Annotated in this window: 57 protein-coding genes and 5 pseudogenes (2 of these 62 only partly in view); 22 read left to right on the top strand and 40 right to left on the bottom strand. The window is 62.4% G+C overall.

The window, feature by feature from the left end; translation table 11 throughout:
* From PQR42_RS03755 to PQR42_RS03745, 3 genes are all read left to right on the top strand, one after another.
* A protein-coding gene (locus PQR42_RS03755) for a porin (protein ID WP_408382540.1) crosses the window boundary here: on the top strand, positions 1 to 399 show its 3' portion. Its footprint begins 753 nt before the window's first position; only the last 399 of its 1,152 coding nucleotides appear in the window; its start codon lies beyond the left edge, outside the window; it ends in the stop codon at positions 397 to 399.
* Positions 400 to 713: 314 nt separating this feature from the next.
* On the top strand, positions 714 to 1,067 hold the full coding sequence (locus PQR42_RS03750; RefSeq protein WP_408440013.1) for a sugar ABC transporter ATPase: 354 nt from the start codon (positions 714 to 716) through the stop codon (positions 1,065 to 1,067).
* A 139-nt stretch (positions 1,068 to 1,206) separates the two neighbouring features.
* Positions 1,207 to 1,722: a metal-dependent hydrolase gene (locus tag PQR42_RS03745; RefSeq protein WP_408382536.1), complete on the top strand. Its 516-nt coding sequence runs from the start codon at positions 1,207 to 1,209 to the stop codon at positions 1,720 to 1,722.
* A 3-nt stretch (positions 1,723 to 1,725) separates the two neighbouring features.
* Here PQR42_RS03745 and PQR42_RS03740 read toward each other — a convergent pair whose 3' ends face one another.
* The 3 genes from PQR42_RS03740 to PQR42_RS03730 form a co-directional block, all read right to left on the bottom strand.
* Positions 1,726 to 2,547, bottom strand: a complete 822-nt coding sequence (locus tag PQR42_RS03740; protein WP_408382534.1) for an AraC family transcriptional regulator — start codon at positions 2,545 to 2,547, stop codon at positions 1,726 to 1,728.
* A 71-nt stretch (positions 2,548 to 2,618) separates the two neighbouring features.
* Complete coding sequence (gene epsC, locus PQR42_RS03735; protein WP_408204898.1) at positions 2,619 to 3,545, bottom strand: serine O-acetyltransferase EpsC; 927 nt, start codon at positions 3,543 to 3,545, stop codon at positions 2,619 to 2,621.
* A 126-nt stretch (positions 3,546 to 3,671) separates the two neighbouring features.
* The gene (locus PQR42_RS03730) at positions 3,672 to 3,905 is read right to left on the bottom strand and encodes a hypothetical protein (protein WP_132378249.1); all 234 of its coding nucleotides are present in this window, start codon (positions 3,903 to 3,905) and stop codon (positions 3,672 to 3,674) included.
* A gap of 323 nt (positions 3,906 to 4,228) precedes the next feature.
* Here PQR42_RS03730 and PQR42_RS03725 point away from each other — a divergent pair, with 323 nt between their 5' ends.
* Both PQR42_RS03725 and PQR42_RS03720 read left to right on the top strand, forming a co-directional pair.
* Positions 4,229 to 4,681 carry a DUF3005 domain-containing protein gene (locus PQR42_RS03725; protein WP_408205118.1) on the top strand — a complete coding sequence of 151 codons (453 nt, stop codon included), beginning with the start codon at positions 4,229 to 4,231 and terminating at the stop codon, positions 4,679 to 4,681.
* Positions 4,682 to 4,897: 216 nt separating this feature from the next.
* Complete coding sequence (locus PQR42_RS03720; protein ID WP_408204897.1) at positions 4,898 to 5,503, top strand: short chain dehydrogenase; 606 nt, start codon at positions 4,898 to 4,900, stop codon at positions 5,501 to 5,503.
* 102 nt (positions 5,504 to 5,605) lie between these two features.
* Here PQR42_RS03720 and araD read toward each other — a convergent pair whose 3' ends face one another.
* From araD to PQR42_RS03685, 7 genes and pseudogenes are all read right to left on the bottom strand, one after another.
* Positions 5,606 to 7,366 carry an L-arabinonate dehydratase gene (gene araD, locus PQR42_RS03715; RefSeq protein WP_408204896.1) on the bottom strand — a complete coding sequence of 587 codons (1,761 nt, stop codon included), beginning with the start codon at positions 7,364 to 7,366 and terminating at the stop codon, positions 5,606 to 5,608.
* Between the two features lie 56 nt (positions 7,367 to 7,422).
* Entirely contained in the window at positions 7,423 to 8,352 is a 930-nt protein-coding gene (locus tag PQR42_RS03710; protein ID WP_408382530.1) for an ABC transporter permease, read from the bottom strand.
* Positions 8,352 to 9,230 (bottom strand): ABC transporter permease, encoded by an 879-nt coding sequence (locus PQR42_RS03705; RefSeq protein ID WP_408382528.1) that lies wholly within the window; start codon positions 9,228 to 9,230, stop codon positions 8,352 to 8,354. The genes PQR42_RS03710 and PQR42_RS03705 overlap by 1 nt, the downstream gene beginning before the upstream one ends.
* A complete protein-coding gene (locus PQR42_RS03700; RefSeq protein ID WP_408382526.1) occupies positions 9,227 to 10,306 on the bottom strand; it encodes an ABC transporter ATP-binding protein in 1,080 nt (359 codons plus the stop codon). Before PQR42_RS03700 ends, PQR42_RS03705 begins: the two co-directional genes overlap by 4 nt.
* A 95-nt stretch (positions 10,307 to 10,401) precedes the next feature.
* On the bottom strand, positions 10,402 to 11,571 hold the full coding sequence (locus tag PQR42_RS03695) for an extracellular solute-binding protein (RefSeq protein ID WP_408204892.1): 1,170 nt from the start codon (positions 11,569 to 11,571) through the stop codon (positions 10,402 to 10,404).
* A 239-nt stretch (positions 11,572 to 11,810) separates the two neighbouring features.
* A complete protein-coding gene (locus PQR42_RS03690) occupies positions 11,811 to 12,749 on the bottom strand; it encodes an SMP-30/gluconolactonase/LRE family protein (protein ID WP_408204891.1) in 939 nt (312 codons plus the stop codon).
* A gap of 16 nt (positions 12,750 to 12,765) precedes the next feature.
* A pseudogene (locus PQR42_RS03685) lies at positions 12,766 to 12,945 on the bottom strand (dihydrodipicolinate synthase family protein); the annotation flags it as partial.
* A 600-nt stretch (positions 12,946 to 13,545) separates the two neighbouring features.
* Between PQR42_RS03685 and PQR42_RS03680 the strand changes: the two are divergent.
* Positions 13,546 to 14,250, top strand: a complete 705-nt coding sequence (locus PQR42_RS03680) for a helix-turn-helix transcriptional regulator (RefSeq protein WP_408204890.1) — start codon at positions 13,546 to 13,548, stop codon at positions 14,248 to 14,250.
* On the opposite strand, the gene PQR42_RS03675 is transcribed toward PQR42_RS03680, so the two are convergent.
* Positions 14,234 to 14,551 carry a helix-turn-helix domain-containing protein gene (locus PQR42_RS03675; protein WP_106276804.1) on the bottom strand — a complete coding sequence of 106 codons (318 nt, stop codon included), beginning with the start codon at positions 14,549 to 14,551 and terminating at the stop codon, positions 14,234 to 14,236. The genes PQR42_RS03680 and PQR42_RS03675 overlap by 17 nt on opposite strands.
* Before the next feature lie 153 nt (positions 14,552 to 14,704).
* Here PQR42_RS03675 and PQR42_RS03670 point away from each other — a divergent pair, with 153 nt between their 5' ends.
* The gene (locus PQR42_RS03670; RefSeq protein WP_408382522.1) at positions 14,705 to 15,298 is read left to right on the top strand and encodes an acyl-homoserine-lactone synthase; all 594 of its coding nucleotides are present in this window, start codon (positions 14,705 to 14,707) and stop codon (positions 15,296 to 15,298) included.
* A gap of 123 nt (positions 15,299 to 15,421) precedes the next feature.
* Here the strand turns inward: PQR42_RS03670 and PQR42_RS03665 are convergent, their stop codons facing one another.
* Complete coding sequence (locus PQR42_RS03665) at positions 15,422 to 16,111, bottom strand: FadR/GntR family transcriptional regulator (protein WP_408204888.1); 690 nt, start codon at positions 16,109 to 16,111, stop codon at positions 15,422 to 15,424.
* A 32-nt stretch (positions 16,112 to 16,143) separates the two neighbouring features.
* The gene (locus tag PQR42_RS03660; protein WP_408204887.1) at positions 16,144 to 16,314 is read right to left on the bottom strand and encodes a hypothetical protein; all 171 of its coding nucleotides are present in this window, start codon (positions 16,312 to 16,314) and stop codon (positions 16,144 to 16,146) included.
* 87 nt (positions 16,315 to 16,401) lie between these two features.
* On the opposite strand from PQR42_RS03660, the gene PQR42_RS03655 reads away from it, so the two are divergent.
* The 3 genes from PQR42_RS03655 to PQR42_RS03645 all read left to right on the top strand — a co-directional run bounded on the left by PQR42_RS03655 (position 16,402) and on the right by PQR42_RS03645 (position 19,381).
* Positions 16,402 to 16,869: a universal stress protein gene (locus PQR42_RS03655; protein ID WP_408204886.1), complete on the top strand. Its 468-nt coding sequence runs from the start codon at positions 16,402 to 16,404 to the stop codon at positions 16,867 to 16,869.
* Positions 16,870 to 17,273: 404 nt separating this feature from the next.
* On the top strand, positions 17,274 to 17,930 hold the full coding sequence (locus tag PQR42_RS03650) for a helix-turn-helix domain-containing protein (RefSeq protein ID WP_408382520.1): 657 nt from the start codon (positions 17,274 to 17,276) through the stop codon (positions 17,928 to 17,930).
* A 131-nt stretch (positions 17,931 to 18,061) separates the two neighbouring features.
* Positions 18,062 to 19,381 (top strand): SUMF1/EgtB/PvdO family nonheme iron enzyme, encoded by a 1,320-nt coding sequence (locus tag PQR42_RS03645; protein ID WP_408382518.1) that lies wholly within the window; start codon positions 18,062 to 18,064, stop codon positions 19,379 to 19,381.
* 130 nt (positions 19,382 to 19,511) lie between these two features.
* On the opposite strand, the gene PQR42_RS03640 is transcribed toward PQR42_RS03645, so the two are convergent.
* Positions 19,512 to 20,222, bottom strand: coding sequence for an IS6 family transposase (locus tag PQR42_RS03640; RefSeq protein ID WP_408383013.1), 711 nt, complete (start codon positions 20,220 to 20,222; stop codon positions 19,512 to 19,514).
* Positions 20,223 to 20,301: 79 nt separating this feature from the next.
* On the opposite strand from PQR42_RS03640, the gene PQR42_RS03635 reads away from it, so the two are divergent.
* Together PQR42_RS03635 and PQR42_RS03630 are read left to right on the top strand one after the other, a co-directional pair.
* Positions 20,302 to 20,511: a hypothetical protein gene (locus tag PQR42_RS03635; protein ID WP_408382516.1), complete on the top strand. Its 210-nt coding sequence runs from the start codon at positions 20,302 to 20,304 to the stop codon at positions 20,509 to 20,511.
* 152 nt (positions 20,512 to 20,663) lie between these two features.
* Positions 20,664 to 21,365 (top strand): MOSC domain-containing protein, encoded by a 702-nt coding sequence (locus tag PQR42_RS03630; RefSeq protein ID WP_408204882.1) that lies wholly within the window; start codon positions 20,664 to 20,666, stop codon positions 21,363 to 21,365.
* Between the two features lie 180 nt (positions 21,366 to 21,545).
* Here PQR42_RS03630 and PQR42_RS03625 read toward each other — a convergent pair whose 3' ends face one another.
* From PQR42_RS03625 to PQR42_RS03605, 5 genes are all read right to left on the bottom strand, one after another.
* Complete coding sequence (locus PQR42_RS03625) at positions 21,546 to 21,803, bottom strand: hypothetical protein (protein WP_408204881.1); 258 nt, start codon at positions 21,801 to 21,803, stop codon at positions 21,546 to 21,548.
* A 16-nt stretch (positions 21,804 to 21,819) separates the two neighbouring features.
* Positions 21,820 to 23,757 (bottom strand): AMP-binding protein, encoded by a 1,938-nt coding sequence (locus PQR42_RS03620; protein WP_408382514.1) that lies wholly within the window; start codon positions 23,755 to 23,757, stop codon positions 21,820 to 21,822.
* Positions 23,758 to 23,759: 2 nt separating this feature from the next.
* The gene (locus PQR42_RS03615) at positions 23,760 to 24,551 is read right to left on the bottom strand and encodes an enoyl-CoA hydratase-related protein (protein WP_408204879.1); all 792 of its coding nucleotides are present in this window, start codon (positions 24,549 to 24,551) and stop codon (positions 23,760 to 23,762) included.
* Positions 24,552 to 24,554: 3 nt separating this feature from the next.
* On the bottom strand, positions 24,555 to 24,953 hold the full coding sequence (locus PQR42_RS03610) for an aminoacyl-tRNA deacylase (RefSeq protein WP_408382513.1): 399 nt from the start codon (positions 24,951 to 24,953) through the stop codon (positions 24,555 to 24,557).
* A gap of 131 nt (positions 24,954 to 25,084) precedes the next feature.
* Positions 25,085 to 26,431 carry an aminotransferase class III-fold pyridoxal phosphate-dependent enzyme gene (locus PQR42_RS03605; protein ID WP_408204877.1) on the bottom strand — a complete coding sequence of 449 codons (1,347 nt, stop codon included), beginning with the start codon at positions 26,429 to 26,431 and terminating at the stop codon, positions 25,085 to 25,087.
* Positions 26,432 to 26,544: 113 nt separating this feature from the next.
* Here PQR42_RS03605 and gcvA point away from each other — a divergent pair, with 113 nt between their 5' ends.
* Positions 26,545 to 27,468, top strand: coding sequence for a transcriptional regulator GcvA (gene gcvA, locus PQR42_RS03600; RefSeq protein ID WP_408204876.1), 924 nt, complete (start codon positions 26,545 to 26,547; stop codon positions 27,466 to 27,468).
* Here gcvA and PQR42_RS03595 read toward each other — a convergent pair.
* Positions 27,465 to 27,899 (bottom strand): TetR/AcrR family transcriptional regulator C-terminal ligand-binding domain-containing protein, encoded by a 435-nt coding sequence (locus tag PQR42_RS03595; protein WP_494478181.1) that lies wholly within the window; start codon positions 27,897 to 27,899, stop codon positions 27,465 to 27,467. The two genes, gcvA and PQR42_RS03595, sit on opposite strands and share 4 nt — an antisense overlap.
* Between PQR42_RS03595 and PQR42_RS03590 the strand changes: the two are divergent.
* Positions 27,874 to 28,041 (top strand): annotated as a pseudogene (locus PQR42_RS03590) (alcohol dehydrogenase catalytic domain-containing protein); the annotation flags it as partial. The gene PQR42_RS03595 and the pseudogene PQR42_RS03590 sit on opposite strands and share 26 nt — an antisense overlap.
* Positions 28,031 to 28,378 (top strand): annotated as a pseudogene (locus PQR42_RS03585) (acetate--CoA ligase family protein); the annotation flags it as partial. The pseudogenes PQR42_RS03590 and PQR42_RS03585, both read left to right, overlap by 11 nt.
* Before the next feature lie 576 nt (positions 28,379 to 28,954).
* On the opposite strand, the pseudogene PQR42_RS03580 reads toward PQR42_RS03585, so the two are convergent.
* Positions 28,955 to 29,581: pseudogene (locus PQR42_RS03580) on the bottom strand (thiamine pyrophosphate-dependent enzyme).
* Positions 29,582 to 29,687: 106 nt separating this feature from the next.
* On the opposite strand from PQR42_RS03580, the gene PQR42_RS03575 reads away from it, so the two are divergent.
* Complete coding sequence (locus PQR42_RS03575; protein WP_408382510.1) at positions 29,688 to 30,356, top strand: SDR family NAD(P)-dependent oxidoreductase; 669 nt, start codon at positions 29,688 to 29,690, stop codon at positions 30,354 to 30,356.
* A gap of 273 nt (positions 30,357 to 30,629) precedes the next feature.
* Here the strand turns inward: PQR42_RS03575 and PQR42_RS03570 are convergent, their stop codons facing one another.
* On the bottom strand, positions 30,630 to 31,877 hold the full coding sequence (locus PQR42_RS03570; protein ID WP_408204873.1) for an MFS transporter: 1,248 nt from the start codon (positions 31,875 to 31,877) through the stop codon (positions 30,630 to 30,632).
* Positions 31,878 to 32,511: 634 nt separating this feature from the next.
* Between PQR42_RS03570 and PQR42_RS03565 the strand changes: the two genes are divergently transcribed.
* Positions 32,512 to 33,975, top strand: a complete 1,464-nt coding sequence (locus PQR42_RS03565) for an amidohydrolase (RefSeq protein ID WP_408204871.1) — start codon at positions 32,512 to 32,514, stop codon at positions 33,973 to 33,975.
* 88 nt (positions 33,976 to 34,063) lie between these two features.
* On the opposite strand, the gene PQR42_RS03560 is transcribed toward PQR42_RS03565, so the two are convergent.
* From PQR42_RS03560 to PQR42_RS03480, 17 genes are all read right to left on the bottom strand, one after another.
* Complete coding sequence (locus PQR42_RS03560; RefSeq protein WP_408204870.1) at positions 34,064 to 35,179, bottom strand: porin; 1,116 nt, start codon at positions 35,177 to 35,179, stop codon at positions 34,064 to 34,066.
* A gap of 66 nt (positions 35,180 to 35,245) precedes the next feature.
* Positions 35,246 to 35,938 (bottom strand): EthD family reductase, encoded by a 693-nt coding sequence (locus PQR42_RS03555; protein ID WP_408382508.1) that lies wholly within the window; start codon positions 35,936 to 35,938, stop codon positions 35,246 to 35,248.
* A 7-nt stretch (positions 35,939 to 35,945) separates the two neighbouring features.
* Positions 35,946 to 37,406: a M20 family metallopeptidase gene (locus tag PQR42_RS03550; protein WP_408382506.1), complete on the bottom strand. Its 1,461-nt coding sequence runs from the start codon at positions 37,404 to 37,406 to the stop codon at positions 35,946 to 35,948.
* Positions 37,403 to 38,893 carry an amidohydrolase gene (locus PQR42_RS03545; RefSeq protein ID WP_408382504.1) on the bottom strand — a complete coding sequence of 497 codons (1,491 nt, stop codon included), beginning with the start codon at positions 38,891 to 38,893 and terminating at the stop codon, positions 37,403 to 37,405. The genes PQR42_RS03550 and PQR42_RS03545 overlap by 4 nt, the downstream gene beginning before the upstream one ends.
* Before the next feature lie 289 nt (positions 38,894 to 39,182).
* Positions 39,183 to 40,142 (bottom strand): LysR family transcriptional regulator, encoded by a 960-nt coding sequence (locus PQR42_RS03540; protein ID WP_408204866.1) that lies wholly within the window; start codon positions 40,140 to 40,142, stop codon positions 39,183 to 39,185.
* Positions 40,143 to 40,506: 364 nt separating this feature from the next.
* Positions 40,507 to 41,592 carry a porin gene (locus PQR42_RS03535; protein ID WP_408382502.1) on the bottom strand — a complete coding sequence of 362 codons (1,086 nt, stop codon included), beginning with the start codon at positions 41,590 to 41,592 and terminating at the stop codon, positions 40,507 to 40,509.
* A gap of 66 nt (positions 41,593 to 41,658) precedes the next feature.
* On the bottom strand, positions 41,659 to 42,366 hold the full coding sequence (locus PQR42_RS03530) for a hypothetical protein (protein ID WP_408382500.1): 708 nt from the start codon (positions 42,364 to 42,366) through the stop codon (positions 41,659 to 41,661).
* 55 nt (positions 42,367 to 42,421) lie between these two features.
* A complete protein-coding gene (locus PQR42_RS03525) occupies positions 42,422 to 43,552 on the bottom strand; it encodes an asparaginase (RefSeq protein WP_408382498.1) in 1,131 nt (376 codons plus the stop codon).
* A complete protein-coding gene (locus PQR42_RS03520; protein ID WP_408204862.1) occupies positions 43,549 to 43,920 on the bottom strand; it encodes a non-heme iron oxygenase ferredoxin subunit in 372 nt (123 codons plus the stop codon). The genes PQR42_RS03525 and PQR42_RS03520 overlap by 4 nt, the downstream gene beginning before the upstream one ends.
* Positions 43,917 to 44,855, bottom strand: coding sequence for a dihydroorotate dehydrogenase (locus PQR42_RS03515; RefSeq protein WP_211613966.1), 939 nt, complete (start codon positions 44,853 to 44,855; stop codon positions 43,917 to 43,919). The genes PQR42_RS03520 and PQR42_RS03515 overlap by 4 nt, the downstream gene beginning before the upstream one ends.
* On the bottom strand, positions 44,849 to 45,790 hold the full coding sequence (locus PQR42_RS03510) for a dihydroorotate dehydrogenase electron transfer subunit (RefSeq protein ID WP_408382496.1): 942 nt from the start codon (positions 45,788 to 45,790) through the stop codon (positions 44,849 to 44,851). The genes PQR42_RS03515 and PQR42_RS03510 overlap by 7 nt, the downstream gene beginning before the upstream one ends.
* Positions 45,791 to 45,804: 14 nt before the next feature.
* Positions 45,805 to 46,389: a nuclear transport factor 2 family protein gene (locus PQR42_RS03505; protein ID WP_408382494.1), complete on the bottom strand. Its 585-nt coding sequence runs from the start codon at positions 46,387 to 46,389 to the stop codon at positions 45,805 to 45,807.
* On the bottom strand, positions 46,389 to 47,648 hold the full coding sequence (locus PQR42_RS03500; RefSeq protein ID WP_408382492.1) for an NAD(P)/FAD-dependent oxidoreductase: 1,260 nt from the start codon (positions 47,646 to 47,648) through the stop codon (positions 46,389 to 46,391). The genes PQR42_RS03505 and PQR42_RS03500 overlap by 1 nt, the downstream gene beginning before the upstream one ends.
* Positions 47,645 to 48,019 (bottom strand): cupin domain-containing protein, encoded by a 375-nt coding sequence (locus tag PQR42_RS03495; protein WP_408204858.1) that lies wholly within the window; start codon positions 48,017 to 48,019, stop codon positions 47,645 to 47,647. The genes PQR42_RS03500 and PQR42_RS03495 overlap by 4 nt, the downstream gene beginning before the upstream one ends.
* On the bottom strand, positions 48,016 to 48,432 hold the full coding sequence (locus PQR42_RS03490) for a cupin domain-containing protein (RefSeq protein WP_408382490.1): 417 nt from the start codon (positions 48,430 to 48,432) through the stop codon (positions 48,016 to 48,018). Before PQR42_RS03490 ends, PQR42_RS03495 begins: the two co-directional genes overlap by 4 nt.
* Positions 48,433 to 48,465: 33 nt before the next feature.
* Positions 48,466 to 48,870 carry a hypothetical protein gene (locus PQR42_RS03485; RefSeq protein WP_408382488.1) on the bottom strand — a complete coding sequence of 135 codons (405 nt, stop codon included), beginning with the start codon at positions 48,868 to 48,870 and terminating at the stop codon, positions 48,466 to 48,468.
* 5 nt (positions 48,871 to 48,875) lie between these two features.
* Positions 48,876 to 50,165 carry an aromatic ring-hydroxylating oxygenase subunit alpha gene (locus PQR42_RS03480; protein WP_408204856.1) on the bottom strand — a complete coding sequence of 430 codons (1,290 nt, stop codon included), beginning with the start codon at positions 50,163 to 50,165 and terminating at the stop codon, positions 48,876 to 48,878.
* Positions 50,166 to 50,311: 146 nt separating this feature from the next.
* Here PQR42_RS03480 and PQR42_RS03475 point away from each other — a divergent pair, with 146 nt between their 5' ends.
* From PQR42_RS03475 to PQR42_RS03455, 5 genes and pseudogenes are all read left to right on the top strand, one after another.
* Positions 50,312 to 50,944, top strand: coding sequence for a TetR/AcrR family transcriptional regulator (locus tag PQR42_RS03475; protein WP_408382485.1), 633 nt, complete (start codon positions 50,312 to 50,314; stop codon positions 50,942 to 50,944).
* 234 nt (positions 50,945 to 51,178) lie between these two features.
* Positions 51,179 to 52,528 carry an MFS transporter gene (locus PQR42_RS03470; RefSeq protein WP_408382483.1) on the top strand — a complete coding sequence of 450 codons (1,350 nt, stop codon included), beginning with the start codon at positions 51,179 to 51,181 and terminating at the stop codon, positions 52,526 to 52,528.
* A 68-nt stretch (positions 52,529 to 52,596) separates the two neighbouring features.
* Positions 52,597 to 53,313 (top strand): maleate cis-trans isomerase family protein, encoded by a 717-nt coding sequence (locus PQR42_RS03465; RefSeq protein ID WP_408204853.1) that lies wholly within the window; start codon positions 52,597 to 52,599, stop codon positions 53,311 to 53,313.
* A 295-nt stretch (positions 53,314 to 53,608) separates the two neighbouring features.
* Positions 53,609 to 53,746, top strand: a pseudogene (locus PQR42_RS03460) (polyphosphate kinase 2); the annotation flags it as partial.
* A 46-nt stretch (positions 53,747 to 53,792) separates the two neighbouring features.
* On the top strand, positions 53,793 to 54,161 hold the full coding sequence (locus PQR42_RS03455; RefSeq protein ID WP_408204852.1) for a BON domain-containing protein: 369 nt from the start codon (positions 53,793 to 53,795) through the stop codon (positions 54,159 to 54,161).
* 364 nt (positions 54,162 to 54,525) lie between these two features.
* Here the strand turns inward: PQR42_RS03455 and PQR42_RS03450 are convergent, their stop codons facing one another.
* Positions 54,526 to 55,141, bottom strand: the 3' portion of a protein-coding gene (locus PQR42_RS03450; RefSeq protein ID WP_408493566.1) for an alpha-amylase family glycosyl hydrolase. It continues 863 nt past the right edge of the window; only the last 616 of its 1,479 coding nucleotides appear in the window; the start codon falls outside the window, past its right edge — the gene reads right to left on this strand; the stop codon is at positions 54,526 to 54,528.

The raw sequence follows: 55,141 nt of genomic DNA, 5'->3' as shown, positions 1-55,141 counted from the left end.
TTCGTCTATACGCACACGCAGATGGACGGCATCAGCGGTGTGGACGTCGGCGGCACCACGTTGCCTGGCGTCGCCGGCACCAATCTGCACATGGACAATTACGAGGTGAACGGCCGCTATGCATTGACGCCGGCACTGAGCCTCGCGGCGTCGTACACGTTCACCGACGGCAGGATGTCCGGCTCGAACGGTTCGGGCGATCCGAAGTGGCACACGGTGTCGCTGCAAGGCGACTACTCGCTCAGCAAGCGTACCGACGTGTACGTGGAAGGCGTGTATCAGCATGCATCGGGCGAACTCGGCAACTTCGGCTCGAACGTCGCGGCGATCAATACGCTGGCGCCGTCGTCGACCGGCAATCAGGTCGCAGTGGCGGTCGGTTTGCGTCACCGCTTCTAAGTATTTCAGGTGGTACTGTGGAGCGAATGGTTCGATTCGCTTCGCACAACACCCGCGCGTGACACGATCACGTCGCGGGTTTTTTATGGCCTTTACGTTTGGACACAATGCCGACGACCGCGGATAGTGACGACGCGCACACCCGGTGGGTATACTGGGCGCAGTTGCCTTCCTTGCCGCAACATCGCGATGTCGCGAGGTCGTTGCGGTTGAACGGCGGCTTCGTCGCGAAGCATGACGTTGCGCTGCATCGCGTTGCGCTTCGCCCGCGCCCCAAGTTCCCGCGTACGACCGGGGACGCCGACGATCAGACCATGAAAAGACTTCTCCTGCTTGCTCCCGCTGCTGCCGCGCTCGCTGCGCTTGCCGGTTGCGGTTCTTCCAGCGGCCCGGCCCGCGACGCGTCCCTGCCGATGATGTACGTGTCTTCGCAACGCGCTCCTGCCTATATCGCCGATTGCCTCGAAAGCCGTTTGTCACGCGTGCGGATGTCTCGCGTTGGCGGCGCGACGGAGATCGCCGTCGGCTCGGATTCGAACAACTCGTATTTCGTGACGCTGACGCCGTCGAACGCCGGCTCGATCATCAAGGTGATGCATCCCGCGAACGCGCCGGACGATCCGCCGGAACCGGAAATGCGCTTCGATATTGCACGTTGCGCGACCTGAGCTTCGGTCACACGCTTGCGTTTTGAAGGCCACGCCGACGCGCGATTTTTTTAACTCGCGTGCCGGCTATTTTTTTATCCGCTCATCTGCGAACATAGCCGCCCTTTGTTCCTGATGCGGCGCTCTGCCGCGAGTTTCGATGGCATCCAGCAAAGCACATCACGCTACCGGTTTTGCGGCCGGCGTCATCGCGGCGGCGATTGTCGCGCGCATCGGCGGCGGCGGTTCGTTTCATGTCGGCGTGGTGTTGAGTTTCATCACCGGTCTGATTGGCAGTACGGCGCCGGACTGGCTCGAAGTCGCGTGGTGGTCGCGCGCGCGGCGTCTGTGGATCACGCATCGCACGCTGACGCATTGGGGCGTGGGATGGCTCGCGTTGCTCGCGGTGTCGTATCACTGGCTCGGGCATTCGGTGTATGCCGCGCCCGCGTTCGGATTTGCCTGCGGCGGCCTGATGCATCTGTTCGCCGATTGGCCGAATCCATTAGGCGTACCGTGGATTGCCGGCCGGCATTCATTGAATCTGTGGAATAGCGGGCACTGCGATCTGATCGTGGTGGCGGCTTCGTGGGTGGCGGCGTGGTTTATCGGGCAGCACGTCTGGTTGCATGGCGCGCATGGTGCAGCGCTGCTGCAGCATTTGCGAATAGGCTGAACGTCACCGCAGCGCGGCCGCGTAGTTCGCGGGCGTCACACCGAGTAAGCGCACGAACGCGCGCGTCATGTGACTTTGATCGGCAAAGCCCGCTGCGGCGGCTGCATCGGCAAGCGTCGCGCCCTGCGCGATCCACCGTCTGGCGAGCACCACGCGACGCTGCATTCTGTACGCATGCGGCGGCAGACCCATTTCACGTGCGAAGCCACGCAGCAACTGGAAACGGCTCATGCCGGCATCGGCGGCGAGATCGGCCAGCGTGAGCGAAGAGGATGGATCGTCGTCGATGCGTGCCCTCGCTCGCGCAATCGGCCCCAACGCATCAGTCGACGATGAGCGAATTGGCCGCGTCGCATGAACGCGGACGAGATGCCCGAGCAGTTCGAGCGACGCCTCCTCGCGCGCCAGATCGTCCAGCACCAAAGGCGCTTCCACCGCGACGTTGAAGAGCCGCTCGAACAAACGCTTCAGCAAAGGATCGTACGCCACCGGCTGCGTGAGTTCGATCTCGCGCGCCGCCGCGCCGGTCAGCTCACTCGCGGCGTTGACCACCATCGACGGTTCGAAATACAACATGCGCCACGCGCGCCCGCGCTCATCGAGCGGACTGCCGTCGTGGACTTCGCCGGGATTGACCATGATGGCGTCGTTGGCGCGTGCTTCGACAAGCCCGCGTCCGCTCGCCGACCGATGCCCGCCGCTGACGATCACACCGACGCCGAAGCGATCGTGCGAATGACGCGGAAACGCATGCGCCGTTTCGGCCACCGTCGCTTCGACGCCGGCAAGCGCGCAGCGAGGCATGTGAACGCGGCCGCGCGGCATGGTCATCGCTCAGCAGTGAAAAAGAAGTGCGCGCATCAGGACACGCGACGATGCGCGAACGAAGCCGCGTATCACTGCCGCCCCTCGTCGGACCGCTCGCCTTCGCGGATCTTGCCTTGCGACACGCTGCTGCCCGGCGGCACGCTGTGCGTGAGCCATACGTTGCCGCCGATCACCGAGCCGCGCCCGATCGTCACGCGCCCGAGAATCGTCGCGCCGGCATAGATCACCACATCGTCCTCGACGATCGGATGGCGTGCGTTGCCCTTGACCAGCGTACCGTCGAGATCCGCGGCGAAACTCTTCGCGCCGAGCGTCACGGCCTGATACACGCGCACGCGTTCGCCAATGATCGCGGTCTCGCCGATCACGACACCCGTGCCGTGGTCGATAAAGAAGCTCGGGCCAATCGTCGCGCCGGGGTGAATGTCGATGCCGGTTGCCGAGTGCGCGATCTCGTTGATGAAACGCGCCAGCAACGGCACGCCCAGGAGATGCAGCGCGTGCGCGAGCCGATGATGTGTCATCGCCCACACGCCAGGATAGCAAAGCAGAATTTCGGTGATGTGCTGCGCGGCCGGATCGCCGGTGAAAGCCGCCTGAATGTCGCTGACCAGCAGCGCGCGAATGCCCGGCAATTGCGTGCCGAATTCACGCGCGACGTCGAACGCGCGCGCCTGCAGATCCGCATCGGGTGTTTCGCCGAATTCCGGCAAAAAACGCAAGGCGCGGCGAATCTGTTCCGCCAGCAGCCGCAACGTGCTTTCAAGCGTATGGCCGACGTAGTAGTCGACGGTTTCGTCAGTCAGATCGGGCGCGCCGTAGTGCGTGGGAAACAGCGCCGCGCGCAGGCCGGCGACGATGTTGATCACCGCTTCGCGCGACGGCAGTTCGCGAATGCCGAGCGGATGCCGCGTGCGATGCAATTCTTCACGCGACGCCCGCAAGTCGGCGACGATCTGTTCGAGGCCCCAGTTCTGGGAAGGCACGTTAGGCATAAAAGGACAGCGCCGTGCAGCGAGCACGGTTCGAAGTGAATATGCCGAGAGATTACCGCGTTTTGCCGCGGCTCGCGCAGCACCGCGCGACGGCGGGGCATACGCGGCATGGCACGCCGGAGGCGCTCAGATGGTCACGCTGCTCGCATCGATCCAGCGCACCGCCCAATCGCGCGCATGGGCAATGGCGGCCGCTTCGTCACGAAAGCGCAAGTCGGTGGGAAAAAAACGGTTGGCGACCAGTTCGCCGTCGCTCGAGCGGGAGATGACTACGTAAGGTTGCCAAGTGCCATCGACCGCGCGCGCGGGCGCGCAATTTAACAAATAGCCGCGATGTGTGAATGCAGCATCGAAGTGCATGTGTCACCCGCCCTGACGGCCCCGTAAAATGTTTTGAGTGGCGCGCAGACGGTGCTGCCGGCCATCAAGAAATAGCCGGGCCGAATGTCTTTCAATTTAACCGCGCTTCGCTCGTCGGAGTAAGATCATACTCTGTAGAAAATACGCGTCCATTAAAAAAATCGAAAAGAATCGCGGACGCAATCGCCAGCCGAATACCTCACTTGCAACTGTGCATGCAACTGCGGACAAAGCGCAGTCAAAACAGGTGAATCAGGGTTTGTGCGAGGCGGAACGGGTTTTGCTGCACGTCACACCATGTCCTCTTCAAAGGAGAACGCATGATGAACAGCGATATCAACAAATCGGCAGACGCGAATCAACCAGCGGCCACTCACGGCCCGAGTTCGACGGAACTGCACAACGACCGCACCCACGACAGTACCGTCGACACCGACGGCAAGAATCTCGAAGCCGCGCGCATAGCGGGCCACAGCCCGATCTCGCCCGACGAAATCACCACGAGCAATGCGACCCTCACGAACAGCGTGCCCGAGGCGCTCGACGGCATGGCCGGCTTCGACAGCCGGGTTGGCGGCAATCATCTGCTGCTGGCGCTCGAGCCTGGCTGCACGGTGATCGACAAAGGCATGGTCGCGCCGCAGGGCGCGTATTCGGCGGATCATCTGTACGACGATCCGCGACCGGTCGGCAGCCGTCAGGAGCGCGGCCGCATCCATTACGCCCTTAATCATTTGCGCCCTACCCGGCTGATCGAATTACATCGGGTGAAATAAATATTTGCGCTGCGTCTGCATTTGCGTCTGTGTTTGAATTCACGCGCGGGCCCCAATTAATCCGTGTATTGCGAAGCGTGCACCGTTTGATTCGCGGTGCGCGCTTTTACTTCGATTAGAAACTCAGGGTTGCAGGACCTGCACGTCGAAGAGACTTTTTCCCCTTGACGAACACCGGCAGAATCGACTGCACGTCAACCCTCAACGGAGCAGTAGATGAAAAAGATCGTCGTGATCGGCGCCACCGGCACGCTGGGCCAGGCGGTGAGCGCGGAACTGAAGGCGCGCCATGAAGTGATCGAAGTGGGCGCGACGCGTGGGCAGTATCACGTCGACAGCACCGATCCGGCGAGCGTCGAGCGGCTCTTTCGCGAGATCGGCAAAGTGGACGGCGTCGTCACCGCGACCGGCAAGGTGCATTTCGGTCCGCTGCCCGATATGAGCATCGAACAATTCTGGGTCGGCCTGCGCGACAAGCTGATGGGCCAGATCAACGTGGTGCTCGCGGGTCAGCAATACGTGAACGACGGCGGCTCGTTCACGCTGACGAGCGGCATCATCGGCGATGAGCCGATTCTGCAAGGCGCGAGCGCGACCACTGTCAATCTGGCACTCGAAGGTTTCGTGCGCGGCGCGGCGATCGAATTGCCGCGCGGCATTCGCATCAACGTGGTGAGCCCGACCGTGCTCACCGAAGCAATGGACGCTTATGCGCCCTACTTCCGTGGCTTCGAGCCGGTGACAGGGCAGCGCGCGGCGATGGCCTATCTGCGCAGCGTGGAAGGCGCGCAGACCGGCCGCGTGTATCGCGTGGGATATTGAGGTGAAGGACTCACGCGATGCGGTTGAGCCGCATCGCGCGCCGTCCCAGGGTTATCGCCGCTCTGCGGCGGCTGCGTCACGCTCTCGACGGCCCTCATTGACTCAGTGAATCTCCGGCTCGCCCGTAGTGCTCGCGGCGTCCGCAACCGGGGCCGCATGCGCGCCGCCGCGTTGCAGGAAGTCGAAGTCGCAGCCTTGATTCGCCTGCATCACATGCACCTGATGCATCGCGCCGTAGCCGCGCGTGAAACGCGGCGCCGGCTTGACCCACGCAGCCTTGCGCCGCGCGAGTTCCTCGTCGCTCACCAGCAGGTTGAGTTTGCGTCGCGGCACGTCGAGTTCGATTATGTCGCCGCTCTCCACCAGCGCAAACGGTCCGCCGATGAACGACTCGGGCGCGACATGCAGCACGCACGCGCCGTAACTCGTCCCGCTCATGCGCGCATCCGATATACGCACCATATCGCGTACCCCTTTTTGCAGCAACTTCCGCGGTATGGGTAATTGGCCCCATTCAGGCATGCCCGGAGCACCGACCGGCCCGGCATGCTGAAGCACGATCACACAGTGTTCGTCGATGTCGAGCGCCTCGTCGTCGATGCGCGCGGCCATGTCGTTGTAATCCTTGAACACCACAGCGCGACCCGTGTGCACGAGCAGGTGGGGCTCGGCGGCGCCGGGTTTGATCACGGCGCCGTCGGGCGCAATATTGCCGCGTAGCACCGCGAGTCCGCTATTGGGCAGCAGCGGCTTGTCACGCCGGCGGATCACGTCGTCGTTGAAAATTTCCGCGCCTTCGAGATTCTCGCCGAGCGTGCGGCCGTTGACGGTTTTCTGCGAGCGGTCGATCAGCTCACCCAGTTCGGCGAGCAAGGCCCGCAAACCGCCCGCATAGAAAAAGTCCTCCATCAAATACGCGCCAGTCGGACGAACGTTCGCCAGCACCGGCGTGTGGCGCGAGATGTCGTCGTAGCGATCAAGCGTCAGTTCAATGCCCGCGCGACGAGCGAGCGCGATCATGTGCACGATCGCGTTGGTCGAACCAGACAGCGCGAGGCACGTGGTCACGGCGTTATCGACGGAGCCGGCGGTGAGCAGGTCGGACGGTTTGAGATCCTCCCACACCATCTCGACGATGCGCATGCCGGTTTTCGCCGCCATTTGCGCATGACGGGAATCCGCTGCGGGAATCGACGCGAAACCGGGCAGCGTGAAGCCGAGCGCCTCGGCCGCGCTCGTCATGGTCGAGGCGGTGCCCATCGTCATGCAGTGCCCCGGCGAGCGCGCAATGCCGCCTTCGATGCCTTGCCAGTCGTCTTGCGTGATCGTGCCCGCGCGCAATTCGGCCCAGTACTTCCAGACATCGGAACCGGAGCCGAGCGTCGCGCCGTTCCAGTTTCCGCGCAGCATTGGGCCGGCGGGCAGGAAGATCGCCGGCAGATCCATCGAGATCGCGCCCATCAGCAAAGCGGGCGTGGTCTTGTCGCAACCGCCCATCAGCACGACGCCGTCGGCGGGATAGGAGCGCAGCGTTTCTTCTGCTTCCATGGCGAGGAAGTTGCGATACAGCATCGTGGTCGGCTTCTGGAACGGCTCGGAGAGCGTCTGCACCGGCAGCTCGACCGGAAAGCCGCCGGCCTGCCAGATGCCGCGTTTCACTTCCTCGACACGCTGCTTGAAGTGCGTGTGACACGCGTTGATCTCGCTCCACGTGTTGAGAATCGCGATGACCGGTTTGCCGGCGTATTCCTCGCGGTCGTAGCCCATTTGCGCGGTGCGCGAACGGTGGCCGAACGAGCGCAGATCGTTCACGCCGTACCAGCGGTGGCTGCGCAATTCCTCGGGTTTCTTTCGCTTCGTCAACGTCTGCTCCACGATGTCTTTCGCCGTTGTCCAAGGGGACTTCCTTCGGGCGCGCTTCAGCGTTTCTGTTCCTTCACGCGCGACACGATCTGCGTCGGGCTCACGAATTGCAGTGCGATCAGCACCCAGATTAGTGTGATCGCCATGTAGATCATCGCCATTGCATCGATCGACTGCGGCGCGCGCACGCCGGTTGAAAATACAGCGTAGTACAGGGCGACCACGAGCGTTTGCGTCGCGGGGCCCGCGGTGAAAAAAGTCAGCTCGAACATGCCGATGGTGCGCACGAGCACCAGCAAGCCCGCCGCCAGCATGCCGGGCACGAGCAGCGGCAGCAGCACGTAGCGGAAATAGCGGAACGTATTCGCGCCGAAAATGCGCGCCGCCGCTTCGAGATTGGGATCGATCTGTTCGATGAACGGCGTCATGACGAGAATCACGAACGGCAGTGCCGGCACGAGGTTTGCCAGGATCACGCCGCTCAGCGTGCCGGCGAGACCGACCTTGTACATGACCGTCGCCATGGGAATGCCGTAGGTGACGGGCGGCACCATCAGCGGCAACAGGAAGATCAGCATCGCGACGCGCTTGCCTGGAAATTGCACACGGGCGAGCGCGTACGCCGCCGGCACGCCGAGCAGGACCGACAGCAGCACGACTGCGCCGACCACTTCGACCGTCACCCACAACACACTCGCCAACTGGAAGTCGCTCCACGCCTGCGCATACCAATGCAGCGTGAAGCCCTGCGGCAACAAGGTGCCGAACCAGCGCGTCGCCACCGAATTGACCGCGACGGTCGCAATCAGCAACACCACGTTGACGAGGAAGAACACCATCGCGCCCCACACCAGCACGCGCCAGACGCGACCTGGCAAGCCGGCGCGCTGTCTCACGCGCTTGTCTGGCTCGCGCGCGCCGTCGTCGTGATCTTTCGATGCGGACGCGGACCACGAAGGCTGCGCCGCGCGATGCTCGGTCGTCATCAGCCTTTACCTCCGGTTGCCGGACCGCTGTAGAAGAAGCGGCGCGCGCCGAGCAGCGCGGCGACCACCAGCAACTGCACAAAGCCCATCACCATCGCGATCGCGGACGCCAGCGAATAGTCGTAGCTTTCGAACGCGGCCTCGGCGGCGGCGATCGACATCACGCGTGTCGGGCCAGCGGGCGCACCGAGCAGCACCGCCGACGGAAATACCGAAAACGCCTGCACGAACGACAGACACGCCGCCATCGTCAAGCCCGGCACGAGCAGCGGCAGATAGATGCGGCGAAACTGCTGCCACGGACTCGCGCCGAGCGTCGCTGCCGCGGCCGCGAGCGTCGGGTCGATGCCGGTCACATACGACAGCGTCAACAGAAACGCAAACGGAAAACCCGACACGATCAGCGAAATCAGCACGCCCCAGAAGTTATGCGTGAGGCGCACTTCACGCGTATAGAGATGCAAGCCCTGCAGCGCTTGCGGAAACCAGCCGTTCGGGCCGAAGTACGTGAGCATGCCGTCGGCGATCAACACGGTGCCGAGCGTCACGGGAATCACCAGCAGCGTCGTGACGAACTTCTGATAGCGCGAGTAGCGGCGCAGTGCGAACGCCACCGGCACCGAGACGCCCACGTTGATCAGCGTGGCGGGCACCGCGAGCTTGAGCGTGACGAGAATCGTCGGCCACATCGACGTGTCGGTGAAGAACGCCAGATAGTTGGCCCAGAGGCCGCCGCCGTTCATCGGCCGGAACGACAGCACCAGACCGTACGCGAACGGATAGATGAACAACGCGACAATGAAGAGCAACGCCGGCGCGACGAGCCACGCCTTGGCGTCGCGCGGCACGAGCGGCGGCGACAGCGTGGGCGTGTTCATGCCGCCTCTGCGTCGTAGACAAGCGTGCGCGACGGCGGCACGCGCAAGCTGATTTTCTCGCCCTCTTCGAATTCTCCGCCGACGCGCGCCCAGATATCGCCGAACGCGGTGTTGACACGCAGCAACGAATCGCGGCCACCGTATTCGACGGTCGTCACCAACGCGTCGAAAGCATTCTCCGCACCGGGCGCGGCGCGCTCCATATCCTCGGGACGCAGCGCGACGCTCACGCGCTTGCTGTTGAAGCCGGCCATCGGCGTGCCGAGCAGACGCACACCGTTTGCGCTCACCAGCACGCCTTCGCCCTGCGTGCCTTCGAGTTCGAACTCGGCCACGTTGCGATACCCCATGAAGCGCGCGACATGCAGATTCTGCGGCCGCGTATAGACCTCTTTCGGCGTGGCGACCTGCTGCACCACGCCCTCCCTCATCACGACGATGCGGTCGGCCATGGAAAGCGCTTCGTCCTGATCGTGCGTTACATAGAGCGTCGCGCGCTCGAGCTGGCTGTGGATGCGGCGAATCTCCGCGCGCATTTCGATCCGCAGCTTGGTATCGAGATTCGACAGCGGTTCGTCCATCAGAATCAGCGGCGGCTCGATCACGATCGCGCGCGCAATCGCCACGCGCTGTTGCTGGCCGCCGGACAGTTGTCCGGGCAGCTTGCGTTCATGTCCGACCAGTTGCACGAGCTGCAGCGCTTCACGCACCCGGCGTACGGCTTCGCTCTTACCGACGCCGCGCATCTTCAAACCGAAGCCGACATTGTCGAGCACGCTCATATGGGGAAACAGCGCGTAGTTCTGAAACACCATGCCGAAGCCGCGCTTCTCCGGCGGCAGCACGTCGATGCGTTTGTCGTCGAGCCAGATGCCGCCCGCGCTCAACGGCTGCAATCCGGCGATGCAGTTGAGCGCCGTCGATTTACCGCAACCGGAAGGCCCCAGCAACGCGATGAACTCGCCACGCTGGATGGTCAGATCGAGGCCGCGGAGCGCCGCGATCGCCTGGCCTTCCGCATTCGTGAAACTGCGGCTCACCGAGTCGAGCCGCAACTGCTCAAAGTGATGCTTCATGGCGGTTTCCTGATACGCGTGATGCGTGTCACGTGCGTCGTGTCACGTATCACGCGTGGATCGCAACATCATGCATGCACGGCCAGACGCGGAAACTATTTGGTCTTCTGCGCGCCGACCTCGGTGTCCCATTTCTTGAAAGCCGCGACCATCGCCGCGGCATTCAGCGGCAATACGTGCGGGCGCTCGGCCAGCAGCTTCGCGTACTCCGGCCGGCCATATTTCTTCAGCACGTCCTGGCTGTGCGCGGGCGCCTGCTCGACGCTCACGCCCTTGATCGCCGGACCGGGATAGAAATAACCGTCGTCATAGGTCATGGCCTGTTGCGCCGGCTCGAGCATGAAGTTCATCAGCTTATAGAGCACGTCGAGCTTTTCCTTCGGCACGCCTTTCGGAATCACCATGTAGTGCGCGTCGTTCACCCACGTCATGTTGTCGAACGCCTGCACGCGGAATTCGGCCGGCACGATACCGAGCGCGCGTGGATTGATGTCCCAGCCCGTCACGGTCACGGTCATGTCGCGCGTGCCCTCGCCAAGCTCCTTCATCACCGCCGAGGTGCCGCCCGGATAGTAAGGAATGCAATCGTTCAGCTGTTTGAGAAAGGCCCACGTCTTGTCCCAACCGTGAATCGGATCCTGCGGGTCCTTGTCGCCGAGCACGTAGGGCAAGCCCATCAGGAACGTGCGGCCCGGACCTGAATTCGCAGGACGTGCGTAGATCAGCTTGTCCGGATGCGCCTTGCACCACTGCAGCAATTGCTCGGGCGTCTTCGGAGGGTCGCTGACTTTGGCGGGGTTGTATTCGAGCAGCGGGCCGGCCGGCATATACGCCACTTCGAGACCGTACCCTTGGGCGAGATCCTGCATCTTGCGCGGACCCGGCGCGTATTTGTCGAGCACGCCGGGGAATGCCGCCGCGTTCTCGGGCAGCAGCTTCATCCAGAGACTCTGTTCGATGCCGGCGGCAAGCGCGTCGGTGCCGGTCAGCACGAGATCGATATCGGAGCGGCCCGCGGCCTGCATCGCCTTGATCTTGCCGGGCAACTGCGGCGCCGGCGCATTCGTGAAGGTGAGATTGGCGACGAGGTTCGGGTACTTCGCCTTGAAGGCCTCAAAGCCCTTTTGCGTGAGTTGAAGGTCGCCGGCCACGTCGACGATATTGAGGGTCACCGGATCGGCCGCGTGCGCGGCGGATGCGAAAGCGGCGCTCGCCGCGAGACATACGGACACCAGCCTGAGCGCCAACCTGTCTGAAACAGTCATTGCGTCTCCTCGCTTCTTGGTATGGAAATCCGCCGGTCGAATGCGCTGCGGGCGGTGTCTTTCTACCAATGGAACATAGCGAAGCGGAACAGCTGATGTCAAGCAAATACTCGTCGCGGCTCCGGGCCCGTGAAAGCCGCCGTTTTTACGGTGAATGCTTGCCGTTCAATGGTTTGCCCGCTGCATCCAAGGGCAAACCCGGAGCCACTCATGACCTCTGATGACGACTTGTCAGGCAACTAGCCGCCTTGCACGCCTTGCGTATTTACGTAGAGCGAATAGAGCCCGTGGCTTGCCGCCATGAACAACCGGTTGCGATGCCGCCCGCCGAAGCACACGTTCGCGCAGCGTTCCGGCAACGCAATGTGGCCGAGCGGTTCGCCTTGCGGCGTGAAAACGCGCACGCCGTCGAGTTCGTCCGTGCCCATGCCCCAGCCGCACCACAGATTGCCGTGAACGTCGACGCGAAAGCCGTCCGGCGTGCCCGGACCCGCGTCGATCAGCACGCGGTTGTTCGACAGCGCGCCGCCGCCCTCGACGTCGAATGCACGGATCTTGCGGCGCGGTTCGCCGCGCGATTCGACGATATACAGCACTGACTCATCCGGCGAAAACGCCAGGCCGTTCGGGCCGAGCACGTCGTCGGCGACGACAGTGACTTCGCCGGATTGGCCGTCGACGCGGTACACGCACGCCGGCAGTTCCGACTCCTGCCGCTCGCCCTCATAGAAGCCGTCGATGCCGAAGGTCGGATCGCTGAACCAGATCGAGCCGTCCGATTTCACGATCACGTCGTTCGGCGAGTTGAAGCGCTTGCCACGATAGCGGTCGGCGAGCACGGTGATCGAGCCATCGTATTCGGTGCGCGTGACGCGGCGCGTCAGATGCTCGCAGCTGACGAGGCGTCCCTGACGGTCGCGCGTATGGCCGTTGGCATTGTTCGACGACTGGCGAAACGTCGACACCGTGCCGCTCGGTTCGTCCCAGCGCAGGATGCGGTCGTTCGGAATGTCGCTCCACAGCAGATAGCGGCCGTCGCCGAACCAGACCGGCCCCTCGGACCAGCGCGCGCCCTGATAAAGGCACTCGACGGACGCGGACGCCAGGATCAACGGTTTGAAGCGCGGATCGAACACGCGAATGGAGGGATCGGGATAGCGTCGGCTGTTGTCGGTCATGCTGGCTGTTTGAGGTTCACGGGTGTGGGTTGGCTTGCGCGAATTCGTGCTCCAACGCGAGCAGCGCCCGCGCGGCGTGCTCGATCTTCGCATGATGCTCGGGCGGCGTCGAACTGAGCAGCGGCAAAATCGGCCCCATGTCGGCGAGCTTCGAAAACGTCACGGCGTCGTGAAGCACGCGGATTAGCGAGATGTCCCTCGCGGAGCGGGGATTCCGTTCATGATGCCTCACACCAGGAGCGGGACAGAATGGAGCGCTCAAGGTAGCACCGGGCTCGAAATGTTGTCAAACAACTTGGTGGCAAGCCCGGCTTCGCGAATTCTTTGAGTGGATCGCGAACGTCGCAAACTACGCGGCGTCGCTTTTGTATGACAATAGAGCTTGGGGCGTGACGTTTATGTCGCGGCAAACCGTGCAGCCCGCAAACATTCAATATCGGCAATCAGTGCGATTTTGACTGAAATTTTGGCAGCGACCGCTAATTAGAATGCTTTCACAATAATGTTGCCAATGAATGGCATCAAAACGACTACTACGAGAAAATTACCCACATTAACCATCGGTGAATGTTAATTCGGTCAGAAAATCGGATACAAAGAGCGATTCATTCGCATTCTCCCAAAACCGCCGTCGTCGCCATTTTGTTAGAAATCACTTCTGGCTTTGCGAAATAATTTTTGGTGATAGATTGTGAAGATAAAAAACCACCGGACGGAATGCCGTACCGCAATTTACCGCAACGGGATGTTTGCGAGCCTGAGAGAGTAAAAATTGTCGCTACATTTTATCGAGCAGATGGCACCGCTACTGAACGCCGCCGACGAAGCGGAATGGTTCGGTGCAATCGCGGGCCTCGCCGAGACGTGGGGCTTCGACAGGCTTTTGATCGCCATGCTGCCTCGGCCGACCATTCGCCTGGAAGACGCTTATGTGCGCAGCACGTACGCGCCCACCTGGCGGCGTACTTATGACGAGCAGGGACTGGTTCACATCGATCCGACTGTCGCGCATTGCGCGACGCGCGCCACGCCGCTGATCTGGTCGCCGGACATTTTCACGACCGCGCCACAGCTTTCCATGTACGAAGAAGCCCGCGCGCACGGGTTGCGCTCCGGCGTGACATTGCCGATTCATGGACCGAACCAGGAAGCCGGCATGATGTGCTTCGTCAATGACAACAATCCCAACGATGAATTCTGGCGTCACATCAACGTGGCATTGCCGAATCTGGTGTTATTGCGCGATCTCGTAATCGATACCAGCCAGCGGCATTTGAATACGCACGCTCAGACCTTACTGCCCAAGCTGACGCCGCGTGAACGCGAATGCCTGAAATGGACCGCACGCGGCAAATCCACCTGGGAAATCTCCCACATCCTGAACTGTTCGGAAGCCGTGGTGAACTTCCACATGAAGAACATCAGGACGAAATTCGGTGTGAATTCGCGGCGTGCGGCGGCCGTGATTGCAGCCCAGCTCGGGCTTATTGACCCGGGTTGAGCAAGGCGGCGGCGTCGCGGCTGTAGAGGACGCGCTCGGCGCGGCCCAGATCGGCGTCGGACACGGTTTTGGTGAAGTACAGGCCCAGCAGGATCGACACCGGCGCCGGGATTTCGGCACCCGACTCGAACCGGCTGCCGCGCGACTGCGTCACGCCGAAGCGGGCCCAGAAACGGCGCTGGCTCTCTTTTTTCTTTTTGCGGTAAGCAATGATCAGAACGCGGTCCACCGCCGTGGAAGGCTCCGCCGGGCGGGTTTGAAGGCCGGTTTGCGGTTGCCAATGATTTTCGAGGAGTTCCATTTTTCGGTCCTGTCGGTTGAGTGCAGTGCTTGTCTCGAATTTTGCGTTACCCGATAAGCATGCACACCTATCCAGGTAGGTAGGTGGCAGAAACATTCAAAATGCATAAGTTTTCTTGCGTATTGGGTACCCCAACACGTTCAGGAGAACGTCATGCAAACAGCAATCCGGATTGGAATGCGTCAGGAATTCGACAACGCGGACATTAACGAGATGTACCGCCTGCGGGCGCGGGTGTTTCACGGTCGGCTCGGGTGGGATATCCCGACCATCGCGGGCATGGAGATCGACGGCTACGACGCGCTCGGGCCGCATTACATGCTGATCCAGGCCGACGACGGACAGGTGCGCGGCTGTTGGCGCCTGATGCCGACCGAGGGCCCCAACATGCTGAAGGACACTTTCCCGCAGTTGCTGCATGGCGCGGCGGCGCCGGTTGGGCGGCACATCTGGGAATTGAGCCGGTTCGCGATCGAAACCGGCGGTGAAGAACAATCGTTCGGCTTTGCCGACGTCACCATGCAGGCGATTCACGAACTCGTGACGTTCGCCGACCAGATGGGCATCACGCGTTATGTCACCGTGACCACCACGCCGATCGAGCGGCTGCTGCGCAAGACCGGGATCGAGATCAGCCGGCTCGGGTCGCCGTTGCAGATCGGCGTGGAGCGGGCGGTGGCGCTGGATATCGCCGTGAGTCCCAAGACTCGTACCGCGCTGTTCGGGCCGATAGCCGCCGCTGCTTAGCTGTTTTACTGCGCTGCCGCGAGAGCGGCAGGTTCTACGCCCTGTCGTATCGTGCGGAAATCACCGCGGCATAGTGACCCGATGGCGCTGCGACCCCGCCGCGCGGCGACAGCGCGCGGAAACTCAGGAGCCGAACATCCGCTCGAGCGCGTTCTCGAGATGCGCTCGCATGGCGCTCGCAGCACCCGGCGCGTCCTTGCGGCGGATCGCCTCGAGCACGGCCAGATGCTCCGTCTGCACGAGCCGTTGCCGCGCCACCGTCTTCACCAGCGAAAGATTGCGCGACAGATTCATGCTGAACAGAATCTGTTCCTCGATGAACGACATGACTGTGATGAAAAACGGGTTCTTCGACGCCCGCGCCACCGCCAGGTGAAACATGAAGTCGTCTTTCGCGCCGATACCCTGCGTCTCGATGATCCGCTCCAACTGATCCCATGCGTGCTGGATGGCGGCGATATCGTCGGCGTCGGCTTTGAGCGCCGCCTGCTCCGCCGCGCCTGCTTCTGTCACGATGCGAAATTCATAGCAGCGGCGGATGTCGGACAGCGTTTCGAGCGGCGCGAAGCGGCGCACGTCCGGGTCCGGCCGCCGCGCGACCGTCGTGCCCGATCCGTGCCGCGTCATGATGATGCCGTCCGCCCGCAAGCGCGCCAGGGCTTCACGCACCGTCGGCCTGGACGTCGCGAAACGCTCGGCCAGCGCATGCTCGGTCGGCAAGCGCTCACCTTCCTTGTACTCGCCTTCGACAATGCGGTTGAGAATGTCGCCGTAGATCTTGTCGGGCAAGCCCGTCGTTTTGCGCTCGTTCATCAGCGGACTGAAGCAGCTTGTCTGAATAGGCTTTAATTGTAAGGCAACTCGGCCTTATCCAGGCCACGGATATGCATTGCAAATTGGAGCGAAGTCCCGCCGACGCTTGCTGACCGGCGCTTGCCGAACAGGACGGCGGCGTCGCAAAATTTGGCAAGAGTTTGATTTACATCCAGGTCGAATGCATGTTTTTCAGCGATCATTTAAGCTCGCATCAGCAATGAATCTTCATTGCGCCCAGCCGGTTGGAAACAGCTGCGGCATCCGGATCCTTCAGACGCGGAGTCGATATGTACACACGCATTCTCGTAGCGGTCGACGGCAGCAACACCTCCCGCCGTGCATTCGAGGCAGCGCTCGCGCTCGCCAAATCCAGCGGCGCGGTCTTGCAGCCGTTCTATGTCGTCGAAAACACGCCGATGTATTTCGAAGCGCCCGGGTATGACCCATCCGTCTTGCGTAACCGGCTCGTCGAAGAGGGCAAGGAACTCGGCGCCGAGTTCGCCAACGCCATGACCGAGCAAGGCGTCAAGGGCGAGCTCGTGGTGGGCGAGGCATCCACGATCGACGATGTTTCGGTGGTCGTGCTCAAGGCCGCGGCCGATTTCAACGCCGACCTGCTGGTCATGGGCACGCACGGACGACGCGGTTTTCAGCGCCTGATTCTCGGCAGTGTCGCGGAGCGGTGCGTGCGGCAAGCGAGCTTGCCTGTACTGTTGATCCCATCCGCCGCGGGCAAGTCCGGCGACGCGGATTGATGAGCGCGGCGCGGGTGCCCAATGTGATTGCCTAGCCCGTCGGCTGTGCGTGCGCCCGATCTGCAACAAGCAATCTCCTTTCTGCCAAAGTGTGAGCACGGTCTGCCTGTCTGCCTGCTCACACTCCATAGCAGTCCACAAACAAATTCACCGACGCAGGTGTGACATTGCTCAACACGCCTGATCGCCCGAACGCGTCATTTTGCCGCGAAGCGGGCAACCTGGCCGGTGGGACAATCAGTCGTTACCCTGACCACTGGCTGCAGAACATGCTCACTCCTATCGCTGTTTCGCGCTCCACCGGTACTGCGGATTCCGCAGCCTCTGCCGTACCACGCGGCAGCCGCCGCGCGGCGCCGTCACGGGCAAGCGCGCGCTCCGCCGCGCGCTGTTCAAGTTGCGCGATGCGTCAGCTCTGCATGCCCCAAGGCTTGTCGCCCGACGAACTGACGAAACTCGAAACGCTCATCTGTTCCGCGCGCTCCGTCCAGCGCGGCGAAGCGCTCTATCGCAGCGGCGACCGCTTCGACAGTATTTACGCCGTGCGCTCCGGTTCGATGAAAACCGTCATGGCGCACCGCGACGGCCGCGCGCAGGTCACCGGTTTGCGGCTCGCCGGCGAAGCACTTGGCCTCGACGGCATCAGCAACGACGTGCACGCCTGCAGCGCGTTGGCCCTCGAAGACAGCACGGTTTGCATCGTCCCCTACACCGCGCTCAAGTCGCTGTGCCGCGAAATCAGTTCGATGCAGGAACGCATGCACAAACTGCTGGGCGAGCAGATCGTCCGCGAAGCCGCGCAGATGATGGTGCTCGGCTCGCTCTCGGCGGACGAACGGGTCGCGGCATTCCTGCTCGACGTCTCCGAGCGCAACGCGCGGCGAGGGTATTCGTCGGCGGAATTCAATCTGCGCATGACGCGCGAGGACATGGGCAGCTACCTCGGCATGACGCTCGAAACCGTGAGCCGCACCCTGTCAAGATTTCAAAAGCGCGGCCTGATCGACACACAAGGCAAGCACATCCGGATCGTCGATCTGGACGGCCTGCGGCAAGTCTAGGCCGCTGCCGGGAGCCCGGCCCGCGCCGCCGCGTCGCCCGCCCACCTTCTTTTTCACGCGCTTTCGTCTTGGCATGGCTCCTGCGAGCGGGTACAGTCTTTAGTCCGTCCCCCGCAAGGAGACCCGGCGAAATGAATCGCGACCCCGCCCCGCATCACCCGCTCGTCCAGCGGCTGATCGAAGCGCGTCAAGTGACTGACGCACTGTTTTCCATCGTCAAACCCGAGTTTCTGTATGAGCGGCCGATCCGTGAACGCCACCGGATCGTGTTTTACATCGGCCATCTGGAAGCTTTCGATCGTAATCTTTTCGATCAACGCATATGCGACCTGCCGGCGTTCGATCCGCACCTCGACCAGCTCTTTGCCTTCGGCATCGATCCCGTCGACGGTGGTTTTCCGACTGATCAACCCAGTGACTGGCCGTCGCTCGACGTCGTTCGCGGCTACGGCTCGCGTGCCCGCGAGCAGATCGACCGCGAGCTCGATGCGCTGACGCACACCGCGCGACTCGGTCGCAACGGCGCGCAAGCCGAGGCCTCCGAGCAACTGCTGAACGTCGCGATCGAACATCGGTTGATGCATGCTGAAACGCTGGCATACATGCTTCATCAACTGCCGCTTGCGCAGAAGGTCACCGAATTGCGCGAGCCAGTCGTGACACGTGCGGAACCGCGGGACGCGTTGACGTCGATGGTCAGCATACCGGCCGGCACTGCCGTGCTCGGCATGCCGCGCGACGGCGGCCGCTTCGGTTGGGACAACGAGTTCGGCGAAGTGCGTGTCGATGTGCCCGCCTTCGAGATCGATCGCCATATGGTGACGAACGGTGCATTCCGCGAGTTCATCGAGGCAGGCGGCTATCGCGAACCGAAGTGGTGGTCGGAGAAGGATTGGGCGTGGAAGAAAGCCGAGCATATCGAGCATCCCGCATGCTGGTCGCGACACGTTGCACGCGGCGACGATGGCGCATGGACGTTGCGCACCATGTTCGACGAAGTGCCGTTGCCGCTCGACTGGCCCGCGTACGTGAGTCACGCCGAAGCCAGCGCCTACGCGCGCTGGGCAGGCAAAGCGTTACCCACCGAGGCGCAATGGCAGCGTGCGGCACACGGCGCGCCGCACGCCGCGTCGGGTAATTTCGATTTTCGTAGCTGGGATCCACAGCCGGTCGACGCATATCCGGATAACGTCAGCACGTTCGGCGTGGAAGGACAATTCGGCAATGGCTGGGAGTGGACTTCGACGGTGTTTGATGCGCTGCCCGGCTTCGAAGCCTTTCCGTTTTATCTCGGCTATTCAGCCAACTTCTTCGATGGCCAGCACTACGTGATCAAGGGCGGTTCGGCACGCACCGCGCAGTGCATGCTGCGGCCGGCTTTCCGGAATTGGTTTCAGCCGCATTATCAGTATGTGTATGCGGGGTTTCGGTGTGTGAGGTGTGACAAGTAAAGCAAAAAATGACTCAAAGCGTCATCTTTTGCTCTAGCGAAAGAAACGATCAACAATTGCTTTAACGGCTAGGGTCACCTGGGTTGGTTCTGGTGCAAATAGTCGAGGACGTTTATTTTGATAGGATGACTTATTGCGCAGAAATGACCGCATTCCAAACGATCGGCATAGCGGTGTCTTTGAGATCGAGCGTCGCGAGATCGAACTGCCCCTTGCGAATGCGATGCATCAACTCGATGCCTGAAATTGCGATAGCGGCACTCTTAAACCGCTTGAGGCCAAGCATAACCTTCGTCCGGGACTTGATGTTTCGATGGTCCTGCTCGATCAGGTTATTCAGATATTTCGAAGATCTGACCGCGGTCTCGACAGGAACCAGGCCGTCAGCCTTCATCTCGCGCACGGCCCGGTGCGAGGCCGCGTAACTATCCAGTGTGATGGTTTTCGGTGACTGCCCCTGATGCTTGATGGCCTTCCTGAAAAATGCTTTAGCTGCTGCCACGTCGCGTTTGGCGCGTAGCATGAAGTCTACCGTCTGGCCGGCCCGATCCACCGCCCGATAGAGGTAGACCCGCTTACCCCGGATCTTGACGTACGTTTCGTCGACACGCCACGACTGTCCGGTGGGTGTGCCAAACCGGTTCCAGCGTTTGACGAACTCGGGCGTATAACGCTGCACCCAACTCAGAATCGTCGTGTGCGCGAGTGACACACCGCGCTCAGCCATCATCTCGGCAAGATCGCGCAGGCTAAGCTTGTAGCGCAGGTACCAGCGAACACACAGAAGGATGATCTCGCGATCAAAATGTCGCCTATCAACCAGCTTGTCCAGGCTCTTCAGCTTAGTCATCATCGATCACCAATTCGTGTAGTCCGACGACTCTAACCCATTCACCGTCTTCGTTTGCACCAGAGCCGTCATGGCCAAGATGAAGTCGCCCCCCATCAACGACTTCTTCTCGCATGACGGTCGTATCCGCGCGGACGGTTTGGATGTTCACGACATGTATCTGATGCAGGTGAAGACGCAGAACGAGTCGAAACGCCCATGGGATTATCATAAGAAGATCTCCACCATCCCTGCAGCCGAGGCGTTCTCTCCGGAGACGCCAGGCGCCTGCAAAATTTAAGATCCCACTATCTAAATCGCCCCACAGACGTGTACGCATGACCCGGTCCATGCGTACACGAACTCACTCAGCCCGAGCCCGCCATGTTCGTAGATTGTCTAAAACGGTACCCAGTCAAAGGACTATCCCCAGAGCCTCTGCAATCCGTGCTTTTGCAAGAGGCACAAGGGTTTCCGCTTGACCGCGCATATGCCATTACTGACGGTTCATTTGCGTTCGACCCGGGCAATCCCGCCCCCGAGCCGAAGACGAAATTTTTGATGCTGGCCAAATACGAACGGCTGGCTCAGTTGAAAACCCGGCTGATTGCAGAGACCAGCGAATTCGAAGTCGAGCACCATGGGTCAACCGCCCGTTTCGATCTCGCCACAGACGCCGGGAAGGCGACGGCTGCGTCTTTTATGAGAGATTTCCTTGGGGTGCCACTTCCTGGAACTCCGATGGTCGTTCACGCGCCCGGGCACCAGTTCACTGACGTCAGCGTCCACTCTGTTGCCTTGATGCGCAGCATCTCCTTCATCAATCTTGCGACCGTCCGCGATTTGGGTGAGCGAGTTGGCATGGAACTTGATCCCGTGCGTTTTCGCGCGAACGTCTATTTCGACGGGCTTCCTGCGTGGGCCGAGATGGAGTGGCTCGACCGCCACTTCTGCATCGGTGACGCACGTCTCAAAGTGGTGAGACGCACCAAGCGCTGCGCAGCAACGAGTGTGAACCCCGCGACTGGCGAGCGCGATATCAACCTTCCGCTCCAGATCAAGGACTACGTCAACCATGGAGATCTCGGAATCTATGCAGAGGTGTTGACTGGCGGGACCATCAAGCCGGGCGACAAAATGGTCCTGGAGAATTAGTGATGAAAGCCAATCGACACAGTCATCCGACTACGCGCTCGAAACGCGCGGCTTCTGCGAGGAGTTCCTCGGCTTTCGAGTTATCTGTGACGTCAAACTGAAAATCCGGCGCGATGATATCTGCATATCGATTTCCAAGGGAAGACCAATATCGTACCGCGTCGCCTGAGAACATCCCGCTCACCCCAACGCCATCCCCTGCCGATCACACGAAGATTTCGCCATCCTCAGTGCCAGATCGAAGAGGAACACCGTCGCCACATGCTTGTGGTCGACGGTCACCAGCCAGTTGTCCCCCGCGCGGCACCACCGGATGCGCGAGTCCTGAACGAGCGCAGCGAACCAGCGCCACAAACCGGCGTCTTCCTCGTTCGCCGATGCCGCGCCTCTCAGGCGGTCGAGTTCCATGTCGAAAGTCAATCGCGTGATGGTCTTCATGCGTTCTCCGTGCCGCTCACAGCGATGCCGCGATTCGACCGCGCAACGCATGCAGTGCCGTCACCGCGCCCGGATTTTCCAGCGAGGACAGATCGCCCGTCGGCAGACCGCCGAGAATCTGCCGGATCACGCGACGCATCACCTTGGCGTTGCGCGTCCTCGGCAGCGCGTCGACAAACAGCACGTGCTGTGGGCGAAACGCCTTGCCGAGCGCATTGGCCACGTGGTCCGCGATGTCGTTGGCCAGCGTCTCGATCGCGTGTCCCGCGAGAGGCACGACGCACAGCACCAGCTGCTGACCCTTGACCGGGTCGGGCACGCCGACGGCGGCGACCTCCTTGACCGCCACACCGCGATCGAGCACGGCGGCTTCGACCTCGGCCGGTCCGAGCCGCTTGCCCGCGATCTTCAACGTATCGTCGGATCGACCGAGCAGATACATCTGGCCATCGTGATCGTGGATCGCGAGATCGCCGTGCGTCCAGAGACCGGCATGCTGGCGCCAGTAGCTCTCCAGATATCGTTCGTCGTCACGCCAGAAGCTGCGCGTCATGCCGATGAACGGCGCGCGCAGCGCCAGTTCGCCGACTTGCCCGGCGATCGGTTCGCCCTTCTCGTCGATCACCGCCGCCTCGATCCCTGGTGACACAGCGTTGAATCCGGATGGTGTGATCGGCCGCAGCACGACATTGCTCAGAAGTGCGCCGGACGCTTCCGTGCCGCCCGTGTAATTGATGATCGGCAGCCGGGCGTGTCCGAATGTCCGGAAGAACCAGTCGAAATGCTCGGCGTCGAGCACCTCGCCGGCGGAAATCAGGATGCGTAGGCTGGCAGCGTCGACGGGTCGAACGGACGCGGCGGCCATCGCACGAATCAGCGTCGGACTCGCGCCGAAGTGCGTGACCGCGAGACGCGCGAGCAGATCGGGAATGCGTCGCCAGTCGGGCACGTCGGGCGCGCCGTCATAGCACACGAGCGTCGCGCCGAGACTCAGCGCGGCGATCGTCGTCAGCGGGCCGACGACCCAGCCCATGTCGCTGGGCCAGAACCAGCGCTCGCCTTCACGCAGATCGAATAGATAAGCTGCGTCGTGCACCACCTTAAGCGGAAAGCCGGCGTGCGTGTGTACGGTGCCTTTTGGCTTGCCCGTCGTGCCCGACGTGAACAGCACCATGAACGGATGGTTTGCGGCGACCGACACCGGCGCGTCGAGCGGCTCGGCATCGAGCAGCGTTCCCCATGCGCAGGCCTCTTGCCGCGTTTGATCGCCTCCATTGCCGACGACGACCACGGCGTCCAGCGTCGGAACTCTCGACCGGCAAGCTGCCACCAGGCCAGCCGTGTCCATCTTGCGTCCGCGCCGCGAAAACGCGCCGGCGACGATCAACCCCTTCGCGTCGCACGCCGCGAGCCGGTCCGACACGGCGTCGGCGCCGAATCCGCTGAAGAGCGGCACGACGATCGCGCCGAGCGCCGACAACGCCATCAGCGCGACCGCTGCCTCGATGCCCTGCGGCAACATCAGGCCGACGCGATCGCCCACGCCGATGCCGCATGCGCGCAGCCCGCCGGCCGCACGCATCGTCATCTGCGTCAACGCGCCGTAGGTGACGTCGCGGATCTCGCCGTCCTCGTTCTCGCCGACGATGGCGATCGAATCGCGGCGCAGGTTCGAACGCGCCTGGGCGAGCACGTTGTCGACCCAGTTCAGCTCGGCGCCGACGAAGAACTCCGCGAACTGCGCGCCGCGCGGATCGCGACGAAACTCGCGCCAAGGGGTTCGCCAATGCCAGCCGAGATCGTCGGCGACGGCGGACCAGTACGACGCGGCGTCGCCGATCGATACATCGTAGAGCGCATCGAAGTCCGCGACGGCGAGCCTGCGCATCATCGAACCGAGACGCGCGGACGCGATGACCGAATCGTCCGGATACCAGCATGCGGAAGCAGCCATGTTCACCTCGCGCCTTTCGGCGCGCGAAACGCCGGTGTACGCTTTTCGAGGAACGCGTTGACACCTTCCTTCGACTCCGCCGTGTCGTAGAACAACGCGAGCGACTGAAAGCCCAGCGCACCGATCGCGCGAATGGATTCGGAATCGGCATTGAACGACTGCTTGGCGATCGCGAGTGTTGTCGGACTCATTTCGACGATCTCCGCGCACAGACGATCGATTTCGTTATCGAGCATTTCATGGCCGACGACCGTGTTGATGAGCCCCATCGACAGCGCCTGCTCGGCCGTATAGCGTCGGCAGGTGAACCACATCTCACGGGCGCGCTTCTCGCCGACGACCCGCGCGAGCAGCGCGGTCCCGAAGCCCGGATCGACCGATCCGACTTTCGGCCCGACCTGACCGAAGATCGCCCTCTCGCTCGCGACAGCCAGATCACAGACGGTCACGAGGACGTTGCCGCCACCAATCGCGTAGCCCTGCACGCGCGCGATCACCACCTTCGGCACGTCACGGATTGTCGTTTGCAACTGCTCGATCGCCAGTCCGATCGTGCCGCGACCGCCGTAGCCGCCGTCGGTGTGGCCGGTCTGATCGCCGCCGGTGCAGAACGCGCGATCGCCCGCGCCGCCAAGGACGATCGCTCCGATTTCGCGATTCCATCCGGCCTCGCCGATCGCGTGAATCAGTTCGTCGACAGTCTGCGCGCGGAAGGCGTTCATCACGTCCGGCCGGTTGATGCGGATATGCGCGACCCGATCGCGCACTTCGAAGAGGATGTCTTCGTATTTCATCGGTCATGTCTCCATTTTTTGGGTGATCGGGGCGATGACGGCACGGTTGCACGCGACGATGTCGTTCACCGCGATGTCGAGCAGCAGGTCGTACTCGCCCGCGCCCGCCAGCACGCGCTGATGCGCAAGCAGCGCACGGTCGACCACCACGTGCACCGCGTGCAGGAACGCGACCGGCGCGACCGCGCCGGCCAAATAGCCGGTGCGACACAGCACGTCGTCGCGACGTGCCATGTGCAGCGCGTCCATACCAACGCTCGCGGCGAGCCGCTGCGGCAGCACGCGCCGGTCGCCTGGCGCGACGGCGACGACGATCGCGTCGCCATCGGTGAATACGAGCGTCTTCGCGATCGATGCGGGTGCCACCTGCATCTGCCGCGCAGCGGCGGCAACGCTCGGCATCGGCGCGGGCAGCTGCAGGATCCGCGCAGGAAGACGCCGCTTGCCGATGTAGTCTTCGAGTCGCGCAGTGGCTCCGGAAGCGCGAGACTCGCGATCGGCTACACGTCGTGCAAGCGGCTCTGCAGTGTTGCTCACAGGCTCGCCTCCATGACCGTCAGCGCTGCGTCGAGCGCGTCAAAACCTTCCTGCAATTCGCCGCGCGAGATCGTCAGAGGAGGCGTGACGATCACGACGTTGTAGCGTCCGTACGCATGCACGCCGCGCCGCAGCAGCTCGCCATAGAACGCTTTCATCGGAACGGAGCCGCCAGGGTGATGCCACTCGACGAGCGGCTCGCGCGATGTGGCGTCGCGGACCAGTTCGATGCCGAATTGCGCGCCGATCCCGCGCACATCGCCGATCACCGGATGCCGGCGTTTGAGTTCGCCCAACCCCTCGCGCAACCATTGCTCGATTTCCAGGCCTCGCTCGAACAGGCCTTCCTCGAGATAGACCTTAAGCGCCGCGAGACCGCCCGCGACCGCGAGGACATGGCCCGCATGCGTGTGCCCGACGTCGAACAGGCGATCGTCGAAGTGACTCGCGACCGTCTCGCGCACCAGTACGCCGCCAAGCGGCGTGTAAGACGAACTCGCGCCCTTTGCGAACGACATCATGTCCGGCGCGACGCCTAGGCGCGTCGCCGCGAACGGCGCCCCGGTGCGGCCGAAGCCCGTCATAATCTCGTCGAAGATCAGCAGAATGTCATGCTGGTCGCACAGCTCCCGCACGCGTTGCAAATAACCGTCTGGATAGACGACGATCCCGCTTGAGCCCGTCACGGCCTCCATCAGGATTGCGGCCACGTTCTGCGCGCCTTCGTGCGATAGCACCTGCTTCAGATGCTCGATCGCGCGGTCGGTCTCCTCGCGGGGATCGCGCGTGAAAAACGGACTGCGATACGGATTCGGTGTGAAGAACTTCACGCTGCCCGGCATGGCCGGCGTCGGATCGCGCCAGCGGTCGACGCCCGTCAGCGAGCTTGCGCCGAGCGTGCCGCCGTGATACGAGCGGTAAGCCGTGAGGATTTTCGATCGCTGGGTGACGAGCCGCGCGATCTTGACGGCATCGTCGTTGGCCTCCGCGCCGCCGCACGCATAGTGAACGCGCAAGCCTTCGCGCCACGGCGAGATCGTGTTGAGCAGTTCCGCATATTCGGCGCGCACGTCGTTGAAGTAACTCGACGCGACCCAGCACAGCCGTTCCGCCTGGTCCTGAATCGCTTTCACGACTTTCGGATGACCGTGCCCAAGCGACACGGCAACGTAGCCGCTCGTCAGATCCAGATAGCGTTTTCCATCACGATCGAAAAAATACGAGCCTTTGGCGTGCGTGATGATCGGCGGCTGGAGTTGGCCCTGAACGGACCATGGCACCAATATTTTTCTGAATGCGGGCGGCACACTCGTCGTGGCCGAAGCGTGAATCTGCAGGTCCATGTGGCCTCTGGAATGGTTGAGTCGGGTAGCGAAGGTCTGCACAATATAAAAAAGCCCGTAAGAGACGACAAACCAAAGCTTTTGCGCCCGACACCCAACCAGATTCACGCTCGATGCCCCGACATCTCCCTCCTTTGCTTTCGATCCGCGCCTTCGAGGCCGCCGCGCGTCTGGGCGGATTCGCACGAGCGGCCGACGAACTGTGCGTGACGCCTGGCGCCGTCGCACATCAGATCAAGCTACTCGAGGAATGGCTCGGCGCGGCGCTATTCGTGCGGCGCGCGCGTCACGTCGAACTGACGGATGTGGGGCGCGCCTACTGCGCGCAGGTGGGAACGCTGCTCGACGAACTCGAGCGCGCATCGACGGAAGTGCGCCGCTGGTCCGACGACGAAGGCGTGACGATCAGCGCGCTGCCGTCGTTCGTGACGCGATGGCTGATGCCGCGTCTGGCGGAATTTCGCCGCGACCATCCGAACGTCGACGTGCGTGTGCTGGCGTCCGTGCCGCCAGTCGATTTCGCGCGCGATCACGTCGATCTCGCGATCCGGCTCGGCGGTGGGCCGTATGCCGAGCTGGTTTCCACACCGCTGTTCGCGGAGCAGTTCGTCGCGGTTGCGAGTCCCGCTCTGCTAGATAGCGTCGGCCGCCCCGTCGCGCCGGACGATGTGCTCAGGATGTCGCTGCTGCACGACGAATACGAGGCGCGCATTCCCGAGCAGATGAGCTGGGCGCGCTGGTTCGCGCTGCGCGGCATCAGCGTGCCGAGCCAGAAAGTGCTGGCGGGCCTGCACTTTTCCCATTCGTATCTGACGGTCGAGGCGGCCGTCGCCGGTCAGGGCGTGGCTCTGCAGTCGGACGTGCTAATCCAGGATCTTGTTATGCAAGGCCGGCTCGAAATGGTCTGCGCGCCACCGGTCCAAGGCGCGTATCGCTACACACTGCTCAGCAGCAACCGATCGAGCGAGCGGCCGCGCGTCCAAAAGCTCGCCGCGTGGCTCATCGAGCAGGCGGAGGCGTTCGAAGGCCGCCGCTAGCGGGTCTTCGGCTCCCTGATTGCCACCTTGGCCTTCGCAAAACCTTTCGGAAAGAGCATGCCGTCGACCTGCTTGAGCAGGCGGTCGGCGAACGCTTCGTCGAGCGGAGCGTGCTCGAACAGCAGGCGATACCACACCGGCCCGAACAGCACGTCGAGGACGATCTCGTGATCGAGACCCGCCGGTATTTCTCCGAGCGCCTCCGCATGCCGAAGCAGCGCGAGACCCGACGCGCGGCGCGGCACCACCACCTGCTCCCGCAATAGCTGCGCCGTCGTCGCGTCGTACTGACCTTCCGCGGCCAGCGAACGCAGGATGCTGCGCCACAGCGGATCCTGCAGACGCCGCACCGTCGCACGCAAATAACGCTTCAACTCGACGCGCAGCGACCGCGCATTTTCGACGATCCGCGTGCGCGCGTCGTCTTTCAACTATCACGACGTCTTTACGGTGAAGGGCATGCCGGGCATCAAGGTGCCGCTGCCTGTGGTCATCGGTCTGGATATGGCGGGAGAGATCACGGAGGTTGGCGACAACGTCGAAGACTGGTCGGTCGGTGCGCGACGATTCGACTTCTGTTATCGCGCTCTACATGGAAGGGCTGCGTCAGCCCGATCGATTCCGTCGCGCAGCGTTACGGGCGGCGGCGACAGGCAAGCCGGTCGTGGTGTTCAAGATTGGGCGTTCCGAATCAGGTGCACGTTCGGCGGTCTCGCATACGGGCGCACTGGCAGGCTCCGACCGCATGTATGACGCGCTCTTCAGCCAGGTTGGCGTCATTTGTGCCCAGACGTTTTCCGATTTGCTCGATATTCCTCATGCGCTCGCTACGCGCCGCAAGCTCTCCGGGCGACGGGTGGCGATTCTGACATCGACTGGCGGAGCGGGCACGCTCGTCACCGATTCGGTCAAGAATTCAAATCTGCTACAAGCAAGGCAGTGCCGCCGAGGACGATCGGCTCAAGCCGCCCACTAGGCGGCGTCCGGCCACAAACGGCCGGTCGACCATGCGGTGGAAATCGTGGACAATCAAACATCCTGTCCAGACGCAAAACGGGTCTCCGCGTAGATCGAATCTCGTAAGAGGAAAATGATGGAACTAGCGTGGGGGCCGTGCTGTTTCTGTGGGCAGACTATCGAAACGAGCGCGACTGATCCGTGCGAGGTTCGCGTTACAACTTCGGCGGGCTCGATGTCCCGTCTTACTTCCCGCCCGGCAGCGTGGCATTGCACAATCCGATTATCCGAGTTCTCGTCAAACCCTTCTTCAGTTCCGTTTAGCGCACCGTTCGTCCAATCTGCTACAGGCGGCCGCGGATGGCGGGGCATCGGTCATGTCAGAGTCCTCCGGCCATCCTGCCGATATTGCGAATGCGAATTGCCAGTCGCCTGCCTTACACGTGTCGAACCCGGCGGGTGAGGTCAACGGCTATTGAGTTGGCCTCTAACCAGTACGCCCTATCACAGCAGAGTCCGGCGCACGTTTTCACGGACAAGCCGCGCATTCCGCGTAGTACCGGTTCGGTGCCGGAAAGACTCCGGTCAATACTTCGATCAGGAATGGACCGTTAAGTCGGGACGCCTCGCTCAGCGCATCTGCCAGGTCATCGAGGCGCCCGACCCTGCGCGCCGCGACACCGAGCGAAGCGGCCAAGGCAGCCCAATCATGGCTCGGGAGCTTGCTGAACTGCTCCGGAATGGAGCCATTACTGATCGCGTCGATATGGACCGCGCCATGTGCAGAATTATTCAACACGACATAAAGCATCTTTACCCCGTATCGGGCTGCGGTCTGGATCTACATTCCGTGCATCAGCATGCACCCGTCTCCGGTCACTACGACACATGGTTGCTCCGGGGCCGCAAGCTTGATACCAATCCCGGCGGCGACTGCCCAACCCATGGGTGCAAGGGAGCTGGATGAAAAGTAGTTGCCAATGCCCGACGAGAGCCAGTAATGAGCCATGAATATCCGGTGGGCGCCGGAATCCACGACAACGTTTGCGTCCTTCGGCAGGAGTTGACACAGTTGCTTGACGACGTCTCCTGTATAGAGCGATTGATCGCCATCTGAACGCCCCACGCCGGGTTGCTCGAACTTATAGTCGTACATCGGGGTCTGGTTGACCTCGGTGACCCATGCTTTTCTCCGTTCCAGGACCGTGTGAAAGTCGGCGCTCCGGTTCACGTCCATCTGTGACAACAAGCGGAATGTAGCCATGATTTCCGGCGCGAGTCGCGGCATTGGGCTGGCAATCGCGACCGAGTTGTCGCGACGCGGCTATATGCTGTCGCTGGGCGTGCGCGATCCGTCGACGCTCATCGGTCGCTTCGATGCGTTCGCGTTTCCATACGAAGCGCGCGACACGAACGCCGGCCGCCGCTGGGTCGAGGCGACGGTCGAACGCTTCGACCGTATCGACGTGCTGGTCAGCAATGCGGGCATCTGCAAGCACATCGGCCTGGAAGACGGCACAGACGAACTGCTCGAAGAAACGCTCGACATCAACGTGAAAGCGCCGTTCCGGCTGATTCAGGCTGCGCTGCCGCATTTGCGCCGTGCGGGCGGTGCTCGTGTCGTGCAGATTGCGTCGCTATCCGGCAAGCGCGTGGAGAACCTCAACGCGGGCTATCAGATGTCGAAGTATGCCGCGGTAGCACTGACTCATGCCGTACGGCGTGCTGGCTGGGACGATGGCTTGCGTGCGACGGCGATATGCCCCGGATTCGTCAACACGGAAATGCCCGCCGGCATCGCGGATCTCGAGCCGGAAGCGATGACACAGCCCGAGGACATCGCACGGTTGGTCGCCAATACAATCGAGATGCCGAACTCCGCGAGCGTCGCGGAAATTCTCGTCAATTGCCGGCATGAGGATCTGTTTTAGTGCACCCCGGCCGATTATTGCTTCATGCGCACATCGAGTCAGAGCCAAAATCGAAAACAGGATTGCGTGTCGATATGAACACAGACACGCGATTCGGCTGCGCTTGTCGAGCAATCGGACCTCGATACTTTCGAAACAGAACCGGATGCACCGGTGTTTCGCCAGATCGTGCGGTGTCTTCGGCGCCTCATGGCGCGCAAAGTAGTCGGGTGAGCCCACCGCGGCAAAGCGCATATCGGCGCTGCCCGACCCCCGCTCCCATCCAACCTGCGACTACTGCGAAGCGCCGTCAGCGAGCCGCGCGCGGCGACGCCGATCGAGCACGAACACGGCGGCGAACGAGATGACGTTGGCCCCTAGCAAGTACCACGCAGGCGCCATCGGGTTGGGCGTGATCGTCGCCAGCCACGCCACCACCAATTGCGCCGTGCCGCCGAAAATCGTCGTCGGCACGCTGTAGCAGATCGACACGCAGGTGCTGCGCACCGCCTGCGGAAAAATTTCAGGAATGACGCACAGGTGGAACGGCGACATCAGCACGCGCAGCAAGGTCAGAAACGCGACCATCCCGAGAAAGACGCTGCCAGTGCCCGCGTGCAGCACCCATGCGAACATGGGCAGCACCGCGAGAATCGACAGGAACTGCGGCACGACCAGCAAACGGCTGCGCGGAAAGCGGTCGAAATACATCCCCGCGCTCAGGGACGCGAAGATACCGACGCCGCCCGTGACAAAGCCGACGAGCATCGACGTCGAAGTCGGCAGATGCAGCACGCGGATGCCATACGTGGTCATGTAGTGGCCCACCACATACACGGTGATGGTCGGGCCGATCAGCACGCAACAGGCGAGCACCAGTTCGGACAGGTGCGCATCGACGATGCCGCGCAGCAGCTCGCGATTGCTCTTCACCGCGTGTTCGGCGCTAAGCGTCTCACGCAGCCGGCTGCGGATGTAGATGCCGAGTGGCGCGATCAGCAGCCCGAGCATGAACGGAATGCGCCAACCCCATGCACTCAGCGCTTCGGCAGACAACACCGACGACACGGTATAGCCGACCAGTCCGCCCATCAGCGCGGCGATGCCCTGCGTCGCCAGTTGCCAACTCGTATAGAGACCGCGGCGCCCCGCCGCCGCGGTCTCGAGCAGATAGGACGTGGCGGGTCCGGCTTCGCCCCCGGCCGAAAGTCCTTGCAGCAGACGCCCGACGACAACGAGCAGGGGCGCGAAGACGCCGATGTGCGCATAGGTCGGCGTGAACGCGATGATCGCGGTGCCCAGGCCCATCAGGCCAAACGTCAGCGTCAGCGCCGCTTTGCGCCCGCGCCGGTCGGCATATGCGCCGATAACCACTCCGCCGAGCGGACGCGCGACGAAGCCGACGCCGAACACGGCCACGGACGCGATAACTTGTGTCGCCGGCGAGAACGACGGAAAGAACGCACGGCCGATGAATACCGAGAAAAATGCGTAGACAGTGAAATCGTAGAACTCCAGCGCGTTGCCGGCGACAACTGCCACGACGTCGCGCATGGAGGGCGAAGCGTGAACCTCGGATCGCCTCACGGACGCGGCCTGGGTACCAGCGGAAAGTTGCGACACAAACTGTCTCCCGTTTATTCGAAATGCCGACGGCCCCTGCCGTCCGCGTAAAAAATAGTGATATTCGGCATGAATACTGTCAAACCAGCGCCAAAATTCCTGATGAAAAGTAAGCGATGGCGCAACTCTTGCATAGCGAGGCGAAGGCCGCTGCCAGCGTACATCGGCGAAGCGCCTCGCGGTCCGTGTGACCGGCCTGCATCGCACGGCGCCGGTTGGAGCGGACGTCCTTCATCGTGTGATCGTGGGCGATCACGTTCGATTCGGCGATCCTCACGCGCCATCGCGCGGCTGAAGTCGAAGTTCACTGCGCGCCGTCACGCACGCGATACATCACATCGTGAGCAACACTCCTCTGTGCCCTGCCGATACGCCACGCCAGTCATGTCACGAGCCGATCGCTCGATGCGCAACCAAAAGTGAACAGCGCCACCGGAATCGTCCTTCCGCTTGTCACCATCACGCAATACGCTAGAAAAAAGGCGGCGTCGACAACCCGTCTTTTCCTTCATCGCATGTGCTGTGGGCGCGTGCAACAACGCCAGGAGCCGTAGTGAAACATATTGCAAAGGTGGTGGAACTCGTCGAGTCGAAGAAGGACGACTACATCGCGCTGGCCAACGACATCTGGTCACTTGCCGAAATGCGCTATGCCGAATTCGAATCGGCCGAACGACACGCGTCAGCGATCGAGGCGGCCGGCTTCATCGTCACGCGTGGCGTCGCCGGCATGCCGACGGCGTTCATGGCGCAAGCCGGCAGCGGCGGCCCCGTGATCGGCTTTCTCGGCGAATACGACGCGCTCGCGGGCCTGAACCAGGAGAGCGGCGCCACGGCGTGCCGGCCCGCCGCGGACGCGGCGAACGGCAACGGCCACGGCTGCGGCCACCATTTGCTCGGCACCGCATCGCATCTGGCCGCCGTCGTGGCGCGCGACTACTTCGCGGCGCATGGCATCGAGGCCACCGTTCGCTTCTACGGCTGCCCCGCGGAAGAAGCTGCGGCGGGCAAGACCTTCATGGCCCGCGCCGGTCTCTTCGACGATCTGGATGTCGCGTTGTGCTGGCATCCGTCGGTGGCCAACTCCGTCTTCATGAACGCGACGCTGGCCAACGTTCAGGCGTATTTCCGCTTTCATGGCAAGGCATCCCATGCCGCTCTCGCGCCGCACCTGGGCCGCAGTGCACTCGATGCAGCGGAGCTGATGAATATCGGCGTCAACTATCTGCGCGAGCACATGCCCGATCAGGCTCGCGTCCATTTCGCCTACATCAACTCCGGCGGCATATCGACGAATGTCGTGCCGGCCCTTGCCGAGACGCTTTATACGATCCGCGCGCGAACGAGCCCCGAAGCGATCGAACTGTTCGAGCGCGTGAAGCAGATCGCCGAGGGCGCCGCACTGATGACCGGCACGCGCGTCGAGATGGCGTTCGACAAGGCCTGCTCCAACGTGCTGCACAACGACACGCTCGACACGGTGCTGGACCGGAACATGCAAGCCATCGGCAGCATGAACGTGACGGCGGACGAAGTCGCTTTCGCGGCGGAGATTCAGAAGACCATCAACCCGGACGATCTTGCGAATGCGTCGCGGCATTTCGCGGCGGCGCTGCGCGATCCTCGCCCGATCATTCCCGAGATCCTGCCGTATCGCCCGGACGCAGAGCGCCCCGTGACGGGCTCGACGGACGTCGGCGACGTGAGCTGGGCGGCGCCGACGACGCAATGCCTGACAGCCTGCTATGCATGGGGTACGGGCTTTCATTCATGGCAGATGGTTTCGCAAGGCAAGCTTTCGCTGGCTCACAAGGGCATGCTGCTCGCCGCCAAGACGCTTGCCGCCACCGGCATCGACCTCGCGGGACAACCCGGGACCTTGCGCGCCGCCCGTGAAGAACTGCATCGCAAACGTGGCATGAAGCCGTACCAATGTCCGATACCCGGCGACGTCACTCCGCCGCCGGCACGCGCCGCGGGCGCACCCGCACCCGCCTCGCAAGCCGTGGTTGCCTGACGTCGCTTTGCGTTCAATCGCTCGATTGCATGGCTCGCCTCACGCCAACGCGTGAGGCGAGCCGCTGTTCAGAACGCTCGCGGCTCGCTCAGAAGCGCTTGCGGATACCGATCGCCACCACGCTTTGATCGTCGCCCGGTTGGCTCAACGAGCCATTCGCCAACGTGGCGATCGCATTCTTCTGGTTGACGACATAGCCAAGGCGCACATAGAGCGCCGTCACTTTCGACAGGTTGTAGTCGTAACCGAGCCCAAGTGCCAATGAATTCGATGCAGGCCTGCCCGAGACATTGCGATAGACGGCGGAGAACTTGACGTCGTTGGTTCCCTGGCGCGCATTCACGCCGATCATGTGCGTCGTGGCAACGCAATAGTGCGCGTAATCCGGGACCGTCATATTGAACTCATACGACAGTTTAACGCCGCCGAAGTCGTACATCGCGCCGGCACCCAGCCACTTGTTCTTCACCGAAGGCAATGCCGCCGTCGGGTCCGTGCGGATGACATCGTAGAACACGCCAAGATACAGCGGCCCGTTCAGGTATTCCAGTTGGGCGCCCTGAAAGTAGCTTTCCGGATAGCCCGGCGTCGTGACGCCGCGCGGCGCGCCCATCACTTCGAACTGAAAGCCGCCGATGACCGGCGTCATATACGCGACCGCATTGCTGATCCGGGAGTCACCGATCGTCGCGGCCGCGCCGAGGTCCAGACTGAGCGCCGCCAACGAGCCATACGGAGAAAACGCGCCGACGCCATAGAACGGGTCGAGCGAGAGCGAGAGCTCGGTCGGATACTGACGGCCCATCTTGAGACGCCCCCAGTCGTTCGAAATGAGCGAGATATTCGCTTCCCGGCTGAAGAACGTACTCTCGTTCTGCGCCGTGGTGCTGCCCGCCGTGCCGTTCGTCAGCTTGATGGCCGACTCCAGGTTAAAGCGCACGTAAAAGCCGCCGCCCAGTTGCTCGACACCGAGAAAGCCGAATCGCGATGTCGCCCCCGCTCCGCTTTCCATCCCTAGAACTTCCTTGCTGCCGGCGTGGCTGTATTGCAGGCCGGCATCGGCGACGCCATACAGAATCGTGCCACTCGTCCCCACGAACGCATCCGGCACCAGAATCTGAAACGACTCACCGGCCCATGCATGTGACACGTAAAGCAGTTCCGCGACGGCTAAAGCGATAATGGTCTTCCCACACTTTTTCATCTTATACGCACTCCAAACCAATTAAGAGATTAATAGTTATTTGAAACCGGGCCTGCCTGGGTCGGGTCAGATTCCGTCCACGAAGGACGTGCGCATCGCAAAGTGCTTTGCACTACCCGAGAACGCGGGAAAGTTCTGGTTATCCGCCCGCATCCGCGTGCGCACGGGCGATTCGAGCGCGCGCATCAACGCGTCGATCGAAGGGAACGTCAACTGGTTGCGCTGCATGTAAGAGACCCGCTCGAAAGGCATCGCGTCGCACCAGTCAATGCGGGTGAAGACCTGCACCTGCATCACACCGGGATAGTCGAGCATGATCTGCGGATGGTGGCTGACGTAGTAGCGTAGCCATGCGTTGAAGTCCTCCGCCTGTCCGGGGTAGTGCACGAGGTAGCTGCATGTTTGCTCGCTATCCGCGCCTTGCGGCAAGCGGCCGAGCGGCAGGAAAGTCCGCGTGAGCATGGCCTGCTGCGTCATCTGCTCTCCGGCAACATGCCGCCACAACGCGGAACCGGCGAATTCGCGCAGTTGGCCTCCGGGCATCAATTGCGACTCCAGCGCCTCGATCGAATCGAATACGAGTCTCATCGCGGCGCGCGGCGCGGCGCCGTCGCGATGATAAGTTTCGACGGCCGCCGGTCTGTGCAATTCGGCGGAGCGCAGAAGGGGAATCCGCGCGAGCTTCGCGCGGAACTCGGCAAACGCATCGGCCTCCGCGGGCGACGTGTGTTCCCGGGCAGTCAGGAAGTAGGAAATCATGGTTACGTCAGACCTTCTCTTGTTCGGTTGGGGGATGCTTCGCCGTTCGCGAGGGCGGCGCCTGCACGTCGGGCGGAATCGGGCTGACGTAGGGACGCCCGTCCGTGTGAAGTGCGAGCTCGGCCTTCGCGGCCTCGAGATGCGCGGGGTCGAGACACAACTGGACCGCCGTGCCGGCCATGACCTTCGCGGCGTGCACCATCCCCTTGTGCGCAGCCGGCAGCTTGCCCTGCGCGACGAGCTGCCACGTGTGCATGTTCGTGCCGATCGCGTAACACGCCCCGAGATACTGCGCGGTCGGCACGATCCGGCTCACGTCGCCGACGTCGCTCGAGCCCGTTAGCGTGCCGGGCTCATCGCGCAGTCCAAGTGCGCGCACGCTCAGGCCACGCTCATGCGGATCGCCGCGATACGACTCGATGCATTCGCGCAGGTCGGCGTCGGTGAGCCGCTGCGTCAGTTCGCTTGCGAATGCCTGGTCGGTTTCGTCGAAAGGCGGTGCGCCGAGCGTCACGAGCGTGTCCATCAGCAATTGCTCGATCGTGCCGTTGCGCAACACGTTCGAGCATGCGCGATCGAATTCGATGCTGACCCGCGTATCGGTCATCAGCGCCGCGGCGCGTCCAATCTGCTCAACGCGGGCCACCAGCTGACGGGCGTCGTCGAGATCGGGAGACCGCACGACGTACAACACTTCAGCATTGGCCTGCACCACGTTCGGCGCGTAACCGCCGGCATCGGTGATCGCGTAATGCACCCGCGCATCCGATGGCATGTGCTCGCGCATGAAGTTCACGCCGACGTTCATGAGTTCGACGGCGTCCAGCGCGCTGCGGCCGAGATGCGGCGAGGCGGCCGCATGAGATGCGATCCCCACGAACCGGAATGCCATCTGAATGACGGCGAGGGACTTGTACTTGAACACGCCCGAATAGGGACCGGGATGCCAGGCGAGCGCCGCGTCGAGATGATCGAATGCGTTTGCGCGCGCCATGTAGGTCTTGCCCGCGCCGCCCTCTTCCGCGGGGCAACCGTAATAGCGCACGATGCCTGGAAGCTGGTGGCGCGCGAGATAGTCGCGCGTTGCGATTGCCGCCAGCATCGCGCCCGCGCCGAGCAGATGGTGGCCACACCCGTGGCCATTCGCGCCTTCGCAAGCCGGCTTCGGCTCGACCGCTCCCGCGACCTGGCTCATCTCCGAAAGCGCGTCGTACTCGCCGAGAAAGCCGATGACGGGACCACCCTCTCCGCACTGCGCGCTGAACGCCGTCGGCATGCCGCCGACGTTGCGCGTCACGCGGAATCCTTCGCGCTCGAGCACGGCGAGCTGCGCTTCAACGGATTGAAACTCCTGCCAGCGTGTTTCGGCGAATCCCCATATCTCGTCGGAGAGCCGGATCAAGCCATCCTTCTTCGCATCGACGAGAGCCGCGACTTCGGCCACGCGCGCATTCGACAACTGACTCACGATTGCACTCCTGCATACTGCGACGGAAACGCGCCACGCCGGCGCGAATCACCGGTGGCAGCGGCGGCAGCGGCGACGGGCGGCTCGACGCCGGACGGAATGGGACACTGGTACGCCGCGTCGGCCGACTGCTCCTGCAGCGCCCGTTTCGCGGCGGCAAGCGTGGCCGGATCGTGATACAGCGCTGCCGCCGTGATGGCCAGCAACTTGGCGGTATGCGTCATCCCCTTGTGTGCAAGCGACGACTTGCCTTGCGCAACCAGTTGCCAAGAATGGAACGGCGTGCCGAGCGCGAAGCACGGCACGAGGCAGCGGGCCGTCGGCACCACCCAACTGACGTCGCCCACATCGGTCGACGCGGCCAGCACGGGCGGCATCCGCTCCGCCGGCAAGATGGCGTCGTGGAGTTCGCCCTTCAGATGCGCGGCGCCGAATATGGCGAGACTCGCGCGCGCCTCTTCCTTTGAAATGGCTTGCTGCATCCGGTGCGCGAAAGCCCGGTCGTCGTCGTCGAACGGGACGGGGCCGAGTGCCTGCATGCACGCATACATCAGCTCCGAGAGCGCGGGATTCGGGCGCATATTCGACATCGCCTTCTCGACGCGCGCGTGCATCGTCGTCTCGGTCATCATCGCGGCGCCCTCGGCGATCCGTAGCAGACGCGCATGGATCGACTGCACAACCTCGAGCTTGGGCGCCCGTATCTGGTAGACCACCTCCGCGCGCGCCTGCACGACGTTCGGTGCGCGGCCGCCTGTATCGTGAATCGCATAGTGCAGACGCGCGTCGGACGGAATGTGCTCGCGCAAGTAATTGGCCGCCACGTTCATCAAAGCGACCGCGTCGAGTGCGCTGCGTCCGAGATGCGGCGCGGCGGCTGCATGCGCAGCCCGCCCGGAAAACGTGAAGCGCGCGTGCAGCGTGGCGAGTGTCGACATCGCGTCGATCGCGTAGATGCTGGACGGGTGCCACGTCAATGCGGCATCGACGTCGTCGAACACACCGGCACGCGTCATGAACGTCTTGCCCGCGCCGCCTTCCTCCGCGGGGCAACCGTAATAGCGGATGCGGCCGGCGACGCCTGTGTCGCGCAAATGATCGCGAACCGCCAGCGCGGCGAGCAACGCGGCGCCGCCCAGCAGATTGTGGCCGCAGCCATGACCGTTGCCGGCAGTCACGACCGGCGCGCGCGTCGTGGAGCCCGCGACCTGACTCAACTGGGGCAATGCGTCGTACTCGCCCAACAGGCCGATCACCGGTCCGCCCTCGCCCCACTCCCCAACGAACGCGGTCGGAATGCCCGCAAGGCCTTGCATTACCCGAAAGCCTTCACGCGTCAGTTCCCTTATCTGTAGATCGGCGGATACGTGTTCCGAGTATGCGGTCTCCGCAAGGTCCCAGAGCCTGTCGCTCAGGTGCGTGCACAGCGCGCGATGAAGCTCGATGCGAGCGACTACGTCCCGTTCTGCTTCGTTGAGCTTCAACATAATGTGACTGATCGAAAGGTGGTTCAGTGCAGCGCGAGATTGCTCTGCAAGAGCGAAGATCGATGACTTGCGCGGTATGAAGATGCAGCGTGGTGGACACTTCGCCTTGGGGCGAGGAAAAGATCGCGGCGCGCCCTCCCTTCATCACAAACGCCGGGCACTATCATCGGCGTGAGAAATGGTTATGTTTATTCGTTGACGGGTCAAACCGCGAAAAAAAAGACGCGCATGAAATGCGCGTCAAATTGCTGTGGTCCAGGTCTTGCTTTGTGCCGCGGTCAGTGCATGGCTAGCGTTCGCTCAGCACGCATTCGACCGCATGAAAGACACGTCTGCTCAGCGGGTCGGACGTATTGGCATCGTCGATAATGGTGTCCTTCAGGCTTTGAATGAAGACCTTCGCCGCCGCGCTTAACGGAGTTCCGCGCCGATACATCAGGTTCACTTCCACTTCCGGGATGGTCTCCGTCACGGGCAGCACGCACAGCCCTTCTTTCGCGACGAGCAGTTCCGCGAGCGGCCAGGGCATGATCGAGAGGACGTCGGTGTTACAGATCAGGCCAATCATCATCGACGAGGAATGTGCGACGTGCACGCGCGGCTTGTAGCGGCGAAAGTACTCTCCGAACGGGCCGTCGCCTTCGGCGTCGTTTTCCGTGAAGTCGCGGTTCAACACCCAGCTCGCGCCCTTCAGTTGCGACAGCGTGCGGCATTTCGCGAGCGGATGCCCCGCGCGTCCCACCACCGCGTAACTCGAGAGGAAGAGCGGCACCTGCTGGAATTCGTCGCGGCATGAAGGCGGGCAGGCGCGATTGACCGAGAGGTCGAGCGTGCCGTCACGCAGTTTCGGCACGGCGACGCTCAGCAGGCTTTCATAGAAGACGATCCGCGTATCGGGCATTTCCTGCTCGAAGCGCTTCATGATGCCGCCAAGCAGCGCGATGGCGATCCACGTCGGCAGCGCAACCGTCAGCCGCTCCCGGCCCGCTCCGGAGAAGCGGTCCATCTCGTCCTGCGCACGTCGCAACTGCTGGATCATCAGACGCGCGTGCGCCAGCAAGGCCAGCCCGGCATCGGTCAGAATGATCCCGGAGGCCTCGCGGACGATCAATGCCACGCCAACCTGGGCTTCGAGTTCGCGCATCGCCTTGGTGACCGCCGCCGGCGAAAGGTCGAGCGCCTTCGCTGCGTTGCGAATGCTTCCGGTATCGGAAATCGCAACGAGCGTGCGCAGTTGATGAATCTTCATGAGGGGGGCGTCTCCACATCCAGTTCGCAACCAAAAGTGAACGGGCTTACTTCCATTGATGCCCGCCGCAGCCCTTCTCGCCTGGTGCGCATGCGAACGGGTGCAGGTCCCTCGCGTGCCGATGGGCGGTATCGTCCTCGAGTATCGGAGCACGTGACGGAACATGGTGCAAAGGTAATGCAGTCTGCCGCGTCAATAAAGCGAAAAGCGCGGCGTTGCCGAATCGACAGGCCGCGCGAACGCGTGGAGTGAATGACAGGAGCACAGACAGGCGGGCCAACGCACGAGGCGCTGATGAATGCCGGCGAGAAGGCGCCGCGAGCAGCGCGACCCGGTCCTGCAGGGCCGACGTGCTCGCGCCGTATCAAAAGTAGTGTTGCACGCCGAAGCGCAGCGAGGCTTGCGAACTCGTCGACGAAGGAGCGAGCGACGGCAGGGCCGCCTTGGCGCCACCGCTCGCGTGCTGATACGTCGCTTCGGCGTAGAGCATGGTGCGCACCGAAAGATGGTACAGGTCCGACAGCGCGACCGTGGTGTAGGCGTGGCCGTTGAACCAGGTCGTCGAACCACCCGCGACGACCGCGTTGAATGGCGTCATGCTCCAGTTGACGCCCAACTCCGCAGTCGTGGCATGCGCCGCGTCGGCCGCATCCGCGATTCGCACCGTGTTCAATATGCCATGCACGGCCCACGTGCGATTCGGGGTCCACGAGCCAGCCATGCCCGCGATTCGCGTACTGCTCGCACGAAACGCGCCGCCGCCCGCGAGATTCTGACCCAGAAACGACGCATAACCGAGTGCCGTGTTGAACGCATAGGCCTTGTTGCGTGTGTCGCTGTACACGGCGGACAATTTCAACGGTCCCGATGCGTAGAAAACATCGGTGCCGAAGTAGCGTCCCTGCCCCGTCGACGAATCCGCGAAGCCGTACATCACGTGCGCGGACATGCCGTACCAGACGGGGCTCGCGTACCTGATCGTATTGCTGAGCGGGGTGACCGCGGCATTGTCGATATTTCCGGGATGATAGGCGAGATAGTTGTACTGAACCGCTCCATTCGCGTTCGGCGTAAACACCTCGTTGGTCAGGTCCCACTGCCGCCCCATGGTAACGGACCCGTAGCGCTCATTCGACAAGCCAATCCACGCCATTCGACTGAACAGCACGCCCGCCGTTGCGAAACTGCCGGTATTCGAAAAATAGCCGTTTTCGAGCCGGAAAATCGCGCTGGTACCGCCTCCCAGGTCTTCGCTTCCCTTGAAACCGAACTGGTCCGGGACGGCTATCGGCCCCATCACCACTGCATGGCCGCCCTTCGTGTTGGTCACATACCCGATGCTTTCGTCGATGCTGCCGTAAAGCGTATAGCTCGATTGTGCATTTGCATCCGCGCATGCGGACGCCAGCACGCTCGCAATCACGAGCGTGCCTGCTTTATGTAGGCTCATTGTTGTGTGGTATGGAAGAGGCCGTCGCTTCTTGACCCCGTGTCACGACGGCCGTGAAAGGGCCAACTAGGGCTTCAGTGCAAGGAGCGTTTCTGCCCACATCGGGTGATGAATGTTGCTGCCTTCAAACGGTGGGAATTTTTCGAAATCCGCGCGCATCTCGTGTCTGACTGGCGAATTCATCGCGCGCGTGATCGCTTCGGCGCTGTCGAACATCAGCTTGTTGCGCTGCATGTAGTGCACCCGCTTCCACGGCATCGCATCGACCCAATCGACCCGCGTGAAGATCTCGATTTCGCGCACGCCGTCAAAGAATTTCATGATCTGCGGATGATGCGACAGATAGTACGCAAGCCATTCGTCGAAATTCTCGGCACGGCCTGGATAGTGAACGAGAAACTGGCAAGGCGACGCCCCTTGCGGCACCTGCGCTTGCGAATCCAGCACCGGAAAAGGCCGCCGCGCCATGACCTGCTGCTCGACCACACATGTCGCGAGGCTCGGGTAATCGTCCCTCGCGAGTTGCTGCAGATGTCCGTCGGCGGCAATCGCCGATTCCAGATCCGCAAGCCGTTCGAAGTCGAGCTGCATGGCGAAGATCGGCGATGGACCGTCGTCCGTGTAATAGTCATTCGCCACGGATGGCGTGTACAGGCGCGCGCGGCTCAATGCAGGCGTATTTTCCACGCACGCGCGGATATGGCGCCGATCCTCGTCGCTGATACGCGCGCTCGGGTCGGGATGCTGGAAGGTGACGAGATAGGAGAATTGCATGTTCAGTCCGAGTGGTTCGATCGAATGAGGTGGCGGCGCGGGCGGGCAATTCACTTCACAGTTCGAGCAAAATCCTTTGCACGGTGTCGCGATCCACCTCGGCGCGATCACGCGGGGCCGCATCGCTCACGCCGAAGCTCGCGAGTATCAGCATGAGTGCGATGCGCAACTTCTGCGCGGAGAGATCGCCACCCGCGACTATTCCGTCGGCGGCGAGGAAACGCTGCTTCGGCACCGTGCCGCGCGGCGCGCGCGTGGCCTGCACCACCACCACACCGGCCGCGACGGCGTTGCACAACGCCTCCCGCTCTCCGGACGCGGGACGCCCAGGCGCAAGCCCCGCGGAGACGATACCGCACGCACCCGCCGCGACAAACGCTTCGATTGCCGCGCCGTCGGCACCCGCATACGACATGGCAATGTCGACCCGCGGCAATGCGGTCGACGCAGTTGCATCCAGTATCGATGCAAAACGCGGACCCTGCCGCGACGACCCCGCATCGCGAAACACGCGACGCCGCCAGACCACGCCGGCGTCCGCATCGATCCTGCCGAGCGGTCCATACGGCGCGGCCTCGAATGCCGCGAGTTCGAAGCTCGCCGCCTTGGTCACGTCACGCGCGGCGAAGAAAAGGCCGCCCATGGCAACGAGCACGCCCGCACCGCGCGACTCCGGCGCGGCGGCCACGGCAACCGCGCCGCGCAGATTCGCCGCGGCGTCGCTGCCATCCGTGTTTGCCGGGCGCTGAGCGCCCGTCAGCACCACGGGCTGATCGAGCTCCAGCACAAGGTCGAGAAACCACGCGGTTTCCTCGAGCGTCGCCGTGCCGTGCGTGATCACGAAACCCGTCAACGCGGGATCGCTTGCAGCGGTGTCGCGGATCAGCGTGGCGAGCTCCATCCAATCGCGCGGACCGATGGACACGCTCCCCAAGCTGCGAAACGGCACGGGCACGATCTCGACATGCGGGACCAGCTCGCCCAGCCGTTGCAGCAGATCGTCGATCGGATGGATGACGCCGCTGTCGGCGTATTCGATCCAGTCGAAGCGATGACGGCCATGCATTGCAAACGTCCCGCCGGTGCCGATCACGGCGATGCGGGGACGCTTTGCAGAAGCAGCTTGCTCGCCGACGAGCGTGGACACCGTGGGAGCAATCGGCTCTTTCACGTGAGCGCCGTTCATGCCTGCACTCTCACGAACAGCACGTTGGCCTCGACCCTGGTCTCGTGATGCCGGGTGTCGCGCGACACAGGCGCGGCAAGCGCACGGCCCGTTCGCACATCGACCAGACCGGCATGCAGCGGGCATTCCACTTCATGCCCCTCGAAATCGCCTTCGCTGAGCAAAGCCGCGCCGTGCGTGCAGATGTCGTCAAGCGCGTGAATCTCATGGTCGACACGGAACAGTCCGATCTTGACGCCCTCGATCTCGATGCCACGGCACGCGCGCGCGCCGAACACCTCGTCAAGCGATCCGATTGCAAACCAACCGTCGTCGCCGCGCACGTACTCGCGTGCGTCGGCGGAATTTATCTGGATCACTGCGTTCATAGCGCCACCCGTTGCTGGAGACTGACAGGTTCGTGCATCTTCACCGCGCCGATCAGGTCGGTGAGTTTCGCCACGCCGTGCCGCTTGCACCACTCAGTCAGATCGTCGATCAAGCGCGGCATCGCCGTGGGCGAAACGAAGTTCGCGGTGCCGACCTGCACCGCGCTGCAACCCGCGAGAAGAAACTCGAGCGCGTCCGCGGCCGTGGCAATGCCGCCGCATCCGATGACGGGAATCTTGACGGCCTGCACGCATTGATAGGCGATCCGCAGCATGATCGGTTTCGTGGCGGCGCCCGTGAGGCCGCCCATGACGTTCGCCACACGCGGGCGGAATGTCTCGACATCGATCGCCATTGCAAGAATCGCGTTGCTCACCACGAGCGCATCCGCACCCGCGTCTTCAGCAGCCAGCGCGACCTCGACGACGTTGCCCGCATTGGGCGTCATCTTGGGCCAGACAGGCAGCGAGGTCGCGGACTTCATCGCCTTGACCACTTGCCAGGTGGCTTCCGGATCCATGCCGAACGCCTGACCGTTCTTCTTCAGGTTGGGACAGGAGACATTCGCTTCGATCGCCGCGACGCCTGGCACGCTGATTTTTTCCGCGAGCCTGCCAAACTCCTCGATCGTGTTGGCCGAAATGCTCGCGACGAGCGGCGGACTATAGCGCCGGTAGTAGGGCACGGTCTGTTCGACATAGTAGTCGCTGCCCTTGCTCGGGATGCCGATCGAAAAGAGCGTGGCGTCGCGAAACTCGGCGACACGCGGAGGCGGCACGCCTTCGCGCACGTCATGAGTAATCGTCTTCGTGACGATTGCGCCGAGACAGTTGAGATCGAATATCTGCGACGTGCCTTCGGCGAAAGTACCCGAGGCCGGCATCACCGGATTCGCGAGCTTGAGCGAACCAATATTGACGCTGAGATCTACCATGATGTCGTTTCCTGAAGATCGAAGACCGGGCCTTCCCAGCACACACGGCGGTAACTGAGCTCTTGTGAACCCGCCTCTTTCCGAAAAGGCCGCACGCATGCGTAGCACGCTCCGTAACCGCAGCCCATGCGCTGTTCGAGCGCGACCTGGCCGCGGATGCCTAACTGCGCGGCCACGCGTTGCAACATGACGAGCAGGCGGTTCGACCCGCACGTGCTGACGAATGTGATGCGCCGTTGCTCGTGCACTTCCCGGATCAGGCTCTCGACCTGGACCACGTCGCTGGTCTGCTCGTCATCGGTGACAGTGATCACATCGGCGCCCACGGCTTTCAGATAATCGGCCGACATCATCAACGCCTCGCTGCGCGCGCTGAGGATTGCGGTGACATGCGCACCCGCCGCGATCGCCTGCTGCGCGAGCGGCGCCATCGTCGCGAGGCCGACGCCGCGGCCAAGCAGCAGGACATGTGCCGGTTCCGTCGATGTGGGCAGCGCAAAGCCGTTTCCGAGCGGGCCCAGCGCGTCGAGCGTATCGCCCGGCCGAAGTTGGGCCAGGCCACGTGTTCCCGCACCCTGTACCTTGTAGAGAAATTCAATGCGGCTGTCTTCCGCGGCCACGCAGTAGATGCTCATCGGCCGGCGAAGATAAGGCGTGTCGTCGTTTGAAGCCGGACACGCGAGATGAAAGAACTGCCCGGCGCGTGCCGTCAGCGCGAGCTCAGGAGCCGTCAGTACGAGATGCTTGTACTCCGCGTTGAGCCATGCGTTCGAGCGCACGTGGCACTGGTTCTCCGCGATCGTCGGCGTACTCTGGCAGGTGTGGGCGACATCCGCGTGCGCGCGATCCGGACACAATGCAATCACGCGCGCGGTGGCGGGATCGGTGGCCGTGTCGCTTCGCGCCGCATTCGGCTCTGCAGAAAATGTGTTCATAAGAATTCCATCCATCAAACGGTTCGGGTCGTTTCGCTGAGTCCGGACTTGCGCAATGCGGTCAACGAAGCGAAATCGCTTGCCAGCGGCGACATCCGGTCGTCGGGCTCCATCATATGAAGCTGCGTGAAGCGCATTTCACTGATCAGCCACGTGCCGGAGGGCGTACGCTCATACTTCTCCTCGGTGACCGCCCCAAGCAGTACCGCGCGCGCATCGTCATCACGCAGCGCGAATTGCCAGAGCCGCCAGCTGCCAGTCGCGTGCATGGCGTCGGTCACTTCGAGTGCTTCGCTCACGTAGTAATGCATCGCGAAGCGCCACGGCGAACGCTGAAACCATTCGCACAGAGCGGCGCGTCCGACGAGGTCGTTGCCGAAACCCGCGCCACCGGTCCACACCGCGCGCTCCGTGAAGCACATGGCCTGCTGCAACGCGATTTCGTGCATCACGGGTTGCGGCTGCCGTTGATAGTCGCTCGTGTATTTCTGATCGGCGAGCGCGGCGTAGCGTGCCTTCAGCGAGCGGATCGCGTCGATCGCTTCGAGCCGGGCGACGCGCGCCTCCAGCGACTGTATCGGCGAGTTGCGTTCCGTCATCACGCCAGCTCCTTCAAGGGAACCGACGTGTCGGCCAATCGGCCTGTATCGATGCGCCTGCGCGCGCTGACGAGACGTTCCAGATGCCGCCGTTCGCGGCTCTGGTTGACCGTCACGCCCGCGGCCACGCAACCGTCGCGCAGCGAAATCACCGTCGCGTCCGCCGATGAAAGCGAGCCGCGCACGACGATTTCATCGCCGGGTTCGTGCACGCCCGTCACCTGGATCGCGTGGCCGAGTTGATCCGTCCACATCCATTGAATCTCTGCATACGGTTCCATTCGCCCGGTGATGATCCCGGCTACGGCGCGCGCCTGATTCTCGGCGTTACGCCACGTTTCCTGCCTGACATGGCGACTGGATACGCTGTCCAATGCGCAGGCCGCGTCTCCGGCGGCGTAAAGCCAGGGCGCCGAGGGGCTACGGCAGAACTCATCGACCAGGACACCGCGTTCGTCCGAGAGTCCCGTGCCGCGCAAGAATGCGGGATTGCAGTCGACGCCGATCGCGATCAGCACGCAGTCGGCATCGATGGTCACCGGCGCGCCGTCTTGCAACGCGTCGATGCGCAACGCGAACGCACCGCGGTCCGCCCCGCCCGCGCGCACGATGTCCGTGACATTGACCCGCGTTCGCACATCGACGCCCTTCGCGGCATGTTCCTGTGCAAGCCATCCAGCCACCTGCGGCGGCAGACAGCGCCCCATGATGCCGTCGCCGGCCTCCAGCACCGTCACCGGCACGCCAAGACTGATCGCGCTCGAAGCCACTTCCATCCCGATGACGCCCGCGCCGATGATTGCAAGCTTGCGGCAGCTTTCCAGCGATGTGCGCAACGCGAGGCAATCGTCCAGCGTGCGCAGCGCATGCACACCTTCGACGGGCTGCGTGAGGAAACGCGGACGCCTCGCCATGCCGCCCGTCGCGACGACCAGCAGATCGAAGTCCACGGTGGCGCCGTTGTCCAGATGCAGGCGCCGTGAATCGACGTCGAGTTTCCGCGCACTCGCGCGCACACGCTCAATGCCGGCTCCCGTCAGCGACTCGCTGGTCCAGTAGTCAGGCGAGGTCAGCACGAGGCTCTCTTGCGTCTTCGTACCCAGCAGCAGTTCCTTCGACAACGCGGGACGCTCATACGGCGCATGCGGTTCATCGCCGATCAGCGTGACTCGCCCGGCATGGCTCAGGGCTTTCAGATGCTGGGCGACACGTCCGCCGGCATGACCCGCGCCGACAATCGCGACATGTGGCGAGCTCATTGTTGCGGCTCCTTGTTTGCTTCGGCGTTGCACGTCACGCGATACAGCACGCAGCCTGGCGTGATGCAACGATAGCGGCGCGCTTCGCGCGGCGGGATCAGGATGGCCTCGCCCGCCGAGAGGACGTAGTGCTCATCCGCCGCGACGATGTCGACGCGCCCTTCCAGCACTGCGGCGAGTTCTTCGCCAAGAAGGCCCGCTTCAAATTCGACGAGCTCGTCGCGTTGCATGCGTTGGGTCGACGCTGAAAGCGCCGCGCCGTCGGCAACATTTCGCACGATCGGCAACTGAGCCGCCGCGCCTTCATGGGGAACGGCCGGCAACAGCGTGCAATGCGCGGCGCCGGCGTTCGACAGAATCGCTTCGCTCACGATGCGTTCTCCCGATCGGCCAGCGGGTAATAGGGAGCCTCGTCGTCGCCGCGATATTCGGCACGCGGCGGCGTCACCACGTTCAGACGCATGCTCATGCCCGCGCCTTCGTAGGTGTTGACGCCGTAGTGGCTCAAGCCGGCGGGAATGATCATCCCCTCGCCCGTGTTCAGGCGCCGCTCGATCTCCGCGCCGTTGTCGTGCACCTCGAAAATCGAACAACCGCCATTGATCTGCAGCGACGCCTCTTCTCCGTGGCTATGCGCTTTCGCGGGTAGGCCGTGGCCCGCCGTTTCAACGAACTTGATGACCGCGACGCTCATCGTCTCGCCGATCATCGTCTTCATATAGAGGCCGTCGGCGACAACCTCCTTGAGTGCGTGGTCAACACCAAAAATGCGGCACTTGGGCATGATCTGATCCTTTACTGGCCGAGCGTGTGAGCGTCAGATGGCGGGGCGCATCGAAAACGTTTCGTCCGCCACGAAGCGGAAGGGATCGTATCCGTCGATCACGAAAGGCTGCTGGTAGAACTCGATAGCGGGCGCGACTTCGGCCAGCGACAGCAGCAGACACATCAGCGTCTTCGCGTCTTCGGGCAGCTTGTCCAGTTCGAACTGGTCAAGCCATGCCACGATGTCGTCGACCCTGGCGAGCATCGCGTCCTTGAATTCGACGATGGCCGGCATGCCCGCCGTATGGCGCCGCGTCGTCCGTTCGGTTTCTGTCGGCAACGCCCACACGTCGACAAAGCGGTTCAACTCCTCGAAGGCGGCAGGCAGCGGCGCGCGTGACGACGCGTCCTGCGTGAAATCCGCGCGCTTCGTGACGACGATGACTTTCTGTTCCATGACGTTTACTCCACAGTGGCTTCGGCTTGCGCCAACAGGCGTTCGATGACGTGATAGCTGTGCCGCACCAGCAGCTCGTTGTCCTGCAGCACCATGAATTTCTTCACGCCGGTTTCCGCCGCCCGTTGCGTACGTTCGAGCGTGCTGAGGTCTTCGAGCAGCACGTCGCGCAACGCCACCTTCATGTACTCGAGGAAGAATCGGCCACCTGGCGTCGTCATTTCCGGGTAATACACGCGCGCTTCGAAAAGCGTCTTGTTATGCGCGATCGGACGGAAGTTGTAGGCCTGACAGTAGTTGGGACGCAGCGACAGATAGAAGTCCGGAAACATCACGTTGATGTCGAACAGCCAGTTCTCGCTCTTCGTCCAGTTGACACCCTTGGGCAACGCGTCGAGCGGAAACTCATGACGCGCGCTGCCAATGCCCGCGCGCAATGCCGCCGCGGCGATCGGGCGTTTCGAACCGGCGTCGGACAATGCTTCGGCCGCGGCCGCGCCGCCCGATGTCACCGCTTTCGGGTTTCCATAGACCGACTTCTGGTTGCCCGCCAGCGACAGACGTCGATGGAACTCGCCGCACAGCGCGTCGAGCGGCGGCATGCTGCCGCCCGCGCTACTGTCGATGGCGTCGGCGATCGAATTGCCATGCACATACGCGACGTGATAAGCCTCCTGGAACGCGTCGAGCGCGAGCTTCCAGTTGCAGTCGACCACCGTTTCCCACGCGAAGCCCACCTTCAGCTTGTCGAACGGATAGCCTTCGACCTCGCCGTACATCGGCCTGAGAAAGTCGGCGAGCGAGAGCCTGGGCTGCGGGTCCATGTTGACGAAGATGAATCCTTGCCATACGTCGCACGCGACGCGCGTCAGTGCGTAATCTTTGAAGTCGAGCCCGAAAAAACATTGCTCGTCCGGCACGCCCGTCAAATTGCCGTCCAGGTCGTACGCCCAGCCGTGGAACTTGCAGAAGAATTTGCGCGTATGTCCGGTCTTGTCGTACGCAATCTGATTCAGCCGGTGCGAGCAGACGTTGTGCATTGCGCGAATCTCACCGCGCTTGTTGCGCACGACGATGACCTCCGTGTCGCACGCGTCGAGCTTCTTGACGAAGTAATCGCCCGCCTCGGGGATTTCCTCCACGCGGCCGACCTGCAACCAGGTCTTCTTGAAGATGTGCGCCTTTTCGCGCTCGTAGTACCCGGGAGAAATATAGGGCTCGACGGGAATCAGTCCAGCGCCTAGTTCCGCGTAGCGCGCGGTCAACGTGCCCTCCGGGGCGGGAATCGCATTCATGAACGGCGTCCTTCGTGAGGTGAGTGCTGAATCGCTGAATAATGAATGTCATTCTGTTTTCAACGAAAAATGCTGTCAAGCTCTTTGTGAAAACTTTTTGAAGCGGCGTCGCTGACAAGACATCCGGCGCGCAGGCGATTGTTAGAATGGCGGGTCAATCAGTTGAATCACCTACCGAGGGAGGCGCGGTGCCGCAGGTAAAAAAAGCAGGAATTCGCGAGGCAATTCTGGCTTCGGCCTTCGCGGCATTCAGCCGCAAGGGCTATTCGGCGACCACCATGACCGAGATCGCGCGCGAGGCGGGGACCACCGTGGCGAACCTGTATGTGTACTTCGATTCGAAACTGATCATCCTGTATGAGATCTATCAGCCGTGGCTGACGCGGCAACTGCACGCGCTGCGCACCGAGGTGATGCTGCTGTCGAATCCGCGCAGCAAGATTCGCCGTATCATCAGTGGAATCTGGGCGGATATTCCGGCAGCCGATCATGCTTTTGCCAACTCGCTCATCGACGCGCTGGCGACCGCGCCCGCGGACCTGCGCAAGCCGGTCAATCTGCTGCAACCTGTCGAGGCGTTCGTCACACAGCTTTTACTCGACTCGCTTCCGCGGGAACGGGCGAGCGTGGTCCACGGCGATTTGCTGTCCCACCTCATCTGGATGGCGTTCGATGGCTTCGTCATCAATCACCGGATCGGCGACGATCGCGACATCGACCAGATCTCGGCCATGATGGCCGACCTGCTGCTAGGCGAGCAGGAGCCGGAAGCGCACTAGCGGTTCATCCGCAACGAAGCGGAATTTTGAAAACTTTGACAGCACGCAAAAAAGAATGTCATTCTGTATTTAGGCTGCTGATTTCAGCGGCCGGACTCCCTGATCCTCGGATTGTTCAAGGCGTGAGACCTCGCTGCGGCGCACACTGAATCAGCGCTGGAGCGCGGGCCGAACCTGCCGGACAATCGGATGGCCGGGCAATCAATGGCGTTACTATTTGCCTGAGGTGCTGGCATGGCCGCAATCTCCGAAAGCGCGCAATTACGTTCGTTCAACCCGCCGTCCAGAACCACCTATCTGGTCCTGGTTCTGTGTTTCCTGACGATCGTCGCCGAGGGCTACGACATCGGCGTGATGGGAACGATCGTCCCGTCCCTGCTGAGCGACCCGGTCTGGAAGCTCACCCCGATGGAAATCGGCGCCATGGGTAGTGCCGCCCTGTTCGGTACCTTGTTCGGGTCGTATTTCATCAGCGTGATCAGCGACCTGGTGGGCAGAAAACTGCTGCTGATCAGTTGTGTCGCCCTCTTCTCATTGTCGATGCTCGGCGCAGCGTGGGCACCGACGCCGTTCGTGTTCTCCGTCAGCCGCTTCATCGGCGGGCTCGGGCTTGGCGGAGTCATTTCGGCGGCGGCGGCACTGACCGTCGAATATTCGCCGTCCGACAAGCGCAATCTGAATTTCGCGCTGATGTACTCGGGCTACTCGCTCGGTGCGCTGCTATCCGCGGTCATCGGTATTTTCTTTGTGCAATCCCACGGATGGCGCTTCGTCGTTGCGCTCGGGGCAAGTCCGCTGTTAGCGGTTCCTCTTCTCGTGTGGCTTCTGCCTGAATCACTCGACTTTCTGCTTGCGAAGGGCCGAGAAACTCAGGCGAAGACTTTGGCCCAACGCCTGGGTATCGATTCATCCGTGTTTCAACGCGCAAGCCACGGCGCGGCACCGAAACCCTCGCTTGGCGCCGTGTTCCGCGAAGTGTTTTCGCCGCAGAATTTCTGGGCAACGATTTGCCTGTGGGTTGCTCAGGTCGCCGCCGTGCTGGTGATCTACGGCCTGGGTACGTGGCTGCCGCAACTCATGCGCAAGCTCGGTTATGACCTCGGTTCGAGTCTGTCGTTTCTCGCGGTGTTCATGCTGTCGTCCGCGTTGGGCGGCATCCTCATCGGTCAGATCAGCGACCGGCTGGGCACGCGCAAGACCATCGTTGCGGGCTATATCATCGGCGCGCTCGCGGTGTGCGGCCTCACCCTCAAGGGAAGCCTCGTCTTCAACTATGCGCTCGTCGCACTCGCCGGCTTCGGCAGCATTGGCGTCGCAATGGTTCAGTTGGGCTTCATCGCCAACTTCTACCGCGCCCATGCGCGCGCGAGCGCGACCGGCTGGGCCGTTGGCATCGGACGTTTCGGCGCGATGAGCGGTCCGATGGTCGGCGCCTATCTCGCCGCGCACAACGTCGAAGTCCAATGGAATTTCTATGCGTTTGCCGCCTCCGCACTGGTTGCCGCACTGGCGATCGCTTTGACCGGCGCCCCGCACTCACGCATGGCACGGCTCGACTCGTCGAGCGTTTCGCTGGAAGGCTGAAGAGATTTGCCGCGCACGCGCGGATCGCGCGGCACGCTTTTCACAAAACACACCACGGAGACAAAACAATGAGCCTCGGCTTGGGCACCCTGGCCCGGATCGGTCATCTCTATCCGTCTGGCGGACTTTGCGACTTCGAGGTTCAGTTGATGGCGCCCGAGGGCGTGCAGTTCGTGACAACGCGCTTGCCGTTCCGCGATACGTCGCTCGAATCCGACACGAACATCATCGACAACCTTGAGTACCATGCGGGCCTGCTCGCCGACGCGAAAGTCGATCTGATCGCGTTGAATTGCACGGCGGCTGGTGTGGTGAATGGCTCCGAGTCAATCAGGCGGCGCATCACGGACGCGACGGGCATTGCCGCTGTGACGACGATCGATGCGGTTCTCGCTGCTTTGGACGCGCTGTCGGCCTCGAGAATTGCGCTGCTGACACCCTATCGGCAAGAGGTCGTGCTGAAGGAGATAGGCTTTCTGCGCGAACAGGGGATCGATGTCGTCGGCCATGCAAGCCTGCCATGCCAGACGCCTTGGGAACAGGCGGCTATCGCGCCGCAATCGTGGCTCGATCTAGCGGCAGGCATTGCAGGTAGCTTCGACGCCTTATTGATAAGTTGTGCGGGCATTCACGTCAGCCCGGTGATCGAGACGCTTGAAATCGAGGTCGGGGTCCCCGTCGTCACGAGCAATGCCGCTTTGCTTTGGCATTGCCTGTGCAGGTTCGGAATTGTCGAGCGGCCCACCCGCTACGGCTCACTTCTCGCGAAGACCCTCGCCCGCTAACCGGCTCTGCCCGAAGCGCGTGCCACGCCGGTTCGAATACTCGGCGCAGCATCCGTCGCCGGATCCTCAAACGAACGACCACGTCATGGTTGTTACTCAGTGCGATAGCTTCTGGCCGTGGTTGCGACACTCATCGGGTCGACTGGCAAGAGAGCGGATGCACTCAGCCTACGGTGGGCCTAGGAGAAACGCTATTGGACTAAAGTCGTATTGCAGCCTTCCGTACTGGCACCTACCCTACATTTTTAAAGGATTTCCAGAATGCCGGAGGTCCGCGTGCGCATGGAGACGAGGAATCGCGAACACAGAGACAAAGAAAGATCGGTCACTGGAAGACAAGTCCTTGTCGTACAAGGAGTACAGGAAAGAGTTGTGTCAGTTGCACGTTGAACTGGTGAAGCTCCAGGAGTGGGTGGCTCAAACGGGCAGCAAGGCCAGCGGTCTCCGCGGGATTTATCGTCACCTAACAGGAGCGAGACATGAAAGCAATCAGGACATTCAAGTTGATGGGTGGCGCATTGATCGTCGTGGTATCCGTCAATGCGTGGTCGCAGACCAGCGAATCCGCTGCGCCGTCGACTCAATCCACTATGGCGCCGGCAGGAGGAGGAAGCGCGAAAGCCATCAGACAGGCGAATCGCGCACTCAGCAAGAAAGTGCTTGTCGCGCTCTCGAAGAACGGCGTCACGACTTCCCGGCTTAACGTAATTGCAAAAGGCGGCGCAGTGACGCTTGCAGGATCCGTCACTGACTCGACCCAGATCGACAAGGCGGGCCAAATAGCGAAGGGTGTACCCGGCGTTACGTCCGTGAAGAATTCTCTGACACTGAAAGAAGTGGGCCAGTAATCCCTCTTGACCGGTCCGGGTCGCGTTGACCCGGAATCGCCGACGACGCGACGAACACGATCGTCCGGGAAGGCCGCATATCTGAGTGAAACGGACTTTCGAAGGTCTGCGTGACAGCGCGCTCGAATGGTTGTAGTTGCCCCGAACCTAGCCGAGCGTCTAGCGTTCGAACGTTGCTTGTCATAAGCGGTAGTAGCGGACTCATTGCCGCCGCTCGGACCAAAGCCGCCGCCCCGCCCGCTTAAGAAGCGAATCGAATGGTACCGTCGGGTCGTCGCGACGGATGCAACTGGAGTTGCCCCGGTTTCGCGAACGGGTCACAGCGCAGCCTGCAGCACTCTCACGTTTGGCTTCGTATACGCCTTTACGATGCGGTCATTTCGAAGACTTGGTAGCTCCATGGCGGCAGATCCAGGTAAAGACCTCGCGAAATGAGATCGTTACCGTCGCGATCAAAACTGACCGGCCCCATGATGTCCTTCATCCGCACCGAGAGCCCGGCCACGTCGGGAAATGGGAGTCGCACGTAACACTGGCTCTGGTTGCCGGCGTAGTTGACCACAGCGAGCCGCCGTTCGCCGTCATCTCGCTGCCAGCACCAAGCAATGAAACAATCCGACGTCCAGTTGCCCTCCCACGCCGGTTGGCATTCGAGCAAACTCCACGCGCCGTCTCGAAAGACCGGTTGCCGAAGTGCCGCCATCAGGTTCTCGTAGAACCCTTGCAACCTTGTATCGACGGACTCCAGTGGCGCGCGGACCAGGTGCGGCGAAATGCGTTTCCTGCGCCCTCCGAACTGGCCCTGGTGGAAGAAGCGCAGGCCGGGTGACAGAAACGTGATGATGGCCGCGGCCTCGTGCGTGTCGGGTGCGAAGGTCGTTGCCGCCCGCGGCTCGTCATGGTTTTCCAGGAAGCGGGCCAGCTTGTCCTGGTAATCGAGCCCGGCGTGCAAATGCTCGCGCACGGGCCGGGCGGATCCA

This window comes from Paraburkholderia sediminicola (assembly GCF_046027355.1).
Taxonomy (GTDB): Bacteria; Pseudomonadota; Gammaproteobacteria; order Burkholderiales; family Burkholderiaceae; genus Paraburkholderia; species Paraburkholderia sediminicola_B.
The sequence above is the reverse complement of the archived record's forward strand: the minus strand, read 5'-3'. Positions and strand labels throughout refer to the sequence as shown.

Bases quoted from the DNA above. Each gene is read 5' to 3' on its own strand.
- PQR42_RS03750 (WP_408440013.1), top strand. From the start codon at position 714: ATGAAAAGACTTCTCCTGCTTGCTCCCGCTGCTGCCGCGCTCGCTGCG.
- PQR42_RS03745 (WP_408382536.1), top strand. From the start codon at position 1,207: ATGGCATCCAGCAAAGCACATCACGCTACCGGTTTTGCGGCCGGCGTC.
- PQR42_RS03740 (WP_408382534.1), bottom strand. From the start codon at position 2,547: ATGCCGCGCGGCCGCGTTCACATGCCTCGCTGCGCGCTTGCCGGCGTC.
- epsC (WP_408204898.1), bottom strand. From the start codon at position 3,545: ATGCCTAACGTGCCTTCCCAGAACTGGGGCCTCGAACAGATCGTCGCC.
- PQR42_RS03730 (WP_132378249.1), bottom strand. From the start codon at position 3,905: ATGCACTTCGATGCTGCATTCACACATCGCGGCTATTTGTTAAATTGC.
- PQR42_RS03725 (WP_408205118.1), top strand. From the start codon at position 4,229: ATGAACAGCGATATCAACAAATCGGCAGACGCGAATCAACCAGCGGCC.
- PQR42_RS03720 (WP_408204897.1), top strand. From the start codon at position 4,898: ATGAAAAAGATCGTCGTGATCGGCGCCACCGGCACGCTGGGCCAGGCG.
- PQR42_RS03710 (WP_408382530.1), bottom strand. From the start codon at position 8,352: ATGACGACCGAGCATCGCGCGGCGCAGCCTTCGTGGTCCGCGTCCGCA.
- PQR42_RS03705 (WP_408382528.1), bottom strand. From the start codon at position 9,230: ATGAACACGCCCACGCTGTCGCCGCCGCTCGTGCCGCGCGACGCCAAG.
- PQR42_RS03700 (WP_408382526.1), bottom strand. From the start codon at position 10,306: ATGAAGCATCACTTTGAGCAGTTGCGGCTCGACTCGGTGAGCCGCAGT.
- PQR42_RS03695 (WP_408204892.1), bottom strand. From the start codon at position 11,571: ATGACTGTTTCAGACAGGTTGGCGCTCAGGCTGGTGTCCGTATGTCTC.
- PQR42_RS03690 (WP_408204891.1), bottom strand. From the start codon at position 12,749: ATGACCGACAACAGCCGACGCTATCCCGATCCCTCCATTCGCGTGTTC.
- PQR42_RS03680 (WP_408204890.1), top strand. From the start codon at position 13,546: ATGGCACCGCTACTGAACGCCGCCGACGAAGCGGAATGGTTCGGTGCA.
- PQR42_RS03675 (WP_106276804.1), bottom strand. From the start codon at position 14,551: ATGGAACTCCTCGAAAATCATTGGCAACCGCAAACCGGCCTTCAAACC.
- PQR42_RS03670 (WP_408382522.1), top strand. From the start codon at position 14,705: ATGCAAACAGCAATCCGGATTGGAATGCGTCAGGAATTCGACAACGCG.
- PQR42_RS03665 (WP_408204888.1), bottom strand. From the start codon at position 16,111: ATGAACGAGCGCAAAACGACGGGCTTGCCCGACAAGATCTACGGCGAC.
- PQR42_RS03660 (WP_408204887.1), bottom strand. From the start codon at position 16,314: ATGATCGCTGAAAAACATGCATTCGACCTGGATGTAAATCAAACTCTT.
- PQR42_RS03655 (WP_408204886.1), top strand. From the start codon at position 16,402: ATGTACACACGCATTCTCGTAGCGGTCGACGGCAGCAACACCTCCCGC.
- PQR42_RS03650 (WP_408382520.1), top strand. From the start codon at position 17,274: ATGCGTCAGCTCTGCATGCCCCAAGGCTTGTCGCCCGACGAACTGACG.
- PQR42_RS03645 (WP_408382518.1), top strand. From the start codon at position 18,062: ATGAATCGCGACCCCGCCCCGCATCACCCGCTCGTCCAGCGGCTGATC.
- PQR42_RS03635 (WP_408382516.1), top strand. From the start codon at position 20,302: ATGGCCAAGATGAAGTCGCCCCCCATCAACGACTTCTTCTCGCATGAC.
- PQR42_RS03625 (WP_408204881.1), bottom strand. From the start codon at position 21,803: ATGAAGACCATCACGCGATTGACTTTCGACATGGAACTCGACCGCCTG.
- PQR42_RS03620 (WP_408382514.1), bottom strand. From the start codon at position 23,757: ATGGCTGCTTCCGCATGCTGGTATCCGGACGATTCGGTCATCGCGTCC.
- PQR42_RS03615 (WP_408204879.1), bottom strand. From the start codon at position 24,551: ATGAAATACGAAGACATCCTCTTCGAAGTGCGCGATCGGGTCGCGCAT.
- PQR42_RS03610 (WP_408382513.1), bottom strand. From the start codon at position 24,953: ATGCCGAGCGTTGCCGCCGCTGCGCGGCAGATGCAGGTGGCACCCGCA.
- PQR42_RS03605 (WP_408204877.1), bottom strand. From the start codon at position 26,431: ATGGACCTGCAGATTCACGCTTCGGCCACGACGAGTGTGCCGCCCGCA.
- gcvA (WP_408204876.1), top strand. From the start codon at position 26,545: ATGCCCCGACATCTCCCTCCTTTGCTTTCGATCCGCGCCTTCGAGGCC.
- PQR42_RS03575 (WP_408382510.1), top strand. From the start codon at position 29,688: ATGATTTCCGGCGCGAGTCGCGGCATTGGGCTGGCAATCGCGACCGAG.
- PQR42_RS03560 (WP_408204870.1), bottom strand. From the start codon at position 35,179: ATGAAAAAGTGTGGGAAGACCATTATCGCTTTAGCCGTCGCGGAACTG.
- PQR42_RS03555 (WP_408382508.1), bottom strand. From the start codon at position 35,938: ATGATTTCCTACTTCCTGACTGCCCGGGAACACACGTCGCCCGCGGAG.
- PQR42_RS03545 (WP_408382504.1), bottom strand. From the start codon at position 38,893: ATGTTGAAGCTCAACGAAGCAGAACGGGACGTAGTCGCTCGCATCGAG.
- PQR42_RS03540 (WP_408204866.1), bottom strand. From the start codon at position 40,142: ATGAAGATTCATCAACTGCGCACGCTCGTTGCGATTTCCGATACCGGA.
- PQR42_RS03535 (WP_408382502.1), bottom strand. From the start codon at position 41,592: ATGAGCCTACATAAAGCAGGCACGCTCGTGATTGCGAGCGTGCTGGCG.
- PQR42_RS03530 (WP_408382500.1), bottom strand. From the start codon at position 42,366: ATGCAATTCTCCTATCTCGTCACCTTCCAGCATCCCGACCCGAGCGCG.
- PQR42_RS03525 (WP_408382498.1), bottom strand. From the start codon at position 43,552: ATGAACGGCGCTCACGTGAAAGAGCCGATTGCTCCCACGGTGTCCACG.
- PQR42_RS03520 (WP_408204862.1), bottom strand. From the start codon at position 43,920: ATGAACGCAGTGATCCAGATAAATTCCGCCGACGCACGCGAGTACGTG.
- PQR42_RS03515 (WP_211613966.1), bottom strand. From the start codon at position 44,855: ATGGTAGATCTCAGCGTCAATATTGGTTCGCTCAAGCTCGCGAATCCG.
- PQR42_RS03510 (WP_408382496.1), bottom strand. From the start codon at position 45,790: ATGAACACATTTTCTGCAGAGCCGAATGCGGCGCGAAGCGACACGGCC.
- PQR42_RS03505 (WP_408382494.1), bottom strand. From the start codon at position 46,389: ATGACGGAACGCAACTCGCCGATACAGTCGCTGGAGGCGCGCGTCGCC.
- PQR42_RS03500 (WP_408382492.1), bottom strand. From the start codon at position 47,648: ATGAGCTCGCCACATGTCGCGATTGTCGGCGCGGGTCATGCCGGCGGA.
- PQR42_RS03490 (WP_408382490.1), bottom strand. From the start codon at position 48,432: ATGCCCAAGTGCCGCATTTTTGGTGTTGACCACGCACTCAAGGAGGTT.
- PQR42_RS03485 (WP_408382488.1), bottom strand. From the start codon at position 48,870: ATGGAACAGAAAGTCATCGTCGTCACGAAGCGCGCGGATTTCACGCAG.
- PQR42_RS03480 (WP_408204856.1), bottom strand. From the start codon at position 50,165: ATGAATGCGATTCCCGCCCCGGAGGGCACGTTGACCGCGCGCTACGCG.
- PQR42_RS03475 (WP_408382485.1), top strand. From the start codon at position 50,312: ATGGCGGGTCAATCAGTTGAATCACCTACCGAGGGAGGCGCGGTGCCG.
- PQR42_RS03470 (WP_408382483.1), top strand. From the start codon at position 51,179: ATGGCCGCAATCTCCGAAAGCGCGCAATTACGTTCGTTCAACCCGCCG.
- PQR42_RS03465 (WP_408204853.1), top strand. From the start codon at position 52,597: ATGAGCCTCGGCTTGGGCACCCTGGCCCGGATCGGTCATCTCTATCCG.
- PQR42_RS03455 (WP_408204852.1), top strand. From the start codon at position 53,793: ATGAAAGCAATCAGGACATTCAAGTTGATGGGTGGCGCATTGATCGTC.